This is a genomic window from Parasphingorhabdus sp., assembly GCF_048269915.1.
Lineage (GTDB): Bacteria > Pseudomonadota > Alphaproteobacteria > Sphingomonadales > Sphingomonadaceae > Parasphingorhabdus.
In genome coordinates, this window is record NZ_JBLWTY010000002.1 from 1 (window position 1) to 57671 (window position 57671).

At 57.2% G+C, this 57671-nt stretch carries 50 protein-coding genes (1 of these 50 running past the window's edge); 28 read left to right on the forward strand and 22 right to left on the reverse strand.

The genetic code is table 11. The features are described from left to right. From ACN0WX_RS05020 to ACN0WX_RS05040, 5 genes are all read left to right on the forward strand, one after another. The coding region (locus ACN0WX_RS05020) for a DNA-directed RNA polymerase subunit alpha C-terminal domain-containing protein (protein ID WP_417621206.1) at positions 1–274 on the forward strand (274 nt) is incomplete at its 5' end. Positions 275–353: 79 nt separating this feature from the next. After that, positions 354–776 carry a 50S ribosomal protein L17 gene (gene rplQ, locus ACN0WX_RS05025; protein WP_417621207.1) on the forward strand — a complete coding sequence of 141 codons (423 nt, stop codon included), beginning with the start codon at positions 354–356 and terminating at the stop codon, positions 774–776. Positions 777–861: 85 nt separating this feature from the next. Next, positions 862–3006, forward strand: coding sequence for a prolyl oligopeptidase family serine peptidase (locus tag ACN0WX_RS05030; protein WP_417621208.1), 2145 nt, complete (start codon positions 862–864; stop codon positions 3004–3006). Between the two features lie 222 nt (positions 3007–3228). Further along, positions 3229–3768, forward strand: a complete 540-nt coding sequence (locus tag ACN0WX_RS05035) for a hypothetical protein (RefSeq protein WP_417621209.1) — start codon at positions 3229–3231, stop codon at positions 3766–3768. Positions 3769–3889: 121 nt separating this feature from the next. Continuing rightward, positions 3890–4513, forward strand: coding sequence for a hypothetical protein (locus tag ACN0WX_RS05040; RefSeq protein WP_417621210.1), 624 nt, complete (start codon positions 3890–3892; stop codon positions 4511–4513). On the opposite strand, the gene ACN0WX_RS05045 is transcribed toward ACN0WX_RS05040, so the two are convergent. From ACN0WX_RS05045 to ACN0WX_RS05070, 6 genes are all read right to left on the reverse strand, one after another. Then, positions 4510–5301: an SDR family NAD(P)-dependent oxidoreductase gene (locus ACN0WX_RS05045; RefSeq protein WP_417621211.1), complete on the reverse strand. Its 792-nt coding sequence runs from the start codon at positions 5299–5301 to the stop codon at positions 4510–4512. The genes ACN0WX_RS05040 and ACN0WX_RS05045 overlap by 4 nt on opposite strands. Position 5302: 1 nt before the next feature. Then, a complete protein-coding gene (locus ACN0WX_RS05050) occupies positions 5303–6364 on the reverse strand; it encodes a phosphotransferase family protein (protein ID WP_417621212.1) in 1062 nt (353 codons plus the stop codon). 16 nt (positions 6365–6380) lie between these two features. Continuing rightward, positions 6381–7466 carry a Zn-dependent alcohol dehydrogenase gene (locus ACN0WX_RS05055; protein WP_417621213.1) on the reverse strand — a complete coding sequence of 362 codons (1086 nt, stop codon included), beginning with the start codon at positions 7464–7466 and terminating at the stop codon, positions 6381–6383. Between the two features lie 15 nt (positions 7467–7481). After that, positions 7482–8783 carry an acyl-CoA dehydrogenase family protein gene (locus ACN0WX_RS05060; protein WP_417621214.1) on the reverse strand — a complete coding sequence of 434 codons (1302 nt, stop codon included), beginning with the start codon at positions 8781–8783 and terminating at the stop codon, positions 7482–7484. A 115-nt stretch (positions 8784–8898) separates the two neighbouring features. Further along, entirely contained in the window at positions 8899–10326 is a 1428-nt protein-coding gene (locus ACN0WX_RS05065) for an MFS transporter (protein ID WP_417621856.1), read from the reverse strand. Then, positions 10326–11162 (reverse strand): SDR family NAD(P)-dependent oxidoreductase, encoded by an 837-nt coding sequence (locus tag ACN0WX_RS05070; RefSeq protein ID WP_417621215.1) that lies wholly within the window; start codon positions 11160–11162, stop codon positions 10326–10328. Before ACN0WX_RS05070 ends, ACN0WX_RS05065 begins: the two co-directional genes overlap by 1 nt. Before the next feature lie 232 nt (positions 11163–11394). Here ACN0WX_RS05070 and ACN0WX_RS05075 point away from each other — a divergent pair, with 232 nt between their 5' ends. From ACN0WX_RS05075 to katG, 6 genes are all read left to right on the forward strand, one after another. Beyond that, positions 11395–12588, forward strand: a complete 1194-nt coding sequence (locus tag ACN0WX_RS05075; RefSeq protein ID WP_417621217.1) for an acyl-CoA dehydrogenase family protein — start codon at positions 11395–11397, stop codon at positions 12586–12588. A gap of 85 nt (positions 12589–12673) precedes the next feature. Continuing rightward, positions 12674–13810 carry an acyl-CoA dehydrogenase family protein gene (locus tag ACN0WX_RS05080; protein ID WP_417621218.1) on the forward strand — a complete coding sequence of 379 codons (1137 nt, stop codon included), beginning with the start codon at positions 12674–12676 and terminating at the stop codon, positions 13808–13810. A gap of 12 nt (positions 13811–13822) precedes the next feature. Then, positions 13823–14614 carry an SDR family oxidoreductase gene (locus ACN0WX_RS05085; RefSeq protein WP_417621219.1) on the forward strand — a complete coding sequence of 264 codons (792 nt, stop codon included), beginning with the start codon at positions 13823–13825 and terminating at the stop codon, positions 14612–14614. Between the two features lie 70 nt (positions 14615–14684). Next, on the forward strand, positions 14685–15215 hold the full coding sequence (locus ACN0WX_RS05090; RefSeq protein WP_417621220.1) for a hypothetical protein: 531 nt from the start codon (positions 14685–14687) through the stop codon (positions 15213–15215). Between the two features lie 111 nt (positions 15216–15326). Next, entirely contained in the window at positions 15327–16013 is a 687-nt protein-coding gene (locus tag ACN0WX_RS05095; protein WP_417621221.1) for a DUF4197 domain-containing protein, read from the forward strand. 1566 nt (positions 16014–17579) lie between these two features. Next, positions 17580–19817, forward strand: coding sequence for a catalase/peroxidase HPI (gene katG, locus ACN0WX_RS05100; protein WP_417621222.1), 2238 nt, complete (start codon positions 17580–17582; stop codon positions 19815–19817). An 83-nt stretch (positions 19818–19900) separates the two neighbouring features. On the opposite strand, the gene ACN0WX_RS05105 is transcribed toward katG, so the two are convergent. Beyond that, complete coding sequence (locus ACN0WX_RS05105; RefSeq protein WP_417621223.1) at positions 19901–20728, reverse strand: FAS1-like dehydratase domain-containing protein; 828 nt, start codon at positions 20726–20728, stop codon at positions 19901–19903. After that, positions 20728–21876: an acyl-CoA dehydrogenase family protein gene (locus ACN0WX_RS05110; protein WP_417621224.1), complete on the reverse strand. Its 1149-nt coding sequence runs from the start codon at positions 21874–21876 to the stop codon at positions 20728–20730. The genes ACN0WX_RS05105 and ACN0WX_RS05110 overlap by 1 nt, the downstream gene beginning before the upstream one ends. A 194-nt stretch (positions 21877–22070) precedes the next feature. On the opposite strand from ACN0WX_RS05110, the gene ACN0WX_RS05115 reads away from it, so the two are divergent. Together ACN0WX_RS05115 and fghA are read left to right on the forward strand one after the other, a co-directional pair. Then, positions 22071–23180: an S-(hydroxymethyl)glutathione dehydrogenase/class III alcohol dehydrogenase gene (locus ACN0WX_RS05115; protein ID WP_417621225.1), complete on the forward strand. Its 1110-nt coding sequence runs from the start codon at positions 22071–22073 to the stop codon at positions 23178–23180. Continuing rightward, complete coding sequence (gene fghA / locus ACN0WX_RS05120) at positions 23180–24007, forward strand: S-formylglutathione hydrolase (protein ID WP_417621226.1); 828 nt, start codon at positions 23180–23182, stop codon at positions 24005–24007. Before ACN0WX_RS05115 ends, fghA begins: the two co-directional genes overlap by 1 nt. Positions 24008–24045: 38 nt before the next feature. Here fghA and ACN0WX_RS05125 read toward each other — a convergent pair whose 3' ends face one another. After that, on the reverse strand, positions 24046–24783 hold the full coding sequence (locus tag ACN0WX_RS05125; protein WP_417621227.1) for a FadR/GntR family transcriptional regulator: 738 nt from the start codon (positions 24781–24783) through the stop codon (positions 24046–24048). A 178-nt stretch (positions 24784–24961) separates the two neighbouring features. Here ACN0WX_RS05125 and ACN0WX_RS05130 point away from each other — a divergent pair, with 178 nt between their 5' ends. Genes ACN0WX_RS05130 through ACN0WX_RS05140 form a run of 3 tightly spaced genes read left to right on the forward strand, consistent with a single transcriptional unit; the run spans position 24962 to position 28023 of the window. Next, positions 24962–26443: an aldehyde dehydrogenase family protein gene (locus ACN0WX_RS05130; RefSeq protein ID WP_417621228.1), complete on the forward strand. Its 1482-nt coding sequence runs from the start codon at positions 24962–24964 to the stop codon at positions 26441–26443. Between the two features lies 1 nt (position 26444). Beyond that, positions 26445–27206 (forward strand): SDR family NAD(P)-dependent oxidoreductase, encoded by a 762-nt coding sequence (locus tag ACN0WX_RS05135; protein ID WP_417621229.1) that lies wholly within the window; start codon positions 26445–26447, stop codon positions 27204–27206. Positions 27207–27237: 31 nt separating this feature from the next. Beyond that, on the forward strand, positions 27238–28023 hold the full coding sequence (locus ACN0WX_RS05140) for an SDR family oxidoreductase (protein ID WP_417621230.1): 786 nt from the start codon (positions 27238–27240) through the stop codon (positions 28021–28023). A 46-nt stretch (positions 28024–28069) separates the two neighbouring features. Here ACN0WX_RS05140 and ACN0WX_RS05145 read toward each other — a convergent pair whose 3' ends face one another. After that, positions 28070–28204, reverse strand: a complete 135-nt coding sequence (locus tag ACN0WX_RS05145; protein WP_417621231.1) for a hypothetical protein — start codon at positions 28202–28204, stop codon at positions 28070–28072. Between the two features lie 162 nt (positions 28205–28366). Between ACN0WX_RS05145 and ACN0WX_RS05150 the strand changes: the two genes are divergently transcribed. Continuing rightward, entirely contained in the window at positions 28367–30532 is a 2166-nt protein-coding gene (locus ACN0WX_RS05150; protein WP_417621232.1) for a hypothetical protein, read from the forward strand. 169 nt (positions 30533–30701) lie between these two features. Here the strand turns inward: ACN0WX_RS05150 and ACN0WX_RS05155 are convergent, their stop codons facing one another. Further along, positions 30702–31976, reverse strand: coding sequence for a cytochrome P450 (locus ACN0WX_RS05155; RefSeq protein ID WP_417621233.1), 1275 nt, complete (start codon positions 31974–31976; stop codon positions 30702–30704). A 353-nt stretch (positions 31977–32329) separates the two neighbouring features. Here ACN0WX_RS05155 and ACN0WX_RS05160 point away from each other — a divergent pair, with 353 nt between their 5' ends. Then, positions 32330–32560 carry a biotin/lipoyl-containing protein gene (locus tag ACN0WX_RS05160; RefSeq protein WP_417621234.1) on the forward strand — a complete coding sequence of 77 codons (231 nt, stop codon included), beginning with the start codon at positions 32330–32332 and terminating at the stop codon, positions 32558–32560. 6 nt (positions 32561–32566) lie between these two features. Further along, on the forward strand, positions 32567–33676 hold the full coding sequence (locus ACN0WX_RS05165; protein ID WP_417621235.1) for a Gfo/Idh/MocA family protein: 1110 nt from the start codon (positions 32567–32569) through the stop codon (positions 33674–33676). Positions 33677–33703: 27 nt separating this feature from the next. Here ACN0WX_RS05165 and ACN0WX_RS05170 read toward each other — a convergent pair whose 3' ends face one another. The 4 genes from ACN0WX_RS05170 to ACN0WX_RS05185 all read right to left on the reverse strand — a co-directional run bounded on the left by ACN0WX_RS05170 (position 33704) and on the right by ACN0WX_RS05185 (position 37767). Continuing rightward, positions 33704–34966 carry an MFS transporter gene (locus ACN0WX_RS05170; RefSeq protein ID WP_417621236.1) on the reverse strand — a complete coding sequence of 421 codons (1263 nt, stop codon included), beginning with the start codon at positions 34964–34966 and terminating at the stop codon, positions 33704–33706. Between the two features lie 183 nt (positions 34967–35149). After that, the gene (locus ACN0WX_RS05175) at positions 35150–35542 is read right to left on the reverse strand and encodes a carboxymuconolactone decarboxylase family protein (protein ID WP_417621237.1); all 393 of its coding nucleotides are present in this window, start codon (positions 35540–35542) and stop codon (positions 35150–35152) included. Between the two features lie 106 nt (positions 35543–35648). Next, positions 35649–36917 carry an MFS transporter gene (locus tag ACN0WX_RS05180; protein WP_417621238.1) on the reverse strand — a complete coding sequence of 423 codons (1269 nt, stop codon included), beginning with the start codon at positions 36915–36917 and terminating at the stop codon, positions 35649–35651. Then, entirely contained in the window at positions 36910–37767 is an 858-nt protein-coding gene (locus ACN0WX_RS05185) for an SDR family NAD(P)-dependent oxidoreductase (RefSeq protein ID WP_417621239.1), read from the reverse strand. Before ACN0WX_RS05185 ends, ACN0WX_RS05180 begins: the two co-directional genes overlap by 8 nt. Before the next feature lie 440 nt (positions 37768–38207). Between ACN0WX_RS05185 and ACN0WX_RS05190 the strand changes: the two genes are divergently transcribed. The 3 genes from ACN0WX_RS05190 to ACN0WX_RS05200 all read left to right on the forward strand — a co-directional run bounded on the left by ACN0WX_RS05190 (position 38208) and on the right by ACN0WX_RS05200 (position 42565). After that, the gene (locus ACN0WX_RS05190) at positions 38208–40847 is read left to right on the forward strand and encodes a TonB-dependent receptor domain-containing protein (RefSeq protein ID WP_417621240.1); all 2640 of its coding nucleotides are present in this window, start codon (positions 38208–38210) and stop codon (positions 40845–40847) included. A gap of 84 nt (positions 40848–40931) precedes the next feature. Beyond that, positions 40932–41786, forward strand: a complete 855-nt coding sequence (locus ACN0WX_RS05195) for an SDR family NAD(P)-dependent oxidoreductase (protein WP_417621241.1) — start codon at positions 40932–40934, stop codon at positions 41784–41786. Further along, positions 41783–42565, forward strand: coding sequence for a hypothetical protein (locus tag ACN0WX_RS05200; protein ID WP_417621242.1), 783 nt, complete (start codon positions 41783–41785; stop codon positions 42563–42565). The genes ACN0WX_RS05195 and ACN0WX_RS05200 overlap by 4 nt, the downstream gene beginning before the upstream one ends. Before the next feature lie 13 nt (positions 42566–42578). Here ACN0WX_RS05200 and ACN0WX_RS05205 read toward each other — a convergent pair whose 3' ends face one another. The 4 genes from ACN0WX_RS05205 to ACN0WX_RS05220 are packed head-to-tail and all read right to left on the reverse strand — an operon-like array spanning position 42579 to position 47867. Further along, entirely contained in the window at positions 42579–42962 is a 384-nt protein-coding gene (locus ACN0WX_RS05205; protein WP_417621243.1) for a nuclear transport factor 2 family protein, read from the reverse strand. A gap of 19 nt (positions 42963–42981) precedes the next feature. Beyond that, positions 42982–44697 carry an FAD-binding protein gene (locus tag ACN0WX_RS05210; RefSeq protein WP_417621244.1) on the reverse strand — a complete coding sequence of 572 codons (1716 nt, stop codon included), beginning with the start codon at positions 44695–44697 and terminating at the stop codon, positions 42982–42984. Positions 44698–44715: 18 nt separating this feature from the next. After that, positions 44716–46206 carry a class I adenylate-forming enzyme family protein gene (locus tag ACN0WX_RS05215; RefSeq protein WP_417621245.1) on the reverse strand — a complete coding sequence of 497 codons (1491 nt, stop codon included), beginning with the start codon at positions 46204–46206 and terminating at the stop codon, positions 44716–44718. Further along, positions 46203–47867, reverse strand: a complete 1665-nt coding sequence (locus ACN0WX_RS05220) for an aromatic ring-hydroxylating oxygenase subunit alpha (RefSeq protein WP_417621246.1) — start codon at positions 47865–47867, stop codon at positions 46203–46205. The genes ACN0WX_RS05215 and ACN0WX_RS05220 overlap by 4 nt, the downstream gene beginning before the upstream one ends. Positions 47868–48309: 442 nt before the next feature. Between ACN0WX_RS05220 and ACN0WX_RS05225 the strand changes: the two genes are divergently transcribed. Together ACN0WX_RS05225 and ACN0WX_RS05230 are read left to right on the forward strand one after the other, a co-directional pair. Beyond that, positions 48310–49518 carry a hypothetical protein gene (locus ACN0WX_RS05225; RefSeq protein WP_417621247.1) on the forward strand — a complete coding sequence of 403 codons (1209 nt, stop codon included), beginning with the start codon at positions 48310–48312 and terminating at the stop codon, positions 49516–49518. Between the two features lie 48 nt (positions 49519–49566). Further along, a complete protein-coding gene (locus ACN0WX_RS05230; RefSeq protein ID WP_417621248.1) occupies positions 49567–49905 on the forward strand; it encodes a nuclear transport factor 2 family protein in 339 nt (112 codons plus the stop codon). A 38-nt stretch (positions 49906–49943) separates the two neighbouring features. Here ACN0WX_RS05230 and ACN0WX_RS05235 read toward each other — a convergent pair whose 3' ends face one another. Then, the gene (locus ACN0WX_RS05235; RefSeq protein WP_417621249.1) at positions 49944–50795 is read right to left on the reverse strand and encodes an NAD(P)-dependent oxidoreductase; all 852 of its coding nucleotides are present in this window, start codon (positions 50793–50795) and stop codon (positions 49944–49946) included. Between the two features lie 191 nt (positions 50796–50986). Here ACN0WX_RS05235 and ACN0WX_RS05240 point away from each other — a divergent pair, with 191 nt between their 5' ends. Next, complete coding sequence (locus ACN0WX_RS05240) at positions 50987–52201, forward strand: acyl-CoA dehydrogenase family protein (protein WP_417621250.1); 1215 nt, start codon at positions 50987–50989, stop codon at positions 52199–52201. After that, the gene (locus tag ACN0WX_RS05245; protein WP_417621251.1) at positions 52201–53112 is read left to right on the forward strand and encodes an acyl-CoA dehydrogenase family protein; all 912 of its coding nucleotides are present in this window, start codon (positions 52201–52203) and stop codon (positions 53110–53112) included. The genes ACN0WX_RS05240 and ACN0WX_RS05245 overlap by 1 nt, the downstream gene beginning before the upstream one ends. Positions 53113–53125: 13 nt before the next feature. Here the strand turns inward: ACN0WX_RS05245 and ACN0WX_RS05250 are convergent, their stop codons facing one another. Both ACN0WX_RS05250 and ACN0WX_RS05255 read right to left on the reverse strand, forming a co-directional pair. Then, positions 53126–54358 carry an MFS transporter gene (locus tag ACN0WX_RS05250; protein WP_417621252.1) on the reverse strand — a complete coding sequence of 411 codons (1233 nt, stop codon included), beginning with the start codon at positions 54356–54358 and terminating at the stop codon, positions 53126–53128. Positions 54359–54391: 33 nt separating this feature from the next. Further along, positions 54392–55561, reverse strand: a complete 1170-nt coding sequence (locus ACN0WX_RS05255; protein WP_417621253.1) for a CaiB/BaiF CoA transferase family protein — start codon at positions 55559–55561, stop codon at positions 54392–54394. A 157-nt stretch (positions 55562–55718) separates the two neighbouring features. Here ACN0WX_RS05255 and ACN0WX_RS05260 point away from each other — a divergent pair, with 157 nt between their 5' ends. Continuing rightward, positions 55719–56885, forward strand: a complete 1167-nt coding sequence (locus tag ACN0WX_RS05260; RefSeq protein WP_417621254.1) for an acyl-CoA dehydrogenase family protein — start codon at positions 55719–55721, stop codon at positions 56883–56885. A 36-nt stretch (positions 56886–56921) separates the two neighbouring features. After that, a protein-coding gene (locus tag ACN0WX_RS05265; RefSeq protein WP_417621255.1) for an HpcH/HpaI aldolase/citrate lyase family protein crosses the window boundary here: on the forward strand, positions 56922–57671 show its 5' portion. It continues 120 nt past the right edge of the window; only the first 750 of its 870 coding nucleotides appear in the window; the start codon lies at positions 56922–56924; its stop codon lies off the right edge, out of view.

Genomic DNA, 57671 nt, shown 5'->3' on the forward strand with positions numbered 1-57671 from the left:
CAACCGCTATCTTCTCAAGAAGGTCGACGAACTGGAACTCAGCGTCCGCTCCGCCAACTGCCTCAAGAACGACAATATCATCTATATTGGCGATCTCGTGCAGAAGACCGAAGCCGAAATGCTGCGTACCCCGAACTTCGGCCGCAAGTCCTTGAACGAAATCAAGGAAGTGCTCTCAAGCATGGGGCTGCGTCTCGGCATGGACATCCCCGGATGGCCGCCTGAAAATATTGAAGAAATGGCCAAGAAGCTCGAACAAGAACTGCTCGGCTAACCAGGTTTTGGGCGGTGGCCTTAATCACCGCCTGCTACGGGGTACCTGGAACGGCCCCATAACGAACGGAGTATAGAATATGCGTCATAGAATGAAGGGCCGCCGCATGCAGCGGACCGGTGCTCACCGTCAGGCTCTCCTGAAGAACCTGTCTGCGGCACTGATCAAGCACGAACAGATTCAGACCACTTTGCCGAAGGCAAAGGAACTGCGTCCCTATGTCGAAAAACTGATCACGCTGGGCAAAAGAGGCGGCCTGTCCAATCGTCGTCTTGCGCATGCGCGTTTGATGGACGAAACCCAGGAAAAGAAACTTTTCGAGGTTCTTTCCGAACGTTACAGCGATCGCAATGGCGGTTATACCCGGATCATTCGGGCCGGTTTCCGTAGCTCCGACGCGGCACCGATGGCCGTGATCGAACTGGTTGACCGGGACGAAGATGCCAAGGGTCAGGATAGCGGACCGGACCAGAATGCCGGGGATGAATACGAAGAGGCGTAAGTCCTTCATCCACGATACAGTTTCATTTGATATGAGAGGCCGTGAGCGATAAGCTTGCGGCCTCTTTTCTTTTGCCGGGGTAGATATGCGCTTTCTCACCATTTTAACATTGGCCACTGGATTGGCTGCCACTTCTCCCGCTTTGGCCGACCATCATGAAAACAAGGACAATCCGCTGACCTATCCGGAAACCAGGACCGTTGATGTGGTCGAAGAACAATTTGGCGAATATATTTCCGACCCTTATCGCTGGCTGGAAAATGACGTTCGCGAGGATAGCGAGGTGGCGGAATGGGTGAAGGCGCAAAATGCGGTCACCGATGCCTATCTCGAAAAGCTGGAAGGGCGCGAGGTCCTGGCGCAATCTATGGAACAGCTGTTCGATTATGATGACCTGGGTATTCCGGTCGAGGCTGGTGGCAAATATTTCTACGAGCGCAAAAGCGGTGGCCAGAATCAGGCAGTGCTTTATGTCCGCGACGGTATCGACGGCGAGGAACGGATGCTGATTGATCCGGCTGGCTGGTCAGAAGATGGAGCAACGGCGCTCGCCGAATGGAAGCCTTCCGGTGATGGCAGCCTTCTGGTCTATGCGATTCAGGATGGCGGGTCCGACTGGCGGACGCTGAAGATTCTGGATGTGACAACGGGAGAGGTCCGGCCGGATACGATTGAGTGGGCAAAGTTCACCGATCTTGCATGGATGCCGAATAATGTCGGAATTCTCTATTCCCGCTTTCCGGAACCGGACGAAGGTGCGGCCTTTCAATCGTTGAACGCGAACCATGCGGTCTATCTGCACCTCATTGGCGCGGATCAGGCGAAGGATACGAAAGTCTACGCCACTCCCGATCAGCCGGAACTCAACCATACGGCGGAACTAACCTCGGACAAGGAATGGGTGGTGATCACTTCATCCTCCGGCACCGATGAACGCTATGAAATCACTCTGGTCAAGGTCGATGCGCCAAAGCTGGAAACGCGCAAACTGGTGCGTGGTTTTGACAATGACTGGCAACTGATCGATGGCGTTGGCGATACGCTTTATTTTGTGACCAACAAGGACGCGCCGCGTCTGCGTGTGGTCAAGACCGATATCGGCGCGGACCAGCCCGAGTTTACCGAACTGGTTCCGGAAGATGAAGCGGTTATTCGTGGTGCGATGATTGTCGGAAAGACATTGGTTGTCAGCTATCTGGCCGATGCAAACAGCCAGCTCTCGCTGTTTGATCTCGATGGCAAGGCGCAGGGGACGCTAGATCTGCCCGGTCTCGGGCAGGTGCAAAGTCTGAGCGGTTCGATGAAGAGCGACAGCGGCTTCTTCGCATTTGCCAGCTTCAACCGACCGACCACTATTTTCCGCTATGATGGAAAATCCCCACCGATGATCTGGGCCAAGCCATCTTTGCCCTTTGACCCCGAGGCCGTTGCTGTGACCCAGCGATTCTACAAGAGCAAGGACGGCACCCGCATTCCGATGTTTCTGGTACATATGAAAGGCCAGGACTTGTCGCAGGGTGCACCGACGCTGCTCTACGGTTATGGCGGGTTCAATATCTCGGTATTGCCGCAATATAAGCCGGCGTGGATGGCGTGGATCAAGGCCGGTGGCGTATTTGCCTCCGCCAATCTGCGTGGCGGCGGCGAATATGGCAAGGAATGGCACGATGGCGGTCGCTTGCAGAACAAGCAGAATGTTTTCGATGATTTTATCGCCGCCGGTGAATATTTGATTTCCGAAGGCATTACGCCGGAACACGGCCTCGCGATCGAAGGGCGTTCCAACGGCGGGCTGCTGGTCGGTGCCGTCACCAACCAGCGACCCGACCTTTTTACGGCTGGCCATGCCGCCGTCGGCGTGATGGATATGCTCCGGTTCGACCGGTTTACCGCCGGGCGCTATTGGGTCGATGATTATGGCTATCCGAACAAGGAAGAGGATTTCCAGACGTTGCTCGCCTATTCTCCTTATCATAATCTGACAGACGGGATTGATTATCCTGCGTTGATCGTATCGACGGCGGATACCGATGATCGGGTCGTCCCTGGTCATAGCTTCAAATATACGGCCCGGTTGCAGGCCTTGAATACGGGCGACGAGCCCCATCTAATCCGTATCGAGACCCGGGCCGGCCATGGCAGCGGCAAGCCGACCGACAAGCTGATCGAAGAATATTCGGATATTTATGCCTTTCTGGCACATGCTATCGGGCTTGAACTGGCAAAATAGGCCCGATCTGCGTGACCATATATTTGTCGCACTGCGATTGCGACAGCGTGCGGATATAAGCAGGCGTCGCGTCGATCTTGGTGGATTTTATTCGTTCATATAAATGGCCATAAAGATGAACGACTGCTGTCAGGCCAGTTCAGCCTTCACTCAAAGCAAATCCCCTAGAAGAGCTTTGCAAGCTCGGGAAATGGTTTCGGGCAGTGTGAAAGGAAAGTGGACATGAACAAGTTAAACAAAGCTCTTGTCGGAACCGCTGCTGCTGCTGCAATGGCTGTTTCTGCAACCCCTGCAATGGCAAAGGACGGCCGCCATAACGGCCCGAGTGCCGGTGAGGTCATTGCCGGCGTCGCGATTGTCGGCGCGATTGCCGCGATCGCGAGTTCCAGCAACAAGGACCGAAGCTATCGTAATACCAGCTATCGTGGTGACCGGTATAATGACCGTTACAACCACGGCCGTTACAACGATACGCGCTATAGTAATGGCTATCGCCAGATCGGTCAGCGGCAGGCCGTGAACCAATGTGTCCGCGCCGCCGAATATCAGGCTACGCGCCGTGGACGAGCCAGCGTAACCGATATCCGCGATGTCGACCGGACGCGCTACGGCTATCGTGTCAAGGGTAAGATTCTGGTCGAACAGGGACGCGGTCGCTATCAGCGAAACCGATATTCCGATCAAGGCAAGTTTACTTGCTATGTCGAAGGCAACCGGGTGAGCGACGTTCGGTTCAGCGGCCTAAACTATGCCCGGCGCTAGAGAGTTCGCACCTCTCTGATGACTGAAAAATGGTTCAGCCTGGTGACAGGCTGGGCCGTTTATGTTGAAGGTAAATACGGTTTTCGGGCTATGGAATCCGTATCAAACAGGGGTATCTGACATGACTATGCTGACACGAATTTCCGCTCTTGCAGCTTCCACCGCGTTGATTTTTGCCGGTGTATCGCCAGCGATTGCAGCACCGATCCATCCGGGCATGGCTCCCGCTCCTATGATCGATAAGGCTTCGCTCGGCTGGAATGCAGACAGCGACAAGGCAGCAGGCTGGCGCAGCTATCGTGGATATCGCGGACATCGTCGCCATCGCGACCGGATTGACGGCGGCGATATTCTCGCCGGCATCCTGGTAATCGGTGGCATTGCCGCGATTGCGAGCGCGGCGTCAAATAGCAATCGTGATCGTCGCTATAACGACCGCGATTATCGCAGCAAGAACTCCCGCTACGAAAATCAGCGCTATGATGACCGGCGCGATGATCGGGGTTATGACCGGGGAACCGGCGATATGGAAGCTGCGATCAACGCCTGTTCTGATGCCGCTGAACGGCAAGCGGGGCGTGATGCCCGTGTGTCCGTCGTCCAGTCGGTGGCCCGTGATGGCGACGGCTGGCGGGTCGAAGGTGAACTATCCAACAGTGACCAGCGTACATTTCTCTGCGGCGCGACCCAAGGCCGCGTCGATTTCGTGCAAATCGGGGACGGCGACCTCGCCTTTGCGAACTAGACCGCTGTCCGGCCAAAATCCTGACGTGTGACCGGGTGCGATGCACTCAGTCCGCCATCAACCGCAATCGCTTGTCCGTTGACGTAGGATGAGCGGTCGGAGGCAAGGAAGAGGGCGACTTCTGCCATCTCTATCGGCGCCGCACCACGGCGCAGCGGGTTGAGATAGCCCAAGCGGTCTTCCTTCCCCTTCTCGCGCGCCTTGTCATAAATAAACTGTGTCATGCCGGTTTCGGTGATGCCCGGACAGATGGCGTTGCAGCGGACGTTGGACGTCGCAAATTGCTGCGATGCAACTTTCACCAGATTGATTACACCGGCCTTGGATGCCGAATAGGCGGGGCCACCCGCGCCGGAACGGATGCCGGCGACGCTCGCGGTGCAGATGATCGAGCCACCATGTTTGCTTTCGGCAATCACCTTGCCGGCATATTTGCAGGCCAGAAAAGGTCCGATCAGGTTGACGCGCAAAACTTCCTGCCATTCAGCGACGCTGCTGTCGAAAATCCCTTCAAAGCCACCACCGATACCGGCGTTGGCAAAGAAAACATGCAGATCGCCAAAGCGCTGTTCCGCCGCGTCCACGAGCATTTCAACATCGCCTTCGGATCCGGCATCGGCCTTGATCGCGATGATATTGCCATCGGAACCTTTGGCGGTTTCCTCCACCTCGTCGGTGACATCGCTGGCAATGACCTTTGCCCCATGCTGGGCGAAAAGAAGGGCGGAAGCCCGTCCGATGCCGCTACCGGCTCCGGTGACAATGGCGACTTTATCCTTGAGATCCATATTAGGCTCCTGCGCGCTTGGCCGCTTCCCACCCTGCTCGCGCCAAGGGTGTCACCCGGTCAGACATTTCGGCAGCTGCGGCACTATTGGCTGTACCGTCGGCAACCCGTTTTTGAATGCCCTGCAGGATAGCAGCAATGCGGAACAAATTATAGGCGAGATACCAATCCATCGGCGGCAGCTCTTTCATGCCCGATTTCTCGCAATAGCGAGCAATGGCTTCTTCCCGTGTGGGAATGCCCAGCGCGGCGAGGTCGATGCCTTTCAACCCGCTGCGGCCTTCCGGCTCCATTTCATAGGCCATCAGCCAGTAAGCGAAATCCGCAATCGGATCGCCGAGCGTCGAGAGTTCCCAGTCGAGTACCGCGATGACCTTGGGCTCGTCATGGGCGAAGATCATATTGTCCAGCCGGTAGTCACCATGGACAATGCCAAAGCTTTTCTGCTCGGGGATGGTCTTGGTCAGCCACTCGATCAGCTGGTCCATTTCCGGAATTTCCTGAAGCTCGGACAGTCGATATTGTTGCGTCCAGCGAGAAATCTGACGTTCGCAATAATTGCCGGGCTTGCCGTGCTTCTCCAGACCGAGTTCGGCCGGGTCGTAGCTGTGGAGCAGGGCGAGCGTGTCGATCATCTCGTGATAGATTGCCTTGCGTTCCTGCGGATCGCTGTCGGGCAGGGCGCCATCCCACAAGGTCCGGCCATCGGCCATGCCCATGACGTAGAACATCGTGCCGATGACACTGTCATCCTCGCACAGGCCATAAGGTTTGGCGACCGGAAATCCGGTGGGATAGAGGCCCGCAATTACCCGAAACTCGCGATCAACCGCATGGGCCGATGGCAGCAATTTGCCGAATGGTTTCTTGCGCAGAACGTAAGAAGTGGTCGGCGTGTCTATCTTGTAGGTGGGGTTTGACTGGCCGCCCTTGAATTTGCTCAGGCTGATCGGTCCGGTGAAGCCCTCGACATTGGCCTCCATCCAGCGCGTCAGGCTCGCTTCATCCAGTTTGTCCTTTTCCGGCACGTCCATTGTGCCGACCATATCAACCTGTGGGTTCATGGAAGTCCCTCTTCCTTTATCCGAAGGTGATCACGGACCGCGCCGCATCACCTTTTTCCATTTTCTCAAAGCCGTCGTTGATCCGCTCTAGCGGGATCGTTTCGGCGACAATACTATCCAAATCCAGTAATCCGCGCAGATAAAAGTCGACCAGACGGGGAATATCCACCGGGAAACGGTTGGACCCCATCAGCACGCCCTGCAATTTCTTGCCGGAGAGCAGATCCATCGCGCCCAGCCCGACCTTGTGGTCGAGCGGCATCATCCCGAGTATGGTTGCGGTGCCGCCGCGCTTGAGCGACCCGACCGCGAGATCGCCGGACGCGGGACGCCCAACGGCCTCAATCGCGTGATCGACGCCGCCTGCCGTCATTTCGACAATTTGTTCGGCTGCATCTTCCGCCATTGCGTCAATCACGTCAGTGGCGCCCAATTTGATAGCCAGTTCGCGTTTTTCGGCAATCGGGTCCGCGGCGATAATGCGTCCGGCGCCGGCAATTTTTGCTGCATTGATGGTGGCGAGACCAACCCCGCCACAGCCGACAACCGCTACGGTTTCACCCGGCGTGACCTTGCAGGCATTGAAAATGGTACCTGCACCCGTGGTTACGGCGCAGCCGATAACAGCAGCGCGATCCAGCGGCATGTCGGGATTGATCCGTACGCAGGCATGTTCGTGAATCAGCATCTGCTCGGCAAAAGCAGAGAGATTGAGCATCTGTCCGACGGCCGTGCCATCTGGCCGGGTGATGCGCGGGGGCTCCTCGGGCGCGCGTCGCGTGTCCGCGCCGAGACACAAGGACATCCGGCCAGACACGCAAAACTCGCAGTGGCCGCAATAGGCCGACAGGCAGGAAACCACGGCATCGCCGACCGCGACGGTGCGAACCTCGCTGCCAATCGCCTCGACAATACCCGCCGCTTCATGCCCCGGAATCGCGGGCAGCTCATACGGATAGCTGCCGTTGATGAAATGCAGATCCGAATGGCACAGCCCACAGGCCGCCGTTCGGATCAGCACTTCATGCGGTCCCGGCTTGGCGATTACGACATCTTCTATTTCGAGCGGTTTGCCCGCCTCAACCAGAACAGCGGCTTTCATGGCCATCGCCTCCCTTTAGCGTGTGACGGCAAGATCACCCGAGGAGAAATCCTCTTTCATTTTGCTGCCTTCGGCGGTTTCGGCATATTTGCCATATTCCATCTTGGCGATCGTGCGATTGTGGACTTCATCGGGACCATCGGCGAGACGCAGGGTCCGTTGATGGGCATAGGCACTGGCGAGGCCATAGTCATCACTAACACCGCCGCCGCCATGCGCCTGGATCGCGTCATCAATGATTTTGAGCGCCATCGTCGGAGCCTGAACCTTGATCATGGCAATTTCCGCCTTGGCATATTTGTTGCCGACCTTGTCCATCATGTCCGCCGCTTTCAGGCAGAGCAGGCGGCTCATGTCGATATCGATGCGGGCACGAGCGACGCGCTCATCCCAGACGCTATGTTCGGAAATGCGTTTGCCGAATGCGATGCGTGATTGCAGGCGCTTGACCATTTTCTCCAGCGCTTCTTCGGCGACACCAATGGTCCGCATGCAGTGATGGATACGACCGGGACCGAGGCGACCCTGGGCAATTTCAAAGCCGCGGCCTTCGCCGAGGATGATGTTGGCCGCAGGAACGCGGACGTCCTTCATTTCGACTTCCATATGGCCGTGCGGTGCATCGTCATAGCCGAAGACCGGCAGGTGGCGGATGACGTTAACGCCGGGCGCATCGGTTGGCATGAGAATCTGCGACTGCTGCGTATAGCGGCTGCCCTCGAACGTGGTCTTGCCCATGACGATTGCGATTTTGCAGCGCGGGTCGCCGAGGCCCGAGGACCACCATTTGCGGCCGTTGATAACATATTCGTCGCCATCGCGGACAATGGCGGTTTCGATATTGGTCGCGTCGGAGGATGCAACGGCTGGCTCGGTCATCAAGAAAGCGGAGCGAATTTCGCCGTTCATCAGCGGGCGCAGATATTGCTCTTTCTGTTCCAAAGTGCCGTAGCGGTGGAACACTTCCATATTGCCGGTGTCGGGTGCCGAGCAATTGAACACTTCCGAGGCGAAGCCGACCCGGCCCATCTCTTCAGCGCAAAGCGCATATTCGAGGTTGGTCAGGCCGGGGCCTTCGAATTCAAACGTATCGTCAATATGCGGCAGGTTCGGGTTGGAAGGGGGCATGAACAGGTTCCAGATGCCGGCTTCCTTGGCTTTCTTCTTTTCTTCCTCGACCACTTGCAGAACCTTCCAGCGTTCGCCGGTTGATTCTTCTGCATGGAAATCAGCCATGCGGGGTCGAAGGTGAGTCTCGATATGATCGCGCACCCGGTTGCGCCAATATTCCTGCTTTTCGGTGAGATCAAAATCCATGCCCAAGTCCTTTTCTTAGTTCTTATAATTTAACTATGCGATTAACTTATCAGAGGCAGCGCCGCTTTGCCACAGCGAAAGCGTCCACCCGGAGCAGTTTTTCATTCTATCATCTTCATTTCACTGCCGGCATTGCCGCAGCCAGCTTCGATATCCGCTCGCCATGATCCCGCTCGCTCAGCGGAAACAGAGTGTAGGCCCATGTTCCGGCAAGACCAATCACGGTCACTATTGACACGAATATCAGTGACAGATTGTCGACAATCTCAGGATCAACGCTGCCGGGCACCGCCTGCGCGGGCAACTGGATGAAGGAGATAATCAGGCCAGATAGCAAGATCCCCATGCCACCGACCATTTTTTGCATGAACCACATGCCGGATGAGAACAGGCCTTCCGTACGCTTGCCAACTTCAAATGCATAGGCATCTGCAACATCGGCCATCATCGACATGGTCAGGATCATCGCAGAGATGCTGGCCGCAATTCCCATGACGATAAAGACGAACAGACTGGGAATGAGATAGGCTGAACCGGGTTGCGGAAAAAGATCGATCATACGCAGCCAGTAGGGCGCAGTGCCTGTTATCACTGCAAACAGCGTCAACAAAGCGGCTCCCCTGGGTTTGCCGGTCCGCTTGGAAATGGGAGTGACCAGTAAAAATGCCAGAATGACGCCGATGAAGAGAACGGCAGAATAGAGTGTCATTTCCGCTGAACCAAATTCCCATACATGAGTCAGAAGATACGGCGTCATCGCAAATGTCAGTCCCTGGTTGGTAAACGCGAAAACGCCGGCGAACATCAATAAAAGAAAAGGTGAATACCGGAAGGCGGACAGCATTTCCGAAAAACCTTCCGCAGTTTTCGTTTGCGCGCTCTCTGCCTTGTATCGCTCCACCATCCGCTTATGTGTGCTGAGCGCCGACACCAGAACGGAAATCGCCATGATGCAGGCGCCAGTGATGGCAAAGGCCGAATAGCCATCGACGTTGAGCAGTCCGACGGGATATTTTTCATTCGGTACAAGCAAAGCGCCATAGGCGAGAACCATGATGCCGAGACCACTCGCCCAGCCGAACAAGGTACGATAGCGCAACGTGCTGGTGCGATCATGATAATCCCGGCTGAGTTCCGGAAGCAGCGCGAGCGAGGGAACCTCATAGGCAGACAATGTGATCCGAACCAGCATTGCCATCGCCAGAAGATAGAAAAATTGTAGCGTGGCGCTGGCCTCGGGTGGATGCCACAAGAGCAACCATGCGACCGCGATAGGAATGGCCGCGCCATATAACCATGGATGACGACGACCGATCGGGGTTCTGGTCCGATCCGTCATCTGGCCGATCAGGGGGTCAATGAATGCATCAACGAACAATGCAATTGCAATCGCCAGACTGACGATATCGGCTCGCATGCCGATGACCTGATTGTAATAATAAAGCAGAAAAACAGAAAAACCGTTATCCTTTATCCCATAGGCGGAGGCCCCAAAGCCGTATAGAATCTTGGTCTTGAGCGGTAGCTTGTCCGAAATCACCATCAACGCAAATGCTCCGGCAAGATCATATCGAGCATGCCGGGTATTTCGGGGTTCCAGCTGCCCGGTGTGCCGACGAGCATGCCGCCGTCAACGAGCAAATGGGTGCCGGTGACAAAGCCTGCCGCATCGGACGCCAGATAGGCCGCCGCTTCGGCAATATCACTGGGAACTCCGGGACGGGCAACGGGCTGCGCATTGGCGGCCGCCTGACCGAGAACCGCATTTATCTCTTGGGCTTCCTCTTTGTTGGCACCGACCGATGACGAGAAAATATTGGTCTGGATGAACCCGGGGCATATTGCATTCACCCGGATATTATATCGCGCAAGCTCGGCAGCCGCGACCTTGGACAGGTGCAATACTCCGGCTTTGGCAGTGGAATAGGCAATAGGGCCGTAGCCTGCCTGAAATGCACAGATAGACGCTGTATTGACGATTGCTCCACCACCACGCTGCTTGAGATGAGGGGCGGCGTGGCGAATACCCATCGCAACGGATTTGAGCAATAATGCCATGGCAAAGTCCCAGTCATCGCCGCTGATCTCGTCTATGGCATCACGGGGCCCGCCGGCACCGGCATTGTTAAACAAGATATCAATGCCTCCGGTTTCCTCGGCAGCATAGTCCATCAGCGCCTTGACGTCGCTTTCCTGTGTGACATCGCATTTCCGGAACAGAAAGCCGTCGCCCATTGCTGACATCATCGCGGTGCCTTCCGCATCATCGATGTCGCCCATTATAACGGTGGCACCCTCACGTAGAAAAAGTTCGACGCTGCTGCGCCCGATACCCGATGACCCGCCGGTTATTACCGCGGTTTTGCCCTTAAATCGCATCCTCTTGCGTTCCCTTTTTTTGTCACATTAAAGCGGTGATGCTGTGGAGCGTCAATCGCTTATGCTGGCCGAGCTTGTTTCCGTTACGGAATTCAAATGACCGGTTGGTCGTGGAAAAACTTTCTGTCAGATTCCCCGATTTTTTTTCGGCGTCATGCCAAGGGAATCATTGAATCAATCAACGCAATTATGATAGTCCAACTTTAATTAATCAATTAAAAGGAAATTCGTGATGTCCGATCTTGAAACATTCCGGGCGGAGACCGCCGCATGGCTCGAAGCCAATTGTCCGCCGGAGATGCGCGAACCCATGGTTGACGAAAGCGATGCCTGTTGGGGTGGACGCAATCCGACATTCAAGCCGGGTCAAAAAGAATGGCTGGATATCATGGCTGCCAAAGGCTGGACGGTGCCCGACTGGCCAAAAGAATATGGCGGTGGCGGATTGTCACGCGCCGAAGCGAAAATCCTCGGTCAGGAAATGGCGCGGCTGAAATGCCGCTCGCCCTTGTCGAGTTTCGGCATCTGGATGCTTGGCCCCGCGCTGCTGCATTTTGGTACCGAAGACCAGAAAAAGCATTTCCTGCCGCCGATTGCGCGCGGGGAAGTCCGCTGGTGTCAGGGCTATTCCGAACCCGGTTCCGGTTCCGATCTCGCCTCGCTGCAAACCAGCGCCGTCGATCAGGGCGATCATTTTCTGGTCAACGGCCAGAAGATCTGGACCAGCTATGCCGACAAGGCTGACTGGATTTTCTGCCTGACCCGGACCGACAAGAATGAAAAGCACAAGGGTATTACCTTCATGCTTTTCGACATGGCAAGTGAAGGTGTCACGACCAAGCCGATCGAACTGATCTCCGGTGCTTCGGCTTTCTGCGAAACATTTTTCGATGATGTGAAAGTGCCCAAGACCTACGGCGATGGCGTGTCCTCGGTTGTCTATGAAGTCAACAAGGGCTGGGACGTGGCCAAATATCTGCTCGGCCACGAACGCAGTATGATTTCCGGGCAGGGCGGGTCGGCCGGTGGTTCACTGGGCGCAAAATTCGCAGACCAGATCGGTCGGGACGAAATGGGCCGTCTCGATGATCCGATGCTGCGGGCTCAACTGGCGGACATGGATATCGAGCTTCTTGCTTTTCGTGCAATGGCGGAACGGTTCGGCGATACGTTTAAGGCCGGTCTCTGTCACCCTGCGCAGCCCAATATGATGAAATATGCCGGTACGGAGTTGAACAAAAGCCGCCACGAACTGATCATGTCTGCGGGTGGCAGCGATGTGCTGGAATGGGAAAGCGATGCCAGCAACGGTGGCCTGACCGCGCGCGACTGGCTGCGGACCAAGGCCAACAGCATCGAGGGCGGTACCAGTGAAGTGATGCTCAACGTAATTTCCAAACAGATTTTGCGCCTGCCGGGCGCCTAGCAGGACCGGCGCACGATCCTGCGCCGATCTGAAATGCATGCCATGCTGGTGCTCATCGCGCCAAGAATTTAACAAGGACTAGATAATGCCGTTATATTTGAACGAAGATCAGCAGATGCTGCACGACAGCGCCGCCGAATTTATGAAAGGCGAGGCGCCGGTTTCGCACCTTCGCGAGTTTCGCGACAAACAGTGCAAGGATGGTTTCTCGCACGCGCTTTGGAAACAATTCGCGGAGATGGGCTTTACCGGCATATTGATCGGCGAGGAAGAAGGCGGGCTCGGGCTCGGCCATGTCGAAGCAGGCGTGGTGCTGGAGGAAATCGGCCGCAATCTGACCCCTTCGCCTTTCCTGACAACCGCGGTTGCCGGCGTGGAAGCGCTCAACGCGGGCGGCAAGGCTTTGCGCGACAAATATTTTCCCGGCATTATCGCCGGTGAAACGGTTCTGGCGCTGGCGATTGATGAAGGCGCGAAACACCGTCCCGACCAGATCAGCATGGCGGCGACCCGCGAAGGCAATGGTTTCAAGCTCGACGGCAAGAAGCAATTTGTCGTGCAGGGCGGTTCGGCGGATATGCTGATCGTTGCGGCGCGGACCAGCGGCGCCGCCGGGGACGACAAAGGGCTAACCCTTTTCGCGGTCGATGCCGATGCAGCAGGCGTGTCGCGAGGCAGCGCGCGGCTGGTGGATAGCGCGATGGCAGCGCATGTGCAATTTGACGGCGTGACGGTTGATGCCGACGCAGTCATCGGCGAGGTTGACGAAGGGGATGCCGTCCTGCGTCGCTTGCTCAACGCTGGTCGTTCGGGTGCGGCTGCCGAAACATTGGGCGTGGGTGCCGGTGCGATGGATATCACGGTCGATTATATCAAGGGCAGAAGCCAGTTCGGCACGCTGATCGGTTCGTTCCAGGCGCTGCAACACCGCATGTCCCATCTTTATAGCGAGATGGAAATTGCACGGGCGACCGTATTGAAAGCCCAGCAGATGCTCGATGAAGGATCATCCAAAGCAGAGCTGATGGTGTCGGTGGCCAAGGCCAAGGCCGGGAAAGCCACGGCGCTTTCGGTCAAGGAAGGCGTCCAGATGCACGGCGGCGTTGGCATGACCGACGAATATGATATCGGCCTCTATATGAAGCGTGATCGTGCGCTGCAGGAATTCATGGGTGATGCTAATTATCACACCAATCTCGTTGCTGAAATGCACGGCTATTAAAGGATAATGATGATGGATTTTAACAAACTTTTCTCTCTCGAAGGTCGTGTCGCACTCGTAACCGGCGGCCAGCGTGGTATTGGTGCGATGATCACCGAAGGCTTCCTGGCGCAGGGCGCAAAAGTCTATATTTCCGGGCGCAAGGCGGATCAGGGCGAGGCGGCCGCCGCGGAATTTGGTGATAATTGCACCTATATTCAGGGCGATATTTCAACTTATGAAGGCTGCAAGGCACTGGCTGCAGAAATTGCGTCCCGCGAAGAGAAGCTCGATATTCTCGTGAACAATGCCGGTGTCGCCTGGGGCGAGGAATATCTCTCTTTCCCGGAAGCCGGCTGGGACAAGGTCATGGACACCAATGTCAAAGGCCTGTTCTTTCTGACCCAGGCCCTGCATCCGCAATTGAAGGCTGCCGCCAGCTTCGAGCAGCCGGCCAAGGTCATCAACATCGCGTCGATCGACGGCATGAAGGTCAATCCGTGGGAGACCTACAGCTATCAGGCCTCCAAGGCTGCGGTCATTCACCTGACCCGCAAAATGGCGTCCAAGCTGGTGCAGGAGGATATCATCATGACGGGCATCGCTCCCGGTGCCTTCGCCTCGACCATGAACAAGGCGGCCCGCGATCACGAAGATGCTGTGGAAAAGGGCATTCCTGCGAAACGCATCGGTCGGCCCGAGGATATGGCGTCAGCAGCGGTGTTCCTTGCCAGTTCCGCCGGGGATTATGTCGTCGGTACGACCATTCCTGTCGATGGCGGTATCGTCAATGCGTCTAATCCCGGGGCTTCGATCGACGGCTAATTCCGGTTTGCCGCTTGACGCGATAGGCTCCAGACTGTATTAATCGAGCAATACAGTCTGGAGAACTCGCATGTCCAAAAATAATCTGATTTTACTGGCCGCTTTGCCGCTCGCCCTGTCGGCTTGCAGCAAGGTCGAAAATGGCTCCGGTGAGAGCGGGGGCTTGTCGATCGACTTCAGCGAAGAAGACAAGTCGGACGACGAGAAAATCAAAATCGGCGGTGGCGGAGAAGACAGCAAATTCTCGATCAAGGCTGACGGTTTTTCGATGGAAGTCGATTTGCCATCGATTACGCTCAACAGTGATGACTTCGACATGAACAATGTCGACCTCTATCCCGGCAGTCGGGTGACCAGCTTCGATATCCAGGACAAGGATGACCAGGGTGGTAAAGTACAAATCAGCTTCAAGGCTCCCCTCGATGCCGACAAGCTGGCTGATTGGTATGAAACGCAACTGACCGGCAATGGTTTTGAAGTTGTACGAGATGGAACGAAATTGTCCGGCACAACTGATGAAGGGGACCCGTTTTCGTTGGTGTTGACCGCGCACTCGGCGGAAGAAGCGAAGGGCAAATTGGAATTTTCCGAAAGGAAATAATGCCGGAAAACTACGCTAGTTTGCAGGATTTTACCCTAATCGAACAGGTTGTTCAGGGGTAAGCCAACGGATTATGCTATGATCACCTGAAACAATTCAGGAGAAATGATCATGCGTCACGGAAAATCCTCTGGTCAAATATTTGCCACCATCGCCCTTGCAACGGCCCCGTTGGCGTTGATACCCCTTGCCGCTACACCAGCTGCGGCACAAAGCACGGGTGTGAAGGGTATATTGGGTGACGCTTCCGACAATGCGCTCGACAAGCTGTCCGAGCCGGGAGCTTTTTACGCAGACAAGGCGGTCCGTGTGTTGCTTCCCGGTCCGCTGCAGAAGGCGACCAGCATTTTGCGATTCACCAGCAAGGCCGGCCTGACGAAGGATATCACGAAAACACTGAATGATGCGGCGGGCAGGGCGGCTCTGGAAGCCAAGCCCGTGTTTCGCTCGGCGATCGACAATCTGACCCTGCAGGATGGTGTTGGCATTGCCACCGGCGGGAAAACGGCTGGCTCCGATTATCTCCGGCGCACGTCGGGTGAAGAACTCGCAATCAAAATCCGTCCGCTGGTGGAAAAGGCTCTCGGCGATCTGGGAGCCTATGAGCAAGTCGAAAAGTTGGGATCAATCTCCTCGCTGGCCCGCCTGGGCGGTGCCGATTTTTCCCGAGACGGCCTGACCGACAGTGTCACGGACCAAGCCATGGATGGCATTTTCACCTATATTGGCAGGGAAGAGGCGAATTTCAGGCGCAATCCGCTCGACAAGGGCAAGAAGCTGCTCAAGGGTATTTTCTAGTAATTTCAATGTCGAAAAGCCACGTTGCATGGCAGGAAATCAATTTGCAAGTTGCAAAACATGCAATAAGTTGATCTCCGTTTTCAATTGAAACCCAATCCTTTTACGCCCACTTCCAGTCCATAAGTTACGCAGGAACAGAGATGTTTGATTGGCGTTGGAATAAGGAGAAAATCCATGAGAACGCTTTTCAATATTATCGCCGCCTTTTCCGTTAGCAGCATTTTGTTGCTCTCGACGGTTCAGGTCTGAGGCAAAAAGTTACAATCCCGGCTGCTGCATCCTCCTCCCGAACTAGGCGCCGGGGTTGGTCCAACGGTCCGGTTCTTTCACCTCCCCCTCCCGAGTGAAAGGCCGGACCAGCGGACAAATTCTTCGCAAATTCCGCGAACAACCGCTTTCCAGATCTTATCCACCGCCTTGGCAGGAGTTTTCCACCACTTAGTGCAAGTGCTGTGGATAACTTGCCAATTTCCATTAGGTGCGACTCGATGTTGAGAGTCATATATCGGTCATCGGAAGGGAAACGGACGATCCAGCGACCAGTCAGCAATGACCCGCAGGAACGAACAGGAACTGGAAGATGGTCGAGACGGCCAGTTTGTTTTTCGCAAGAAAAGGAAAATGATCTCTCGGCGGATGATCGGAGAAAGACCGAGAAGGGAAGGCGCAAGCCCGAACGGATCAGACGGACGAAGATCATCAGGTGACTGGACCAGGTACGGGTTGGGAACCGAAGCGAGGAAGCGCAAGCGGAAACGTGGAAAACCACTAACCATTAACGTAGCCGGACCGGAAACCGGACGCCGAACAAGCGGCAGCTGGAATCGCAAGAGGACAGTAGCCCCAACAGAGGCGCAGCGGGAGCTTATCTTCGGGTAAGCTCCCGTTTTTTTTTTGAGCCGTTGCGGAAATCGCACAGGCGAAATGATCAGCGAAATGAATGATATCAGCAGCACGGATCACTCGCCGGCCTGATCAACGCTGCTCGTCTCGGGCCATGAGGAATGGCACGCTGTAAAAGGTACGATTCGAGAGCGGAATCCGAAGGCCCGAGCATGGCATACGGTTTGTGTGCGGTTGAGGGAGCACGGACAATCAAGCTGGCGTCCGCCAAATCTCGGCGGGCCGAGCTGATGAATTTAAGTTAATTTTTCATTGACCAGTGATCATTATCACAGGGCGCTCACAAAGACTCAGTTAACAAGATTTTACAGCATCGATTTGATAGAGCTTGGCATTTCGCTCGATTCCGATGCTGGACCAAGCCCTTTTAGGGTATCCAGGAGAAGTTCGGCGGTTATTGCGACCCGACCGCCGAGCTTCTTTTGTTGTGTCTTGTTGATTTCAGTGATCGCTTTTCCCGGCCCGGGTATGCTGTTTGCAGGATAAGCAGCCCTGCCAACCCTTCTTCTATATTTCGGAATTCCAACGATCGCTCCCGAACGCCTCGGTCGCGAAGTTAATCGATATGTTCGATTACACTCAGGAAATTTACTGGTTTCGTCATCCCGTCAAGTGAGCCTAGAGTTTGCGCATAGTTCGTGGAAGAAGAAGGAGAGAAAGATGTTCAAGTCACAAGTTTCGCTGTTCGCATTACTGGCAGCGTCCATGACGCCGGTTATGCTTGCAAGCCCGGCCCAGGCCCAGAAAACGGTTGTTCAAGACCCGCCGGGAGCAATGTCCAACAAGGACTGGTGGCCGCAAAGCCTTGATCTGGCGGCGCTCCGCCAGCATGAGGCGCAGTCCAATCCCTACGGTGCCGATTTTGACTATGCCGCCGAATTTGCGACACTCGACCTTAATGCGGTCAAGGAGGACATTCGCAAGGTTCTGACCACTTCGCAGGATTGGTGGCCAGCTGATTATGGTCACTATGGGCCATTTTTCATTCGTATGGCCTGGCACAGCGCTGGCACCTATCGCGTCGGCGACGGGCGCGGTGGCTCGGACGGCGGAGAGCAGCGGTTTGAGCCGCTCAACTCCTGGCCCGACAATGTCAGTCTCGACAAGGCGCGCCGTCTGGTCTGGCCCATCAAGCAAAAATATGGCCGCAAGCTGTCCTGGGGTGACCTGATGGTGCTGACCGGTAACGTGTCGCTTGAGGATATGGGTTTCAAGACCATCGGCTTTGCTGGCGGTCGTGTTGACGCCTGGCAGCCCGATTTGGTGTTCTGGGGCCCCGAGGCGAAGATGCTCGCCGACAACCGCCGCGACGGCAAGGGCAATCTCAAGGGCTCGCTTGCTGCGACGCAAATGGGTCTGATCTATGTCAATCCGGAAGGTCCGAACGGCAATCATGATCCGCTGTCGGCGGCGGCTGATATCCGCCGTGCTTTCGGCAATATGGCAATGAACGACGAGGAAACGCTCGCATTGATCGCCGGTGGTCACACGTTCGGCAAGGCGCACGGTGCGCACAAGCCCGATGAATGCATGGGTGCGGAGCCATCCGCAGCCGGTGTTGAAAGCCAGGGCCTGGGCTGGGCGAATAAATGTGGCAAGGGCAATGCCGAAGATACGATTACCAGTGGTCTGGAAGGTGCGTGGTCGGCTAATCCGATCGCCTTTACCAACCAATATCTCGACAATCTGTTTGGTTTCGAGTGGGTCAAGGTCAAGAGCCCGGCCGGTGCAACGCAGTGGATCCCGAGCGATCCAAATGCTGCAAACATGGTTCCTGATGCCCATATTCCGGGCAAAACCCATGCGCCGATCATGTTCACCACCGATATTGCGGTCAAGGAAGATCCCGGCTTCCGCAAGATTGCTGAACATTGGCATAAAAATCCCGATGAATTTGCAGCGGCCTTTGCTCGCGCATGGTTCAAGCTGACCCACCGTGATCTCGGCCCGTCGGCTCGCTACCTTGGTGCCGATACGCCGAGCCAGAGCTTCATCTGGCAGGATCCGCTGCCGGCTGCTGATCATGCGATGATCGGCGATACGGATGTAGCGCAGCTCAAGTCGAAAATCCTGGCTTCCGGCCTGTCCACATCAGAACTGGTTCGGACGGCCTGGGCCTCGGCTTCGACCTTCCGTGGCAGCGATATGCGCGGAGGGGCCAATGGTGCGCGGCTGCGGCTGGAACCGCAACGCGGCTGGGCGGTCAACGACCAGGCGGAGCTGACCAAAGTGCTCGGCAAGCTGGAAACAATCCAGAAGGATTTCAACCAGAAGGCCAAGGGCGGCAAGCAGGTTTCGCTCGCGGACCTGATCGTGCTGGGCGGCAATGCTGCGGTTGAACAGGCGGCGGACAAGGCTGGCCACAAGGTCAGTCTGCCGTTCACACCCGGACGGGTGGATGCCTCGCAGGAACAGACCGACGCGGCATCTTTCGCCTATCTCGAGCCCAAGGCGGACGGCTTTCGCAACTATTATGCCTCCGGTGCCGATCTGGCGCCAGCGGCGGCACTGGTGGACAAAGCCGATGCGCTCAACCTGACGGTTCCGGAAATGACGGTGCTGGTCGGCGGGCTGCGGACGCTGAATGCCAATGCGGGCAAGTCGTCCAACGGCGTGTTCACCGCTAATCCGGGTCAACTGAGCAACGACTTTTTCGTCAATCTGCTCGACATGAAAACCAAATGGTCGAAGTCGGGCGCCGATATGGGATTGTACGAGGGTCGCGATCGCGACACGGGCAAGCTGGTCTGGACCGCAACCCCGGTTGATCTGATTTTCGGATCGAACTCGGAATTGCGTGCTGTTTCGGAAGTTTATGCTTCGGATGATGCCGGCCAGATGTTTGCCGACGACTTCGCCGCAGCCTGGACCAAGGTGATGAACGCCGACCGTTTCTAGGCCGTGTTTGAAAAATGGAAAGCCCGGTGGCCGCGTGTTCCGCAGCCGCCGGGCTTTTTGCATCCGGTTTACTGTAGGTGAGGCTAGATCGTCGCCCGAGCAGCCATGATTTCCTCGCTGTCATTGCCGAGAACGGCGAGTGTGATATTCTCGCCCTCCTGTTTGCCCACCAGATAAATGGCGGCATTGACGAATGCCGGGCAATGTCCCCGGAAGGAAAAGCTTGCGAGCTGGTTAGGGCCGAATTCCCTTGCCGCAAGGTTCAGCAACAATGTCGCCATCAGCGGGCCTTGAACGACAAGTCCGGGATAGCCTTCTTCCTGCATCGCATAGGGGCGATCATAATGGACGCGGTGACTGTTGAATGTCAGCGCTGAATAGCGGAACAGCAAGGTTTCCGAGGGGACGATCCTCTGCTGCCAGTCCCAGCCCCGAAGGTCCGGCACAGCGGTGCTGGTCGGGCTGGCCGGTGCTGCCGTTGTCCCCGGTTCCCGATAGACGATATTTTGCCGTTCCCTGATTGCCACCTGTGCGCCCACGCGCGTTTCATGATCGACAGCGACAAATACCAGATTGCCCGACTTGCCTGACTTTTCTTCAATGCTGACGACGGTCGACACGCGCGATATAGCATCACCCGGCTGCAGCGGATGGTCGAAAGAGACGCTGCTCGACGCCCACATGCGGCGGGGCAGGGGGATGGGCGGCAGGAAGCCGCCTTTTGCCGGATGGCCGTCCTCCGCCAGCTGTGCCGTCGGTGCATCGGGCAGGCAGAGGCACCAGTGCAGCCCCTGCGGAACATCGTCAGTGACCGGCCGGTCGATAGTCGCGCAATAGCGTTGCAGCAGGCCCGGGGTTATGGTGTCGTGGCGCGTCTCGCTCTTGCCGATCCAGTCTGCCCAGCCGGTCATCAATAGCTCCTCGGCAGGCCCAGCACATGTTCGGCGACATAGGAGAGGATCATATTGGTGCTGATCGGGGCGACCTGATAAAGCCGGGTTTCGCGGAATTTGCGCTCGACATCATATTCGGCGGCGAAACCAAATCCGCCATACGTCTGGACGCAGGCTTCTCCCGCGGCCCAGCTCGCCTCGGCGGCGAGCATCTTGGCCATATTGGCTTCCTCGCCGCAATTTTCGCCCGCTTCATATTTGCGCAGGCCTTCATGGACCAGCAGTTCCGCAGCACGCATCTGCGCATAGGCGCGGGCGATCGGGAATTGCACACCCTGATTCTGGCCGATGGGCCGGTCGAACAGGACCCGTTCCTTGGCATAGGCGGTCGCCTTTTCGATAAACCATTTGGCGTCGCCAATACATTCTGCCGCGATCAGCAGCCGCTCGGCATTCATGCCCGACAATATATAGCGAAAGCCATTGCCTTCCTCGCCGATCAGATTGGTGGCGGGCACCCGCATATTGTCAAAAAACAGCTCGGTGGTGCTGTGGTTCATCATTGTCTCGATCGGGCGGATGGTGAGGCCGTTGCCCAGCGCCGCGTTCATGTCGACGAGAAAAACCGACAGGCCATCGGTGCGTTTGCTCGCCTGATCGCGCGGTGTGGTGCGCGCCAGCAACAGCATCAGGTCGCTATGCTCGGCGCGGCTGGTCCATAATTTCTGGCCATTGATGACATAGTCATCGCCGTCCCGCTTGGCGAAAGTCTTCAGCGCCAGTGTGTCGGTACCGCTGGTCGGTTCGGTCACGCCAAAGGCCTGCAGGCGCAATTCACCGGTGGCAATCTTCGGCAGATAGTGGGATTTCTGTTCTTCCGATCCGTGCCGCAAGACCGTGCCCATGATATACATTTGCGCGTGCACCGCGCCGCCGTTGCAGCCCTGCGCCTGGATTTCTTCCAATATTGCGGCAGCCGCTGAAATCGGCAGGCCGGCGCCGCCATATTCTTCCGGGATCAGTGCCGCAAGATATCCCGCGCTGCCGAGAGCGGTGACAAAATCGGTCGGATATTCACGCGCCTTGTCCCGTGTCCGCCAATATTCACCGGGAAATTTCTGGCAAAGCTTGACAACTTCCTCGCGGATAGAGGTGTAATCCTGCATCAATTCGGGTTCTCCCTGTGAACATGTCATTGAAACGATCTGGGTAGGAAGATCAACTGCCAATCAGGAGAGCTTTGACAAGCGACGCGACAGGCATATGGATTGGTTCGATGAAATTATGCGGTCTGCCTTGCGAATGACGATCAGTTTGGCTTACAAGGCCGCAAATTACTCAATAGAGGAACACCCCCATTATGAAGACCCGCGCAGCCGTTGCATTTGAAGCCAAAAAGCCACTTGAGATAGTCGAACTGGATCTGGAAGGCCCGAAGGCCGGGGAAGTGCTGGTCGAGATCATGGCGACGGGCATTTGCCACACTGACGCCTACACGCTGGACGGGCTGGATAGCGAAGGAAAATTTCCCAGCGTTCTCGGTCATGAAGGTGCCGGGATCGTGCGCGAAGTGGGCGCGGGTGTTACCTCGGTGGCGCCCGACGATCATGTCATTCCGCTCTACACGCCGGAATGCCGCCAGTGCAAAAGCTGCCTGTCCGGCAAGACCAACCTGTGTACCGCCATCCGATCGACTCAGGGACAGGGTCTGATGCCCGACGGCACCAGCCGGATGTCCTACAAGGGCGAGACCATCTATCATTATATGGGCTGCTCGACCTTCTCGAACTTCATCGTTGTGCCGGAAATTGCGGTCGCCAAAATCCGCACCGACGCGCCGTTCAACACCAGCTGCTATATCGGTTGCGGTGTCACCACTGGCGTCGGCGCGGTGACCAACACGGCAAAAGTGGAGCCGGGTGCGAATGTCATCGTCTTCGGTCTCGGCGGCATCGGCCTGAACGTTCTGCAGGGCGCGCGCATGGTTGGCGCGGACAAGATCATCGGTGTCGACATCAACGATGACCGTGAAGAATGGGGCAAGAAATTCGGCATGACCCATTTCGTCAATCCGAACAAGATTTCCGGCGATATCGTCGAGCATCTGGTGGCGCTGACCGATGGCGGCGCAGATTATACTTTTGATTGCACCGGCAATACCGATGTCATGCGCCAGGCACTGGAGGCCTGCCACCGCGGCTGGGGCGAAAGCATCATCATCGGTGTCGCCGAGGCCGGCAAGGAAATTTCGACCCGGCCGTTCCAGCTGGTCACCGGACGCGTCTGGAAAGGCACGGCCTTTGGCGGCGCGCGTGGCCGGACCGATGTCCCGAAAATCGTCGACTGGTATGTCAACGGCAAGATCGAAATTGACCCGATGATCACCCACACGCTGTCGCTGGAAGAGATTAACAAGGGCTTCGATCTGATGCACGCCGGCGAAAGCATCCGCAGCGTCGTGGTCTTTTAATGGAAACCGTCTCCACAAATAGAAGTTTTGCCGGGACGCAGGGGGTCTATTCCCATGCGTCCGCCGAGACCGGAACCGATATGACCTTTGCGGTCTATGTTCCTGATCATGAGGAGGGCGCGAAGCTGCCGGTTGTCTGGTTTCTGTCCGGCCTGACCTGTACCCACGCGAATGTCATGGAAAAGGGTGAATATCGCAAGGCGGCGAGCGAGCTGGGCCTGATCATCGTCGCACCCGATACATCGCCGCGCGGCGAGCAGGTGCCCGACGACGAAGCCTATGACATGGGTCAGGGCGCCGGCTTTTACGTCGATGCCACGCAAGCGCCATGGTCGGAGCATTTCCGGATGCGCAGCTATATCGAAAAAGAACTGCCGACCCTGATCGCCCAGGAATTTCCGGTCGATATGGGGCGGCAGGGAATATTCGGCCATAGCATGGGCGGCCACGGCGCCCTCACGATCGCGCTGCGCAATCCGGACCGGTATCAAAGCGTCTCCGCATTCGCGCCAATTGTTTCACCGCTCCACTGCCCGTGGGGCGAAAAGGCGCTCGGCGGCTATCTCGGCAGCGATCAAGCGGCATGGCGGGAATATGATGCCTGCGCCCTGATCGAGGGCGGCGCGCGGGTCGCCGATATCCTGGTCGACCAGGGGACGGCGGACAATTTTCTCGACGAACAACTGAAGCCGCAATTGCTGGTTGAAGCCTGTGCGCTGGCCGATATCCCGCTGCAGCTGAATTTGCGCGAGGGCTATGACCACAGCTATTATTTTATCTCGACGTTCATGGCCGACCATCTGCGCTGGCATGCCGAACGGCTTTGACGGGCAGGGTAAATCCTCTCCGACCCGGGAGCGCGCCCTCATTCGGTCGGTGCAGATATCTGCCGAATGATGGCGCGGCGGTTGTTGCGATCCGCTTCGAAGCGAGCCAGTTCTCCGTCACCTTCGAGTATGGCATGGATAATCCTCTGCCGGCCCGACTTCCATAATTCCAGGCCAATCAGGCCCCGGTAGACAGAATGTTCCGACTGATTGACCGAGATATTGAGCGTCACGCGCGTCAGCAGTTCGAAGAGCGGGCGGTTGACCATTTTGAACAGCAGATTCTGGAACTGCTGCTCGATGGCAGCCATTGATTCCTCATCCGGACACTGTTCGACCGGGTCCAGAAACCGGGTGAGCGCATCGAGCAGCAAGGCATCGCGACAATCCGCCGCCGCCGCCGCCAGTTCGGTGAAGAGCAGCGAAGTCATGTCGAGCGCTTCCTTCCATGTCGAAGGCTCCCCCCGCATATAGGCCGCCAGCGTTCGTTCCAGCACCTCGGCCGTTGGCCGCTTGCCGTAATAGCCGCCATTCGGGCCCCGGCGGGCAGCAAGCAGGCCCTCGTTTTCCAGCACGCGCGCCGCTTGCTGTATTGTTACAATGCCGACGCCAAGCTGGCTGGCCAGACCCGACAGCGATCCGATGCGTTGCTCGGGCGCATGATCGAAAATCATAAGGCGCAGCCGTTCTATCACGCTGTCGACAAGGCTGGGCCGATCTGGTCGCGTCGATGATCCACTGGTGGATATCCGCTTTTTCCGGGTCGCATCGGCCATCCGGCAATCTCCTCTAAAGCACAATTATATGCATATAATAGTCATTTAATCAATGAAAATGGAGGGTACACAAGCTTGACATCAAAATACATAGCTTATTATTTTCGTTTCCGGTCATTTGGCACGAGTCGATAGAGCGCGCGGTCAATTGCCCACCAGAAGAGAGGATTAGACAGCGATGCCCTTTACCGAGCCCATAGTTGAAACGCTGCCCCGCTACCCCGTTATCATTGGTGGCAGCCGAGAAGAGGGCGGCAGCGGTCAAGCCGCTTGCCACATTTATCCCGGCACGGGCTCTGTGACGCGCGAGATTCGCATGGCGGGTCCGGCCGACGTCGATCGAGCTGCGGAAGCGGCCCGGGTGGCCTTTCCGGCCTGGCGGTCGATGCCGGGTGACAAGCGGCGCAACCTGTTCTTCAAGCTCGCCGCACTGCTGGAAGCCAAAGCCGGCGAGTTCGGGCCGTCGCTCATCGCCGAAAACGGGTCCTTGGCGATGGTCGCTCCCTATATCGGCCACGACGCAGCGCAGAAGTTTCGCTATTTTGGCGGCTGGGCCGACAAGATCCACGGTCGGACCATTCCGATGTGGGGCGCGCCGGCCCATGATTATGTTTCCTACGAACCCTATGGCACGATCGGGATTATCATCCCCTGGAATGGTCCGCTATTTGCGGCGACCATGGTCCTCGCACCAGCACTTGCCGCCGGAAATTGCGTCGTGCTGAAATCACCGGACCTGGCGCCCTATAGCGCAATGATGCTGGTGGAACTGATGCTTGAGGCCGGTTTTCCGGAAGGCGTCGTCAATCTCGTAACCGGTGGAGCGGATGTCGGCGAGGCGATGGTCACGCATCCCGGCATCGACAAGATCGAGTTCATCGGTTCGGGTGCCACCGCGAGCAAGATACTGACCAATGCAGCCCCGTCCCTCAAGCCCGTGGGTCTGGAGCTGGGCGGCAAGTCAGCGGTCATCATCTTTGAAGATGCGGACTTGCAACTGGCTGCGCAAAAGGGACTGACGGGCGCTGTAAGCGCCAATGGACAGGGCTGCGTCAACGGAACGCGTCTGCTCGTCCAGCGCAGCATTTATGAGCCCTATTTGCAAATGCTGACCTCAATGGCCGGCCATATCAACGTCGGGGACCCCTATGATCCGGCGACCACCATGGGGCCGGTTATCTCCGAAACCGCCCTGCAGCGTATCGTCGGGATGGTCGAAAGGGGCGTGGACCAGGGCGGGCGACTGGTTTGCGGTGGCGAGCGTCTCGGCGGTGACCACGGCGACGGCTATTATCTCCCCGTTACGGTGCTCGCGGATATCGCCAACGACAGCGAAATTGCACAAAATGAGGTGTTTGGTCCGGTACTGGTGGTCACGCCCTTTGACACGGAAGACGAAGCGATCGCGCTTGCGAATGCCACCGATTACGGGCTCGGCGCCTATGTTCATACGCAAAATCTGCGGCGAGCGCACCATGTGACCGGTCAGCTGGAGGCGGGGATGATCCACGTCAACGGCTCGGGCGAAGCAATGCAGCCCAATTGCCCGTTCGGCGGTTTCAAGCGGAGCGGGCATGGCCGTCTGGGCGGGGTCGAGGGATTGCAGGAATTTCTGCAACCGAAGAATATCTGGATGAACCTTGCGGACGCCGGTAGCTGATATGGCGATCGAAACAGATATGACCGGCAAGGTGGCCCTAGTCACTGGAGCAGCGTCCGGTCTTGGCCGGGCCACGGCGCAAAAGCTGGCGCTGGCCGGGGCGAAACTCTGTCTGGTCGATGTCAATGCCGAGAGCCTGGCTGAAACCGCAGCGTTGATCGCAGAGGCAGCAACGGAACCGCTGGTTCACGCGGTCGATCTGGCAGACCCGGACGCCTGCCGGGATGCCGTCACGGCAACCGTCGACCATTTCGGACGGCTTGACGCTCTCTGCAATATTGCCGGAATCATCTATCTTGCAAATTCGCCGGAAATGCCAATCGCGCTCTGGCACCAGACCATGGCGGTCAATCTGTCCGCTCCCTGGTTTCTGTCGCAGGCGGCGATCCCGCACTTGCTGGAAACCAATGGCGCGATCGTAAACTGCGCCTCGTCCGCCGCCTTCATTGGCGAAGCCTATGCTGCGGCTTATTGTGCGAGCAAAGCGGGACTGGTGAACCTGACCAAGGCGATGGCAATGGAATATGTCAAGCAACCGATCCGTATCAACGCGGTGGCTCCGGGCGGTATGTTGACGAATATCGCGGTGAACTTCCAGCCGCCTGAAGGCTGTGATGTCGACCTGATCAAGCGCTTCTCCGGCCTGCGCGGTCAGGTCGAAGTCGATGATGTCGCCGACATGATCTGCCTGCTCGCTAGCGACGCGGGGCGTGGCTATCACGGCGCATGTATCAATATCGACGCTGGCATTACCGCCGGCTGAGCAACGGCTTCCCAAGCAAGGATCAAATTATATGACTTTCGATCTCAATCAGTTCCGTCTGGATGGAAAAGTGGCAATCGTCACGGGTGCGGGAGGACGCGGCAATTCAATCGGGCGTTCCTATGCCCTGGGCCTCGCCAATGTCGGTGCCAGTGTCGTGGTCGCTGACCTCAACGGCGAAGGGGCGCAGGCGGTAGCCGACGAAATAAATGCTGCGGGCGGCAAGGCCATCGCGGTCCAGGTCGATGTGTCTGACGAAGACTCGACGCTGGCGATGGCGGAACAGGCCAAAGCGGCGTTCGGCGGCATCGACATTCTTGTCAACAATGCCGCTCTCATGGTCGACATCAGTTACGACAATTGCGAAACCGTTGCCATGGACGCCTGGAACAAGGCCTTTGCGGTCAATCTGAATGGTGCGCTGCTGTGCGCGCGTGCATGCCTTCCATCCATGCGGAGCCGTGGTGGCGGCAGGATCGTGAACCAGACCAGCGGAGGCGCTTTCCCGGCTACTGGCCTCTATGGTATTTCCAAACTGGCACTCGTCGGGCTTACGACCACACTCGCGAAGCAATTCGGCAAGGAAAACATCACCTGCAATGCCATTGCGCCGGGCAATGTTACCTCGGATGCCGGAAAACTGCTGGTGCCCGACGATTCTCCGTTCATCAAGTTTCTCGAGACCGCCTGTGCCACCAAGGCAAGAGGCGAGCCGGACGAACTGGTCGGCGCTCTGCTGCTGCTCTGTTCACCGGCTGGCGAATGGATTACCGGCCAAACTCTGCACGTCGATGGTGGCTGGGTCATGCGGCCCTGATCGGGCAAGGTCGGGCCCGGGGTCTGGCGAGGGGGCGGGCCAACGATCAGGCGGGAATCAGACATGCGCCGTGCAGCGCAAGATGCCGCACATCAAGGCTGCTGATTAGCCCCTGATCACTGCTGCGCAGGATGCTGTGCACCATTTCCATCCAGTCCTGGGCGATGCACTCAACCGGCATGGAGTTTCGTCGGGGCGATACCGGTGCTCCTGTGGCCCCGATCCGATGCTTTGGAGTTCGCAACAATTGTCGACTGTGTTAGCTTTTCCCTATGCCGGCTGCTGCCCTGTACCAAAGGATTGCTGGCACATGCTTGTTCGTTAAACCCAATCGCGAGGCACCATGATGATCCGGTCTGTAAAAAAACTTCCCTCGACAGCGTTGATCGGACTTGCAGCAACGGCATGCGTGCTGGCGGGATGCCAGAGTGCAGGACATATTGCGCCGATTGCACCCATTACCGAGCAGGCTGTTACGCCCACGATAAACGCAGCGACGTTCCAGACCACCGACGAGCTGTTTGCAAAACCCTATATTGATGTTCAGGAATGGCGGGATGGACCCGTCCGGCATTTCTATATCCATGGCGGTTTCGAAGGCACGGATACGCGCTTTTCTTACTATTTCCCGCCGGTCGATCAATATGAAGGGCGTTTTTTTCAGCATGTCACGCCCGTGCCGGACAGCGAGACGCTGGCACAGAAACTGCCAGCGGGCAAATATAACAAAATTGGCTTTTCGGTCGCCAGCGGTGCCTATTTTGTTGAAACAAACGGCGGTGGCGTGATTGATCTGACCAAGGGTTCACAGGCGCTTTCGGATCCGATGATCACGGCTTATCGCGCCAATGCGGCGGCCGCCCAGTTGTCGCGTCATCTCGCGCAGCAATTTTATGATGTTGATGAACGACCCTTTGGCTATATTTACGGCGGTTCCGGCGGCGCCTTTCGAACAATAGGCGGGCTGGAAAGCACCACAGGCGTTTGGGACGGTGGCGTCCCCTATGTCAACGGCTCGACGATGGCGATCCCGAACATGTTTACCGTGCGGATGCAGGCACTCAGGGTGTTACGCGACAAGTTTCCGCAAATTGTCGATGCGCTCGAGCCGGGCGGCAGCGGCGATCCCTATGCCGGCCTGACCGAATATGAAGCCTCGGTGTTGCGCGAAGCAGACAAGATGGGTTTCCCGATGAAATCCTGGTTTGGCTATCGTACCATGGGATTGCACGGCTTTGCTGCGCTCTATGGCGGGGTATCCATGGCCGACCCGACTTATTTCACCGATTTCTGGACCAAGCCCGGCTATCTGGGCCACGATCAGCCAGACCTGTTTGATGACGACCGGATACAGCATGAAAGCCAGATCGTTGATCTGATAACAGCGGCAGAGGCAGCACGGCTTGGCCTTGATGCCAATCCTTTCAGCGAAGCCAATCGGGGCGGCGTCGATACCGCGTTCATCCTTCCACCGGGCGTAGACGGTTCGCGCATTGTCGGCCTGCGCCTTGCCAAGGCACCACCCGATAAATATTTTCTTGGCGGTGAGCTTGTCCCGGAGAGCGGCAACAGCAAAGGTCAGCGGCTGTTTTTGAGCCGGATCATTGGCGATGTGGTCATGTTCGGCGTTGTGAACCCGGAGCAGGTCGCGCAATTGCGGGTGGGCGATGCGGTGAAGGTCGACAATTCCAATTTTCTCGCGATGGAAAGCTATCACCGCCATCAGGTGCCGGGACCGGATTTTCCCGTCTGGGATCATTATCGCGACGCGAAAGGCCAACCGCTTTACCCGCAGCGGCCGTTTCTGGTCGGTCCGCTTTTCGTTCAGTCCACTGCGGGGAGCCAACTCACGGGAGAATATGACGGCAAGGCGATTCTCGTCGCCTCGCTCTGGGATCGTGAAGCGATGCCGTGGCAGGCCGACTGGTATCGCAAACGGGCCGAGGCGGCGGCCAGCGACGTCCGGCTCTATTACACCGATCACGCAGCGCATGGCGACGAGCCACCAAGCGGCGATCAGAACCGGCTGGTTTCCTATCAGGGCGAGTTGCAGCAGGCTTTGCGGGTGCTGGCCGCCTGGGTCGAGGACGGGACACTACCCCCCGAAAATACAAGCTACCGGATCGAGGAAGGCCAAGTCATTGTCCCCGAAAATGCTGCCGAACGTCATGGTCTCCAGCCGATTGTTTCACTGACCGTCAACGGAAGCGAGCGGGCCGACGTCAAAATTGGCGAACCGGTAAGATTGGAAGGGCGTATTGCCGCGCCGGCCGGTGGCGGGACGATCAGCTTCGCGGGTTGGGATTTCGAGGGCAACGGGAGCTACACGCCCGTCGACAGTCTCGATGCCGGAAACAAGATTCTATCGGTTTCGACCACTTATATATTTGATCAACCCGGCACCTATTTCGTCGGTCTGCAAGGGACTTCGCAGCCGGTCGAGGCGCAGGGCAGCCCCTATGCCGAATTGACCAATCTCGACCGCGTCCGGGTGGTGGTCAGCGAATAGGCCACGTCCAGATACGATCGGAGCAGGATAGCGCTTGGCACCGGACCAACGGCGGTTCTGTGGCTTCGGAAAGCGCCATCATATTCACTGACAATTAGCAGCTATTACGCTCGATGATTGGTACATCGCCTGAAGTCGCTGGCTATCAGCATCGCCCGGGCTGAGTATTCTACCGCTTGCCTTCAATCCGGACATGAAGCTCTTCCAGTCCGCGGATGATATAGCTGGGTTCATAGGTCAGCTGTCGGTCCTGCGGATCGCCATGGATCGTTTCGTCCAGCACGATGGCAGTCGTTTCACGGAGCAGGGTTTCGAGCAGAAACTTTACCTCGGCACGGGCAAGCGCCGCGCCGATGCAGGTATGGCGACCCCGTCCGAAGGAAACATGCTGATTACCCTTCTTGCGGTCCAGGCGGAACTCTGCCGGTTGCTCCCATTTTGCCGGATCGCGATTGGCCGCCGCCAGAGTGATGACCATTGGTTTCCCGGCCGGAATAATCGTGTCGCCCACTTTTACATCGTCAAGAGCCAGGCGGAACGTAGCCTTGGTCGAACCCTCCAGCCGCAACATTTCCTCGATAAACGGCACCAGGTCCGAAGGATTATCGCGCAGATGGTCCTGCATCGCGGGGTTTTCCGCCAGATAGCGGACTGAATTTGCAACCAGTTTTGCGCTTGTATCCTGACCTGCGGCAAACAGGAACATGGAGGCTTTGACGACCTCCAATATGTCGGGTGTAGTTCCATCGGGAAAACTGGCGTGAGCGAGTTCGCTCATCACGTCCCCCATGTCCTGCGCCTTGCGTTCGGTAATATAGCGCATGAAAAACCCGCCGAGATATATCAGTGTCGCATCTGCCGAGCGTTCGTCATTTTCCGTCATGTTCCCGGCTGGTGGCCCCTTGTCGATGACTTCGCGAAATTTTTCGCGATCATCCGCCGGTACGCCGAGCAGATCGGCAATGACCAGTGTAACATAGGGGGCGGCTATGCCCTTCACCATCTCGGCCTTGCCCTCGCTCACCGCTTCCGCGACCATCTCGTCGGCAAGCCGGGCCATATATTCTTCATTCGACTTGATCCGCGATGGCGTGAACAAACGGCTGAGCAGCGAGCGGACATTGCTATGCTCCTGGCCGTCATAGTTGACGAGCAGATCGAACATCGGATGCTGTTTGCGAAACTCGGCGAGTTCGGTGCGAACGTCGGCACCATCTTGCCCAAATTTGGGAATGTCCTTGGCGCCGAATACGGCAATGCCCGAGGAAAGGCGGTCACTATCGAGCAGGGATTGCACAACGGGATCAAAGCCGGTGACGAAATAGATGTCACGCTCCTCATCATGAAAAACGCCATCTTCGGTATGGATTGCTTCAAAATAGGGATAGGGATCGCGCAGAATGTCGAAATCCGCAAAATAGTCGCGCTTTGTCAACTCGGTCATAGTGATTCCCCGTCTAGGCCCGCATCGGTCGAGCCTAGGCTGATGCGGACCAAGAAGAAAGATATCGCCCCACCGGAGGGCTGATGCATCGCCACGGCGTTCTATTGTCCTATTGTCCTCCTCGCCAGGACAGGCTGGCCTCGGCAAGTCGAACCGGATTGTAGGAACCGATATTGTCGGGCCGGTCGGGCACCGACGGACGGGGCGGGCCTACGAGCGAGTTGACCAAGCAGTTGCCTTTCGGCTGCTTATCGCAGCGACGATAGATGAGAGCGGATATTGATAAGACTTTGCTCTCAACTCCGCTTTGGATAGGCAGGGGGAACAATATTGCATTCTATAAGGATTGAGTCATGGCGACCGAAATTTTGCTCCCCAAATTGGGCTTCTCGATGACCGAAGGTCAGGTGGCTGAATGGCTGATAGCCGATGGCGGGGAAGTGAAGGAAGGCGATTTGCTGTTCCTTCTGGAAGCGGACAAGTCGACCAACGAAGTCGAGGCGCCAGCTTCCGGTACGCTCAAGATTGTGGCTCCGGTGGGTGAAACCATTCCGGTTGGTGAAGTGATCGGATATATCGAGTAGGTATTTATGACCCTTCGTGTAGGGATTGTCTCGGCGGCTTGGGGCGCATTCGCGCATCTGCCGGCATGGCGCGCAATCGACGGTATAGAAGTGACCGCGATCTGCACCTCGCGCGAGGAAACGGCACGAGCCGCCGCTGCACGCCATGGTATCGAACGACCATTCTGGGATGCGCTGGCCATGTGCCGCGATCCCGATATCGATATTGTTGATCTGGGCACCCGCCCGGCGATCCGCCTGCCGATGGTGATTGAGGCGCTACGACACGGCAAGCATATCTACAACAGCTGCCCGCACGCGCCGGACTGGGCAGGGGCCAAGGCCATCGACGCCGCGTGGGACCGCAGTGCCAGCCATACCGCTGTCGATGCTTTTTCCCGTTATCTGCCTGCGCATCAGCAGATGAAGCAAATGATCGACGCGGGGTTCCTCGGGCGGATGCTGGGCGGGAGTTGTCACTTCAACATGTCGCTGTTCAACCGTCCGGACAAGAATTTTCCCTATAATTGGTTCGCCGAGGAAGGCTCGGGGGTCTCCAGCCTGCGCAATTTCGGCAGCCATCTGCTCTATGTGCTGTGCGAGTTTCTCGGCCCGGTGAAGGAATTGGTGGCCGACGACCAGTTGATGTTGCCCGAATGGGAATTCGCCGACGGCGATCGCATGCGGGCTCACAATAATGATTTCGCCAACCTGATCGTGCGGTTTGCCTCGGGTGTCACGTTGTCGTTTCAGACGAGCTGGAACATGCCCGCGCAGGAAGGCTGGACCATCGACCTGTTCGGGACCGACGGGCGGCTGCGTGCCCGTGCGCCGAGCTTTCCGACTTTGGCGGATTGCACGCTGTACGCGGGCGCTGCGGACAGCCGTGATGTTGCGGGGCTGGTGCCGGTGCCACTCGACTTCGCGGAGGATCCGAGGATCGCGATGGAACCGGTCAGCAACCCGGCGCCGGCTTTTCCCATGGCGCTCACCATGCAATCTCTGGTCGATACCATCGAAGGGCGCGGTCCTGCGCGGCCCGATTTCGCGCTCGCGCTCGAGGTGGAGCGCGTGCTCGAAGCAGCGCGCCTGTCAAGCGCGGAGCGCCGCTGGGTCGAGGTTGCAAGCGTCGTCTAAATCAAGTGTCGTCTAAATGCCGTCCGATTACGCTGGCTGGAGTTCGGATTCCTCAAGCGTATCGGGGTAACGACCCAGCGACAGGAACATCACGCTGGAGACGGCGAACATCGGGATGATCGCCCACAGGATCGCATCGTAATTGCCGAATATTTCATAGAGCGTGTTGGCGATGAATGGCGCAATGCCGGATGTGAAACCGAACATACCCCCCAGCAATCCGAACAGGGCTGCGAAATGACGCGGCGAAAAATGGCGCGTGGTGAGATAGGCGCAAGCATCATATTCTGCCCCGGCGGTCAGTCCGAGCATCAGGCAGGCAATGGATGCGGCCAGTGTCGACTGGTCGGTCGCCAGGAAAATCATTGCTGCAGAGAGCGCACCGACGGCACACCCCATGGCAACGAAGCGCCCGTCAATCCGGTCGAGCAACAAGCCGCCGACAATGCGGCCAATGATCGTGCCGATCCCGATAAGGCCAGCTACCTCTGCCGCAGCGATCAGGGTGAAACCTTCCTCCATCAGCACCGGAACAGCGTTGATCCCGAGACCCGTCGCGCCGAGCGAATAAATCACGCCGCCGATCGCCAGCCGGATGAATTTGGGAGACAGCAATTCTCTTGTCATGCCCGCAGGCCGAACCTTTGCCAGTTTCTGGTCAGCAGGCCGTTCGGGGGGGGTGTCCCTGGCAAACAGGAAAAAAACCAGGGGGAAAACGATGATGAAAGAAAGACCGCCCATGCCGATATAGGCACCGCGCCAGCCATAAGCCTCGATCAGCGTGGCGCCGAGATAGGGCACGACCGCTGAAGCGATGCCGGTCCCCGACAGGGTCACCGCCAGGGCCAGCCCGCGGTTCTTTTCGAACCGTTGGGCGACCGCTGCCGTCCATACGCTTGGGTAAATGCAGATCAGTGCCACTGCCAGCAATGCATATAGCGCCAGCCATGAAACAAGGCTCGGTCCGGCGGTCGAAATCAGGGCGAGAGCGGCGCCGTAAAACGGGACGCCGATCAGCGCAACCTTGCGCGGTCCAAAATGGTCGACGGCCCTTCCGCCGAAGACGGCCAGCAGCAGGGCAACCATGGAGGTAACCAGCGGCCCGGCGGATATTTCTGCACGCGACCAGCCAAATTCCTGCTCCAGCGGTTCGATCATCACGCCCAGTGCATAAGCATGCACGGCTACCAGCGTCATGCCCAATAGTGCTGGCGCAAGGTTGCCACCATAGCAGCGCCATTCTTGCCGATCGAATATCTGCTTTTTGCCGTCGCTATTCATTGCTGACATTCTCCCAGTCGTCACAGAAATTTTTCCAGATCAATATCTTGCGATACATCATTTGGCAGCAAAGGAATCGTCAGGCAGATTTATCCGCCCCGGCGATGCCGGGCAATATTCCGAAAAACGGGGCGTGCAGCCCGTGATCAATGGCTGTTCGTTCGATAATCTTTCCATCCGGCCATGGACCTCTCAATCCTTACCGGTCTCGCCAAGCTCCTCGAAAGCTTCTTTCATCGCTGCCTTGGCAACATTGGAGGCGGGGAGTCCGCAATAGGGAACAGCCGTGTACAGAATCTCCTCAATCTCCTGTTTGGTGAGTCCGTTCGCGATACCCATTTTGGTGTGATACTTGATTTCTTCGGTTTGGCGGAGCGCAATCAGCATTCCCAGGACAGCAGCGCTGCGCATTTTACGCTGCAGTCCATCGCGGGACCATATTGTCCCAAAGGCAAAGTCGATCGCCCATTTTGCCTGCTCTACGCCAAAATCGTCGGTCTCCAGATGCTGCCGTGCACCGGTTGCTGCGGCTTCTCCGTAGATTTCTTCGAAAATCTCCAAGCCTTTATCGCGCTGTTTGCTCATAATCTGTCCTTCGTGTGATTTTTGAAAATACTGTCGCGTCGGTCAGCTTGGCCACCGGAAAATTTCCGTGCCGCAAGCATGGATATTGGTGGCTCCGGCCAATCATTCACTCGATTGCCTCCTCGGCTTCTTCGAACACCGGATATTTCCCGAGACTGAAGATCAGCATGCCGCTGATGAGGGAAATTATTGTCCCGCCAATGAGGAACGGCCCGTAACCACCGGTATTGTCGAACGCCATTCCTGCCAATATCGGCCCCAGTCCAGCCGCCAATGCGATGAGACTCGACATGAAACCGAAAATGGCTCCGTAATTTTTCATGCCAGCATAGCGGGCCGTCAGATATCCGCAGAGCTGCAATTTCGTGCCCGCTGCATAGCCGTTGATGATGACCGCCAAAATAACCAGTTCGGTTGCGCTGACGGGTTCCATGAGCATGGGATAGGCGATGGCTGTTGATGCCAGGGTAAGTCCTCCCACCCAGCGGACATGGAAACGGTCGATCAATGTGCCGGTCACAAGCTTGCCGACAATCCCGGCAATGCCCGCCAGGCTGGCCAGCCAGGCCGCATTGGTGCGCGACAGGCCGGTGCCGACAATGATCGGTACCTGGTGGACGGTGATGCCGATGGTAATGGTAAGGGTTAGCAGCGTCGCGAGGGCGACCCGCCAGAGCGAGGGGTCCCGCCATGCCTGGGGGATCGTCAGGCCGGGAAGCTCCGGCGCCGCTGACAGCTCCACATTGGCTGCGATCGCCGCCTTGCGGCGCTCGTCATGGGCATCATACAGGAACAGGATCGTCAGAACCAGGGCAAAGCCTCCCCAGCCCAGTCCCAGCCAGACATAAGCCGCGCGCCAGCCAAATCCGTCGATCAGAAAGTTGGTCAGCGGGGCAACAATCGCCGCCGCGAGGGCAGAGCCGGCCAGGGTCATGCCCAGGGCGAGCCCTCTGTTGGCCTTGAACACGCTGGCAACCGCTGTCGTCCAGGTGGTGGCGTGAACGGTCATCGACGCGAGACCAAAAAGAAACCAGAGACCAAGCCACTGATATGAGGCCCCGCTCATCGTGGCGAAAGCGGCGATCGACAGCGATGTGGCGGACAGGCCGAGAATGGCAAGTTTTCTGGATCCGTAGCGATCAATCAACACGCCGAAAAACGGCGAGAGAAGCAAGGAAATGGCCGCCCCGATTGCGGATCCGGATGACAGCAAAGTCCGGCTCCAGCCAAATTCGTCCTGCAAGGGCCCCATGAACAGGCCAGTGGCCGGGCTCATGAAGGATTGAAAGGAAAAGCCTATCCCGGCGGCAAGGACCAGTGTCCAATATTGCTGCCATTCATTTCGGCCGACAGGGTTCGTTCGGGACCTACTCATTGATTGAATCGATCACGTCCTGGGTGATGCCAGGCTTGCCCGGGTCGCCAGCGAGAAACTCCTCGTGTTTCTTTTTGATAAAGCCATCCGGGTCTTTCGCCACTTCTTCCAGCGTCGCCCACAGCTCATCATGAGTCGGGATGACGATCCGGCCTTGTTCCATGCCATCGGAAAGGACTGTGGCGGTTTCCTGTTGCGTTTTGACAAACAGATGGCTGCCCGGCGCGCGCATCACATAGTCTTCGGAAAAATGCTTCATGCCCTGGGTCGAGCTTGTCATGACGGGCCCGGGGCACAGGCAACTGACCTTGATTCCGAACTGCATGAGATAGAGCGCCAGATTCTCCGACATGGAAAGCACGGCGGCTTTCGATGCTGCATAATGGACCCGGCTTGCAGCGAACGGATATAGGCCGGCGAAACTGGCCGTATTCACGATATGGCCACCGCCGCGCTCGATCATGCGCGGAACGATGACATTATTCGCGCGCACCATGCCGAACAGGTTGACGTCAAACATCTGTTGCCACGCGCCCAGCGGGATGTCTTCCGGATTGCCGCCGGATAATATCCCGGCATTGTTCATGTGGATATCAAGCGGACCAAATGCGCTTTCCGCCCCGTCAATTGTCGCAAGGACCGAATCCTCATCAAGGACGTCGCAGTGCAAGGCGATGCTCTCGGCACCCATGGTGCGCAATGTTTCAGCGGTCTCTTCTGCAGCGTCCTTTCCAATGTCGGCAACCGCAACGCGCGCGCCGCGCCTGGCCCATTCCTGTGCGATCCGCCTTCCGATATTCTGACCCGCTCCGATAATGAGAGCATGCTTGCCTCGAAATGTTTTGTTCACCGTCCTTCTCCGCTCTGATCCGCAATAATTTCGCGTATCTGTAGGTTCGATGATACGGCAGAGCAACGGGAGGCGCTGTGCCGATTCTTGCGGAATCCCGAGAATCCGAAATCATGATCGGTTCTGTCTATAGCCGTGTAGCGGCGCAATCCCGCGGAAAATCGGCCTACATCATTGGAGCGGAAGTTTCGTTCCCCGTTATCCGCAAGCGGGCATCACCCACGCGATATGTGGAACACCTTCAGCGCTGGTAATTGATCCCGCAGTTTCTTTCTCACATAGAACCCTCTCTATTCTAGGTCGTATATTTATCGGTTGCGGAAGGCTGCAAAGGTCGAAGCCGCCAGATGACCAAAGAAGAATAATGGGTTCAAGATACAAACTGGATCTAGCCACCGCCGTTTCAGGGAATGGCGTGAAAAAGAAGAGGGAGGATAAAAATGAAATTCAAATCGAAAAAAACTGCTCTGTGTCTGGCGTCCGCGGTAACGGCGCTCGTCGCTTGCCCGGGTATTGTCTATGCTCAGGATCAAGATGATGATGCCGCAACATATGATTCCAATACTATCGTTGTTACCGGCACTTTGATCCGTGGCGTTGAAGCCACGGGTTCACAGACGATTGCTTTGGATGAAACCGCGATTATTGAAAGCGGTGCTTCGACAACCAATGAATTGCTTGGCGAAATCCCTCAGATCGGTACTTTTAACAACAGATTTGATGGCGATCCGCGGTCCGCAGACAGGCAGGAAGTTTCTCGTCCGAATCTTCGCAATTTGCCGGGGGTGAATGCGGCAACCGGGGCGACGACGCTGCTTCTGGTCGACGGTCATCGCATGACCCCAATGGGTGTCAGCCAGGCGTCGTTCGATCCCGATTTCATCCCGCCTGGCGCGATCGAGCGGCTGGAAGTTATCACCGATGGTGGCTCTTCTCTTTACGGTGCCGACGCTGTTGGCGGCGTGATCAACTTTATCACGAGAAAGAGCTTTGATGGTGTTCAGGTTGATGGCGGTTACGACTTTGGAGATGATTATAGCGCCTGGAACGCCGGAATTACAGCCGGTACCAGCTGGGAGCGTGGAGGAGCATTTTTCTCTTACTCGACATATCAACGCGACGAGATTTTGAACAAAGACAGAAGCTATGGCGCACGCGGAAACTGGAATGCCGATGGTACCGTTCTGACCCCTTCGGGCACAGAGTGCCTTGTGCCCGTGGGCGAGATTGTCACCTGGGCCAATTTTGGCGCCGGCTGGACGAGCAATCCTGCAGCAGCAGCTCTGGGCGTAAAGCGGACGCCAGTGGGCAGCCCCTGTGACATTGACGGAGAAAGTGCGTTATTGCCAAAACTGTCCCGCCACAGCGTCCTGTTCGGATTGACGCAGGAATTGTCGGACAATCTCACATTTGAAGTCAAAGCCAATTATGGCGAATCATCGGTTCGTTTCTCCAATTATCCGCTGGGCGATACCATCGCGGGCGCCAGTCCCAACGCTCTGATGATTCCCGGGGCGTTTGGCGACACATATGACGTAGCCTCTGTCGGCTTCTCCTATGGTGTGCATCCTGCCTATGTTGATCGCAAGCAGACTCAAGATTTGCAGGTTTACGGCATTACGCCAGAATTCACCTTCGACGCCGGTGGTGGGTGGCAAATAAAGACTACCGCTTATTTTGGAGAGTCACAATCAAGCAGAGTACTCCCGGGTTCTGATCGGGCCAAATTGACCGACTATGTCAATGCCGGTGCACTTGATCCAGCCAATGTGGCTGCTGCCAGCACCGCCGTCGTTACCGACATACTCAATTTCGAGACTGCTGGCGAATCCGTGCAGGATCTGTTCCTGGTCCGGACAATTGTCGACGGCGGATTGTTCGAACTGCCGGGCGGCACGGTAAAGGCGGCTGTCGGTGTCGAATATAACCGGGACCGCGCCAAATTGCGGGAAGGCTCTTTCACAATAGGTGGAATTGCAAACCAGCCGTTCAGGCATGCATCGCGCAATGTAAAATCAGTGTTTGGCGAACTGTCGATACCGGTGTTCTCCATGCTGGATCTGTCAATATCGGGTCGATATGATGACTACAGCGATTTCGGCGATACGTTCAATCCAAATATCGGGTTTAATTTCACACCCTTTGAGAGGCTGAGAATCTATGGTCACTGGGGTGAGTCCTTCAATGCGCCAACCGCTCTGGATAGCGTTCGGACGGCAAATGCCCGGTTTATCGCCAATGCTGCGGCCGGCGTACCCGACCCCAACGGTGAGTTGACGGGACCGAATGACGACGTTTTGCTGGTCGAGGGTTCGGGCGGAGCCTTGAAGCCTCAGACTGCTGAATCGTGGTCACTCGGGTTTGATTTTGAACCGGTCGACAATCTGAAATTCGGTGCAAACTATTATGACATTGATTTTTCCAATCTTCTGGAAGCAGTCAATCCGCAACTTGCGTCGGTCGTATTACTGAATCCCGAAAAGTTTATCTTCAACCCAACCCAGGCCGAGTTTGACGCATTCCTGGCGGTTGCGGAAAACGGCGCGCAATTTGCTGGTATTAACGCCGCAGACGTCGGCGTCATTATCGACCGTCGCGTCGCTAATCTTAGTCAGGCGCGTCTGAAGGGGCTCGATTTCTTTGCCAACTATCAGATTGAAACAGGGTTCGGCGAGGTCAGCTTTGGGGTGTCCGGCAACAAGCAGTTGTCTTTTGATATTACCAACAGCGGCAATACGGTCGATCAACTGGAATTCGACGTGCCGGACTTTAATGTTGCGGGTAATATCGGTCTGAGCACTGGAGGTTTCACTGGCAGGGTGACGGTGAAGCACACGGGCGGATTCGATACGAACACCGCTGTGAACCAGACAACAGTTGACAGCTTTACAGTGACCGACCTTTACCTCGGATATGAATTTCCGGAAGGATCGGGTATTGCTGACGGTCTGACGCTGCGGGTGAATGTGGACAATCTGTTCGACACCGATCCGCCGGTGTTCCGTCAACAGCGTAATCTGAATTACAGTGGATTTACATTGGGACGCGTCTTCAAGCTGAGCGCAAGCAAAAAATTCTGAGTTTGAAAATTTGTTAAACGTGCAGAGAAGCCCGGTCAGAGTTCTCCTGCTCTGGCCGGGCTTCTCTATTTCGAGGAACTGGAATTGATAGAAAAAATAGCACTTGTAACCGGAGCAACCAGGGGTTTGGGACGTGGTATCGCACGGGCTCTGGGATCAAAAGGCATGACTGTCTATCTCTCCGGCCGGGACGAAACAGCGCTTGCCGCCGCCGCCCAAGAAGTGACGGATGCAGGTGGGAAGGGTATCGGCGTCCCTTGCGATCACCGTGATGATGGGCAGGTGAAGGCGCTATTCGACCGCATATCAAATGAAGCTGGCCGGCTCGATCTTCTGGTCAACAACGCCGCCGCCGTGCATGCTCAGGAACTGGCCGCGCCGGGTCCGTTCTGGGAAAAGGGGCTGAAACTGGTCGACATGATCGATGTCGGCCTGCGATCCAATTATGTTGCCAGTTTTTATGCGGCTCCCTTGATGATCAGGACCGGTGCGTCGTTGATGGTCAATATTTCTTTCTACGGTGCAGCGAGCTATTTTCATGGTCCTGCTTATGGTGCGGCCAAGGCCGGTACCGACAAGATGGTACACGATATGGCGATCGATTTTGCCGATACCGATGTCAGCGTGATTTCGCTGTGGCCCGGCTATATCCTGTCGGACATGATCAAGGCGCTGCCGGAAGAGCATAAGAGCCCGGAATTGAAAGCGATGCTCCCGGAATTCGAAACACCGGAATTTTCCGGACTGGTCATCGCTGCATTGCTCGCGGACCCCGAGCGCAAATCCTATTCTGGAAAGGCCCTGATCGGAGCGCGCCTCGGCAAACAATACGGCCTATGCGATCTTGACGGCAAACAGCCGCGTGACTGGTCGGAACGCCACGGCGCACCGCTTGAATTTTTCACCGCACCCACGATCCCGCTGGAGCATAAATCATGATTGAAGCCATGCTGGTCGTCCTGACCAATGCCGTCGAAGGCCGGGATGCCGATTTCAACGACTGGTACAGCAATATCCATGCGCGGGACACGATGCGGATGCGCGGCGGACTTGCGCAGCAAAGATTTCGATATTCAGAAGATCAGGTGCAGGATTTTGCCGAGCCTTTTCCTGCCCAATATCTGGCGCTTTACGATGTGTATGATGCCGCGTGGTTCTCGCAGGAACATCGGGACCGGGCGCGTACCCCCTATATGATCGTCGAGGATTCTCTCGACCTGTCGCGTCTGGACGATTTCTTCTATTTCCCGCTGCATTATCGCGACAAGAAACCGCGCGCATTTGCCGATTGCGGTGTGGTGTTCGAACAGATGCAGACCAAGCCCGGTGAGGCGGCAGCCTTTCGCGAATGGTATGGTGATCATTATATGGCGAACCGGTTCCGGCAGGATGGAATCGTCTCCGGTGCCTTGCTGGGATTTGAAGATTACGGACAGATGATGCCATTCCCCCCGGGGCATGACCATGTCGCTATCTGGCGGCTGGAAGACGAAAGCGCGCGGGACAACTGGCGCGGGTCCAGTCCCTTGGCTGACTGCCCATATATCGAAACCGGAAAGACGATGACCAGCTGCTGGGATGTGGCATCAAAACGGATCATCAAGGATGAAGTCACCTATCCCGATGCGCAATCCCTGGCCAAGGAAGAGGCGGCCCGCGCGCGGATCAAGGCGCAGAACTCGGTGCTGGTTGCCGCAGAGCAGCGGATAAAGAGCTGAATTGGAACTCCGTTCAGGCCTGAGAGATCAGCGGAACGAGCTTCTCGATGACGACCAGAGCGTTGAAATGTTCGGCGATCGAGCTGATACGGCCATCGCGGATCCTGAAAACGAACACATAGGTATTTTCATAGTCCGAACCGTCCACCAGCCTGGCCGTCGCCCGTGCTTCGGCTATGACGCGATCCGCTTCAGCGGTAATCGAGTCCACCGTGAACCGGATCGACCCGCCGGTCAATTTTGCCAGTAACGGAATGGCACCCTGATATAGCTCTTTTGACAAGGGACCTTGGGTTGTTGTCCAAGCCGTAAAATCATCGGCCAGAAGATCGTCGGGCAGTGTTCCAGCCTCAATCGCAGCAAAATAGGCGCGGGCGATGTCACGGTTTTTGTTCATGATCTCCTTGTCCGATTTGCTATGCATCGACGAGTGCCGCGGTCCCGCCATTGCCCCGGATCGTTTCGGCCGCCCGCAGGCCAGAAAAGACACAGTCGCCGAGCGACAATCCGCTGACATAATAATGCGAACAGATCCCGACGGCCGTCCGTCCCGCTGCATAAAGACCGGGCACGGTGCCGCCATCATTGGAGAGTACCTGGCCGCTTTCCTCGTCAACCAGCAATCCTCCCATGGTGAGCGCTGGGATGGGGGATAATTTCAGCGAATCCCCGATGTCGGTTGCAAAATAGGGGCCGGTCTCGATCGGACGACGATATTTTTCGGATTTCCCGAACGGATCGGGCTCTCCTTTTGCAATATGCTGGTTATAGGTAGTAATTGTCTCTGCCATCACGTTGCCGGGAACGCCGATCTTGTCCGCCAGTTCCTCGAGCGTGGGCGCGCTGACCGTATAATCTTTCTGGGTCGCGCGGAACTGGATTTTCTGGAACAGCATCTTGTCCATGCCGTCAATTTCTTCCTGGACCATCTGCTGGAGCGGTTGATCCATGATCATCCAGCCCTTGCCGCCGGCCTTGGAGAAAACAGCTTCGCCGGTACGTGCACCATAATATTCCTCGCCGACCAGGCGCTTGCCATCCGGACCGACCGTACAGCTTTTCACCCAGTTTTCCGGCTGATAGAGAAACTTCCAGGCCGAAATTCTGTCCAGCGATCCGGTTTTGCCGCCGACCGACATGCCGAGCTTGATCCCTGATCCATCGTCGGCGATCGTGCCCAGCGGATGGGATTTTAGATAGTCTGGCGCGGTTTTCGCCATCATTGCGCGATTATAGGTAAAGCCGCCTGCAGAAAGGACCACGCCCTTGCGCACGCGGATGCGAAGCGTCCGTGTTTTCTCCGCTTCCAGCTTGATGATCGTGCCCTGCAACTTGCTGGTCAACCCGAGCACGGACGCGACGATATTGTTGACCAGCGCCATCGCCTTGGCATGGCGCCAGGCCGCGAAGCCGGATGGCATGCGCTCGACTTCAATCCCGATCACCGCGCCTTTGTTGTCGACGATCAGCCGGGTTGCGCGGGTCTGGCGAAAGAAGCGAACATTGGCCTTTGCTTGCATCGAGCGAAGCAGCGGGGGCAGGAGATACTGGCCTGACAATTTGGTTGGTTCGCCGCCGCCTTCCGGCTTGGCCCGGTGACCGCGTGGAGCCGGGGTCGCGCGCTCGCGTCCCGGAACGGTCAGCTCGTTGCCGGAATAATAAAGCGAGGCATCATTGGGGTAGGAGGTTTTCTCCTCGGTTGCGGGGCCGCCAAATCGCGCGCCATAGGTTTCCAGCCAGTTCTGAAAACTCGCGCTGGCAGTAGCGAAACGGTGCACCGTTTCGGGGCTGACAATATTCCCGGTTTCAAAGCCGAGATAATTTGCCATATTTTCCGGGTCATCGGCAATTCCTGCTTCTTTCTGCGCCTTGGTGCCGCCGCCCATATAGACAACGCCGCCGGACAGCTTGCTCGCACCACCGCCTTCGCCGCGGTCGATCGCAATGACGTCGAGCGCGGCGTCTTCCGATGCGCGCAAGGCGGCACAGACGCCGGCCAGGCCAACGCCGACTACCAGCATATCGCAATGTTCATCCCAGGATATGGCATCGGGATCGGTGACCAGATCGGCCGGTTCGACCCGGTTGGATGTCGGCGTCAGGTCGTCGAGAAATTGATGGTCGGGCTTCACGCGAAATTCTCCTGTGGATCAGTCGGCGGCGACATCGGCAAACAACTCACATAGCGCAGGCCGGTGTACCTTGAACGACAGCGTCTTGGGCAATTCGTCAACAAAGCGCCAATGGACCGGAATATGGGTTGCCATCACATGTTCGCGCAGATGGGCTTCGATAGCTTCCGGAGTGGGCGCACCATGTCCGGGCTTCAACTGGATTGCTGCGCCTGGCACTTCACCCAGTCTCTGGTCTTTCACACCAACCACGCCGGCGGCAGAAATGTCCGGGTGAAGCAACAGCGCCCGTTCGATTGTCTCGGGCAAAATCTTGAAGCCGCCGCGCATGATGGCACCATCGGCGCGGCCCCGCAAATAGAGAAATCCGTCGGCATCCAGCATCGCGAGATCGGAGGTGCGAATCCAGTCCGGACCGATGCGCGGAGAGATGACTTCCAGAATTCCTTCGCTGCCGACAGGCAGTTCCGTACCGGTTTCCGCATCGGTCACCCGCAATCGGGTGCCACCGATCGGCTTGCCGACACTGCCGATCTTGGTGTTCCCGAATGCCTCAATATCCTTGAGGCTCGTCGCAGTTACCGGGCCGCCAAACTCGGTTGCGCCGTAGGAGATTAAAATCGGAATGCCGTAATGATCCTCGAACCTGCGTTGTACCGACGGGTCGAGCGGCGCCGCTCCGGTGCCGATGGCCAGCAGACCGACCAGTTCTTCCTTTGGTACGTCTGCGTCGAGAACCATCTGGACACCGGCTGGTGGCAGGCCGGAGACTTTTGGCTTGTAGGTGGCGATATATTCGCGCCATTTGTCGAGATTGAAGCGATCGTGCAGCACGGCCCGGTGGCCGCGCAGGAAGGTCGGGATAGTGGAATAAATACCCGAAATATTGCCGATCGGCATATATAGCAACATCGGTGGCTGGCTTGCAGCATCGCTGGTCTGCTGATTTCCGGTCGTGCCTCCCGTCAGCAATTTTTCGATCATTGTATATTCGACCGGAAATTGTTTGGGCGGGCCGGTTGTACCGCTGGTCAGGATTTCGACGCGCGGATCATCGGCCGGGTTGATTGCTGCTTTTTTGCTAACCGTTTCCAATCCCGTAACAGGTTCCGCAACAAGTTGGTCGAGCGCGATACCGGCATAGCCGAATTCCTGCATGGCGGCGACCACGTCAGGCGCGAATTCCTGCTCTGCCGCAATCACAACGGGGGACGCCAGACGCTCCACGTCCCGGATGATGCCGGCCGGCGATTGAAAGGCGTAAACCATTCTGATGGTGCGGCCCTGCGACAGCAGGGTGAACAGCGCCGCGATCGCCCAGGGACGATTGCGGGGAATGAACGTGACCGGTGCATCGGGAGCAGCCCCGGTGGCATCCAGCAGTTCGGCCAGCTTCTCGCCGACCTTGCGCAGATCCTGCCAACTATACCATTGCCCTTCGAATTCCACGACCTCGGTCCCGCCGGGACGGGCCAGAAGTTCAGAACAAAGCCGGGGTAGTTCGCTCACTCGCCTTCTTCCAGACCAAGGCGCTGCTCATAACGGTCATGGAAGGCACGGATGATCGATTCCTGATAGGCACCGTAAATGACATAGGGCGGCTTTTTGGTCTTGAGCCCCTTGTGGACCTCCGTGATATTGGCCGTATCCTGATCAAAAATCCGCGCGAGCGTTCCCAGATCCTCGCATGATACCCAGGGCTCATCGGGATCAATCATCTGCAGTTTTGCGGCAGGCGGCTTGGGCTTGTCCTTGGGCCAGGGCGCGAGCAGCATTGTGTCCAATATGCATTCGTCCGGATTGTCGCCATGGGGCCGGAATCGATAGACGATCCGGGCCCAGCCACCCCACGGACTGAAATTCGGGAACAGATTGTTGAACGTCTGCTCGATCAGCTCGATATCGGAATAGTCGTCCACCTCGTCGCCGATCAGGCTGCGCAGATATTCAGCGTTATAGTCGGCCATCATGCGGAATATGTCGAGCGTGCGTTCCTTCGGCAGGATCATGCCGCGCTGCGGGCTCGATCCGCTCGCATTGATATGCCCCAATCGACCCCAGTTGCCGAAAACATCATAGCGCGTTTCGGCGAGATCTCCGCCCTGCAACAGCAGCTGCGGATGGGTTGCGATCGAATGATAAGCTTCAAGAAAGGCTTCCTGCATCAGTTTCCAGTTGGCCTTTATGACCTTGCCGACATGGAGCATCTTGTAGCGATTTTCGAGCTTGTTCTTCTTGTAATGCTCGAGCATTTCCGGCCCGGCATAATCTTCGAATGATTCCGAATCAGGGTCCGGATTGATGAAGATGAAGCCGCCCCAGTGGGCAACCTTCGCTTCCGTCAAATCCCCGTCGGTTTCCCGAACGTCCGGGAAATCCCATTCGCAGGTCAATTCTTTCATCTTGCCATCGATACCCCAGCTCCAGCCGTGGAAGGGGCAGCGGAACATTGCCGCTTTCTTGCCGTCCCGTTCGCAGATTCGGCGGCCGCGGTGAGGACAGGCATTGGCATAGGCCTTGAATTCATCTTCGCCGGTCCGCGTCACGATATATTCGAGATCCGCGATCTTGTAGAGAATATGATCGCCAATCTCGGGAATGTCATCGGCGCGGCAGGCCATCTGCCAGCATTTTTTCCAGATATGTTCGACCTCGAGATCATGAAAGCGTTGTTCATGAAAGCGGCCGACCGCGACCTTCTTCGGGCCACCGGGATAGGGGGATGATTTTTTGTACACCTCGGGGACCAGGTCGATCTTGCGGTCATTTTCGACAAAATATTCCTGCGGCACATGGGCTGCAGAGCGCTTTCCTTCGGCCGTGTCCTGACCGGGGTCCGGTACATAGGGCGCGATTATCTTGGGCTTTTGATTTGTATCCGCGCTGCCGCCATCGCGGCCGGAATTCGTTTTGAACTTCGCAGCCGCCTGCTCGGCATGTTCCGGCGTCGGGGGCATGACGGACCAGAAAATGTCCTTCTCCGGTCGCATGACCGGCCCGCCGATAAAGCGCAGGAAATGAATGTCCGCCTGGGTCAGATCACCTTCAATCCACGTCCCGTCCCATTGGAACAGACCGGACTTGCCGCGCTCTTTGTCTTCGACACGGACCTTGCCGCCTTCGACCTCCTGGTAGACGGCTCCGCTTATCGGGTGTGGCTCGCAACGCATTGGGTCATCCTCCATTTGTTTAATCGGCGCGCACAGAAATTCGGCCATCCCGTAACCACCGTATATTTATCGCAATTTGAGCGCCCAAAGCGATGCTACGCAACCCATTTTATGGCCTGTCGGCAGATAGAACGCGACGGCGATGGTATGAGGTCCTTTGGCCGATATTTCGAGAGTGGGCCATATGTTCCTGATCGCTGTCGCGATAGACATTGCCCCTCACTGTCCTAAGCAACATCGAGGCGCTATCAAGGCCGCAGATTCGATGTAGGAATGTCAGATATTGCCAAGCCGGAAAACCTGGAAAATTTTTGCTGGCTTTATGGCAGCGGCGATTTTGCCATCGTCCGGAGCCATGGCGACAGATAACCGGAACATTGGCGAAGCTGGAGTGGGCGCGGATGCGGCCGGCAACCAACTTGGGGATGAGGAACATAGCGAAATGACTGCACAAAATCCGAAAGCCGAAGCCAATATTCCGCCGGTGGCAGGTTGGGATGAATTTGTCGATGCCCTCCGGGATTTGCCGGGCAAAATGCTGGCAAAGCTACCGGAAAGTCAGCGCAATGATCCGCAGATCAGGCAGGAAGTCGCGCGTCTGGCGCTTTCCGCCCTCGGATCGGTCACAATCGACAGTCTTGGGGGAGACCCGGACTTTCCTGCGTTTCTCCCGACAATCGGACAGGTGCTCGGCGTCGGTCAGCCCAATGCGGACACTATCTACCGTGCCGCCCGTATTTCTGCGGACGGCGTGTACCGGCTTGCCGGGACGCGTGGATCGCTTAATCAGGCGGTGATTGGACAGGTCGTGCCCCGTAACGCGGAAACAGGCAATGGGCGGACGCATCTCGATATCAATGGCTTGAAGGTTGATGAGGATGATCGGTTCGACGTTATCATCAGCGCCGAACGGCCCGAGGGCTATGATGGTGAATGGTGGGAGCTTCGTCCTGCCGCCAATCGCTTGATGGTCCGACTGGTCAGCTACGACTGGGCGAATGAAGTGTCACCGAAACTGGCGCTCGAACGGATCGACCGGCCCATGCGCAAGCCGCGCCCCGCCGCCGAAACACTGGCGCAAAATCTGCGCACCATGCCGCAGGCGTTCGGTTTTCTGGGGCCGATGTTTGTCGATCATGTCGAGCAGTTGCGCGAAGAGGGCTTTGTCCATCGTTTCAAGGAATTCGACGTTTCCTCTATCGGGGGACTTGCCGGCCAGTTCTATTATGAAACTGCGTATGAACTGGACGATAGCGAGGCGCTTGTTATTGAAACAGCGGTTCCCGAAACCTGCCCCTATCGCTCGTTGATTCTCACCAATTATATCTACGAGACGACGGACTGGTATAATAATCATTCCAGCCTCAACGGGCATCAATCTCCGCTGGATAGCGATGGCAAATGGCGTGTGGTGGTCAGCGCCCGGGACCCCGGCATCAGAAACTGGCTCGATACGGCAGACTATCCCGTGGGCGTGATCCAGGGGCGCTGGACAAATTGCAGCGATCATCCGATTCCGAATATCAAAAAGGTAGCATTTGATGATCTGGCGCAACATTTGCCGCGGGATGTGGAGAAAGTATCGCCCGAAGAACGGCAAATAATATTGCGGGCTCGCAGGCAGGCAATGATGCAGCGCCCGCATTGGTGATTTCATCCTGAAACAACATCAAAAACATTTAGAAAAGCGATAAAAGTAATGAATACGGAAAATCTCGCACGCGCCTATTACCGCAAGGTCAATGCCAAGGATATCGAGGGGTTGCTGGCGCTATTCGCCGACGATGCGCGTTTCGTCCTGCCCGATGGTCGCATAGTGGCGGGCATGGATGCGATACGCACCATGTATGAAGGTGTCTTCGCTCAAGGCGGGCCGCAACCGCAACCGGTGGCCTTTGTTCCCGGCGAAAATGGCGTCGCGGCCGAGATCGAAGTCCATCTGGCAGATGGCACGGTAAGACAAATGGCCAGTTTCTTCCATGTCGACGACGAAGGGAAGTTTACCAGCATTGGCGTTTACCAGCGTACCGGCGGATAAGACAGGGAGGCAAGGGCGGCGACGAAATTCGCGCCGTTCTACTTCGTCTGCAACTCGCTGACGGCACGATCCATTCGCGCCATCAAAACCGCGCAGGCGTCCTGTAACGCGGTCATTGCGACATTGTCGGCCGGAGCCAGCTTGGCCGAGAGCTTGACATCTTTTTCCAGTAGATTGCGCAGGTCGAGAACGCCCTCTGCGGTAGAGTTTTCGCGCACCCCCATCATCCCCGGCACGACCTGCAGAGCAAAGCTCTGGGCCGATCCACGCTGCAGTGCTTCGCGCAACTGCTCGCGGTCAAAGTCCAGTTCAACCCCGAGGTCGAGGATCGAGGCGGCGAGACCGTAATTGGCGATACAGGCCAGGTTATTGAGCAATTTCCCGACCAGTCCCCGGCCCACCGGCCCAAGATGGGATACGGTGCCAATGGCTTCGAGCCAGGGTGTTGCACGAGCAATGGTTGCCTCATCTCCCCCGACAAACAGCGAGAGTTTGCCCTCGAGCGCATAGTGGCTGCCGCCCGATACGCCGACATCAATCACGCTCACGCCATATTCGCCGGCTTCTCTCTGGAGATCCTGAGCCAGTTCCGGGGATACAGTGGAGGTGATGATGAAAATCCCGCCTTCGCCCTGTACCTTGAAAATTTCGCCATCGGCAGTCAGGTCACGCAACTGCTCGTCGGTGCGGACGCAGATGCCGACAATATCCTTGCCGCGCGCTGCCTCGATCGGATCGAGCGTACGCTGCGTACCCGGCTCGTCAAAGGCTTCCAGTGTGGCAGGAAAAATATCGCACCCGGTGACCGCGAAGCCTTCGCGTGCGAGCCGTCTGGCGATCGGGGCACCCATTAACCCCAGTCCGATAAAACCCACGCTCGCTTTGCTCATTATTCTCTCCACTGGTTCTGCTCGGCATCCCACGCAGGGAATGACCAATTTTCGCAACAGTAACGAAACCGATGCACGCTTCAACGCTATTCGCTGCAAAGCCGCTGGTATCCCGCGATATATCGGCGAGGCGGTAGTTTTATATTGCTCGTGCCAGATGCCGGCGCCATCACTCCGGCGTTGTCTGAGCCATGGCTCTTTATCTCCCCGCAGTTGCGGTTATGGTTCTGCAATTATTTGACCATGGCAATGGGGATTTCATGGACTTTACATGGACAGAACAGGAGCAGGCATTTCGCAAGCGGCTTCAGGAATTTCTTGCAGCAACCTTGCCGGATGACTGGGAACGCTTTTCGCAACATGGTCCGGCGTCTCCGGACCTGACGAAATATGCCGAGGGCTTCTGCGGGAAGCTGGCGGCTGAAAATCTGCTGACCCCGCATTGGGCCCGCGAAATTGGCGGCGAGGGTCTTGATCCGTGGCATCAGTCGATCCTCGCTGAAGAAATGTGGATCGCAGGTGAACCGCGCGGTGGCCAGTATATGAATGTCAACTGGATCGGCCCCACGCTGATAAAATATGGCTCGCAGGCGCAGCAGGATCAATATCTGCCGGCGATTACCGAGGGCTATGCGCTCTGGTGTCAGGGCTTTTCCGAACCCGGTTCGGGATCGGATCTGGCCTCTCTGCGGACCAGGGCAGAGCTCGACGGCGACGAATATGTCGTCAACGGCCAGAAAATCTGGACCAGCTATGCGGGCCTGGCGCAAACCTGCTTCCTGCTTTGCCGAACCAGCGATGATCGGAAACGGGGTATCACGATATTGCTGATACCGATGGATACGGACGGGATTACCGTGCGACAGATTCCGTCGATCATCGGCGAAGGCGATATTCACGAAGTATTTTTTGACAATGTCCGCGTTTCGACCAGCGCGCGCCTCGGCGAAGAGGGGCAGGCCTGGGAAATCATCGGTTTCTCCCTGACCAACGAACGGCTGGGAATACCGCGCTACAGCCTTGCACGATCGGCGCTCGACCGCGCTGTGTCGATCCTGAAAGAGCGCGGCGATTTCGACAGTGAAGCGACCAAGATCGAAGCAGCCCATGCGGCAGCGCTGTGCGAAGCGTCACGCATGGCAAGCTATGCGATTGTCAGCCGCCGGGCCAAGGGCGAGAAGATCGGGGCGGAAGCCTCATCAGCCCGGTTCGCGACCATTATGGCCGAACGCCGGGTTGCCGAATTTGTCGTCGAGTATCTGCCCGAAGCCCTCGCCGATGCCCATCCCTATCTGAAGATGCACCACCAGCGCGGTATCGTTGCTGGCATTGCTGCAGGTGCCGCTGAAATCCAGCTCAATATCATCGCCTCGGATGTTCTGGGCCTGCCAAGGGAGCCACGCTGATGGATCTGGATCTTACCGACGACCAGCGCGCGATACTGGATGCGCTCGACTCGCTCTGCAAACCTTTTGAGAATGCACCAATTCACGATGCGCCGCTTGCTGCCGCCAGTCAGGAACTGGATCGCGCCGTCGTGGAGGGGGGATTTCTGGATGTTGCCCTGGACCCCGATCTGGGCTGTGTGACAGCAGCAATTGTCATCGAGCGGCTTTCGCGATTGCCGTTTGCCGTGGAATCAGCCGCCAGTGCGCTCGTCCGTCCGCTGCTCGGAGAGGAAATCGGCTATCCGCTGTGCCTTGTTGAAAACGCGCGCCCGACCCGTCCGGTCCGGTTTCTGCGGGCCGGCGCCACGGTAGTGCAAGTCGGTGACGGGGTTTCACTGTTTACCGCAACAGCGGATCAGGTCCGACCGGAGCCCGAAGCTTTGTTTGCCTATCCGGTAGCGACGCTGGTCCATGGCCCGGAAGAATACCGGTCAACCGGAGTGTCATCCGCCGAATTGCTCGCCCGCTGGCGGGTTGGGCTGGCTGCGGAAACCGCCGGTCTGCTAGCGGCGGCGCTGGCTGCCACTTGCGCGCATCTCACCGATCGCCAGCAATTTGGTCGTCCTCTGGCGACGTTCCAGGCGCTGCGGCACCGTCTGTCCGAAGCGCAGGTGCGTACCAATGGTGTCTACTGGCTGGCGATGAAGGCAGCAGCCAGTCTGGACCCGGCCGATGCCGCTCTCGCGGCCCTGCATGCGCAGGAATCGGCGCGCCACTGCGTTTACGATTTTCACCAGTTTCTCGGCGCAATGGGGATGACGCTGGAGCATCCGCTGCACTTGTGGACCTACCGGCTCAAGCTATTGATCGGCGAACTGGGTGGCCGGAATGCCCAGGCGCTAGCCGCTGCCGAGGCGAGCTGGGGCTAAGCGCTGTAACCGGTTATTTCGCGCCGAAGGCAGGTTTGGGCAGGCTGACCAAGGCCAGGCTGCTCGCCACCATGAAGCTGACCGTGAGCCACAGGAAATTGTCATAGCTGCCGAATTCGTCAAAAACACGCGCTGCGCCGAGTGGCCCGGTTGCGGTACCGATCGACAGTGCCGCGAGCAGGCCGCCATATAAGGCACCAAAACTCTTCAGTCCGAAATGCTTGGTGGTGAGATAGACGATCACGTCAATTTCTGCGCCCAATGTCAGGCCGATGAGCGCGGCGGCCAGCATCGCCGCCATTGTGCTGGATCCGAAACCAACGAGCAGCATGCAGCCGGCAACCGGCAGCAGGAAGACGGCCGCGCCCACCCAGGATGCCCTGAACCGGTCGAGCAGAAGTCCGGTTCCCAGACGACCCGCAATCGAGAACAGGCCGATCAGGGCAGCGATCTCGGATGCACGGATTGCGTCGATACCACCCGCTTGCAGGATCGGCAGAAAATGGACCACAAGGGCGATGATCGTGAAGGTGAAAAGCAGGCTGGCGATGAGCAGGCGCAGGTAGATTGTTGACCGCAATCCCTCCAGAAAGCCGGTGCCTTCGAGCGCCTTTTCGACGGGAACCGGCGCATCTTGCGGATGTTTGATGTCGCGCGAATGGCGGAAAAACAGCAGAATGACGGGAAATGCGACAGCGCCCCAGATCAGCGCCTGAATAGCGAAAGCATTTTGCCACCCATAGGCCGCGATCAGGCGGGTACCCAGATAGGGGAATAGCGCGGCGGCCACCGAAGCGCCGCACAGCGTCAGGGCAAGCGCCAGTCCGCGAGATGCTTCAAACCGGGAGGCGACGGCACTTGTCCAGATCGTCGCCTGCACCGGCAGCGTCGCGCAGGCCATGACGATCCACAGCAGATACCAGTTGGCCTGACTGCCGGTGGCTGTGCCGAGCAAAGCAAAAGCCGTCACCGTCAACAATACGCCAATGACACCCAGCAGCCGGGGGCCAACGCGGTCGACCAAAATCCCGATCGGGATGCTCAGTACGGCCTGGATCAGGGTAGCAATCGTCAGGCCGGAGGTTGTCTGGGTGACCGACCAGCCGAATGTATCGCTAATCGGTTTGATATAGGCACCCAGGCCATAGATATGGATGACGCTGGTGGCATATCCCAGGGCCGCAGCCAGCGGGACAGTGAAGCCGGCGCGCCATTCCTGCCGGGCGGAAATTGGCTGTTGCTGCATGATGAATTCCCCTTCGCGCCGGTCGCCGTTATCTTATCTGCGGCCGGTGCCGGCCAGACCGATTTCGTTCAATATTTCCTCGCCATGCTCGTCGAGAGCAGGAGTGGGCCCTGCAACTTTACCCGGTGTTTTGGAGAACCATGTCGGGACTCCGGGGTAGCGGATGTCGCCATAGTCACTGGCCACGGTTTCAAAAAAGCCGGTCGCGTTCAGATGGGGATTGTCGAACAGTTCGTCGGTGGTGCGCAATGGCGCGGCGGGCACATTGAGCTCCCGCAGCAGGTCCAGCCATTCTTGCGTGGTGCGTGTGGCAAATGTCTCGCCGAGTAACCCGTAGATCCGGTCAATCTGCTTGGCGCGCAATTCCAGCGTCGCGAACTCGGGTTGGTTCCATGCCGGCTTGACTGCGCCGACAAAGGCGTTCCAGTGCCGGTCATTGTAAACCAGCGCGGCAATATAGCCGTCCTTCGTTTTATAGGGTTTCCGGTTGGGAGAAACGACCCGGTGGTAATTGGCCGGACCCAGTTCGGGGGTGAACAGCTTGCCGCTGGCATGTTCCACCAGCATGAAGCTGGCCATGGTTTCGAACATGGCAATCTCGACTTCCTGTCCTTCGCCGGTGCGTTCGCGGTGGAACAGGGCCATCATTGTTGCATAGAGGGCCGTGAGTCCCGCTACCTTGTCCGCCATGATTGTGGCGACAAAATCGGGACTGCCGGTCATCAATCCCTGAACATGGGTGAGACCGCATTCCGCCTGAATCGTATCATCATAGGCGGGCAGGTCTGCATCCGGGCCCCGCCGGCCATAGCCGTAACAATTGCTATAGACGATATCCGGTTTGATCGCGCTTACCGCCGCATAGTCGAAGCCGATCCGGCTAATCGCCTTGCCGCGCATCGAATGGATGAAAACATCCGCGCCTTCGATCAGCTTGCGCAGGGCTGCCTTGTCCTGTTCGTCATGCAAGTCGAGCATGATGCTCCGTTTGCCGCGATTGACGTTGACGAAGACGCCGCCCAGTCCCGGCGCCGGACCGGCATTGATGTAACGGGTCTGATCGCCACCCGGCGGTTCTATCTTGATGATGTCCGCACCCATGTCGGCCATGATCTGCGTACAATAGGGGCCAAAGACCATGCTCGTCAGATCGATCACGCGGATTCCGCTCAACGGCCCATTATGGTCTTTTTTGTCAGTCATCATCTCTCTCGTTTCCTAAAGGAGCTAGATGATCGAAGGGGCAATTCCAATGGTGCAATACTTCGCCGGGCCGATATCGGGACAGCGCCCGATTGTGACCGACCAGACCGGCTGCTAGTCGGGATCAGGTAATTATTCCCAGAGAAGGTCACCCCACGTGGATTTTGAACTAAACGATTCGCAGACCGAAATTCGTGATTCGGTATTGAAACATTGCTCGCAATTTCCCGATGACTATTGGCTCGAGCATGATGAAAGCGGCGAGTTTCCGTTCGAGTTTCACAAATCAATGGCCGAGGCCGGCTGGTTTGGCATTGCCATGCCCGAATCCGTGGGCGGTGCAGGGCTGGGCATAACCGAAGCGGCTGTCATGATGCAGGCAGTATCGGAATCGGGCGGCGGGATGTCGGCGGCGTCAAGCATTCACGGTCCCGTGTTCAGCCTGGAACCTATTGCCCGTTTTGGCACCGAGGAGCAGCAGCAGCGGATGATCCCGCCGGTGCTGAACGGCGAACAGAAAATGTGCTTCGGTGTCACCGAACCGAATGTCGGCCTTGATACGACGAATCTCAAGACCCGCGCCGTTCGGGAAGCGGGTGGCTATCGGGTCAACGGCGAGAAAATCTGGATTACGAACGCGCATGTCGCGGACAAGATCATGCTGCTTGCCCGTACGACGCCGATCGAGGAGGTCGAACGAAAAACGCAGGGGCTGTCGCTATTCTATACTGATCTCGACAAGACGAAGATTGAAACCCGGCTGATCCCCAAGATGGGCCGCCACGCGGTTGGGTCGAACATGCTGTTCATCAACGACCTGTTCATTCCCGAGGAAGACCGGATTGGCGGCGAAGGCGACGGGTTCAAAATCATCTTGCATGGGCTCAATCCCGAACGGATATTGCTCGGCGCGGAGGCAGTTGGTCTGGGCAGGGTGGCGATCCAGCGGGCCGCCAAATATGCGCGGGAACGCATCGTGTTTGACCGGCCGATTGGTATGAACCAGGGTATTCAGCATCCGCTGGCGAAATGCTGGGCACAGGTAGAGGCGGCCAATTTGATGGTGATGCAGGGAGCGGCCAAATATGACGCAGGCACAGAATGCGGGATAGAGGCCAATGCAGGGAAATATCTTGCAGCCGAAGCCGGTTTTGAAGCCTGCCATACGGCCATGTTGACGCTGGGCGGAATGGGCTATGCCAAGGAATATCATCTCGAGCGCTATTTGCGCGAAGTGCTGATCCCGCGTACTGCACCGATCAGCCCGCATATGATCCTGAATTTTATCGCCGAGCGGGTTCTCGAATTGCCAAAATCCTACTGATCCCGGGGAAAAAAATTTATGCCGAACGATGTTCCAATGAAAATGCGCTCATGGCTATTTGCACCGGGCGACAGCGAAAAGAAAATGGCCAAGGCAGTGCGTTGCCCCGCCGATATCGTCATATTCGACCTGGAAGACGCGGTGGTGAACGAAAACAAGCCGCTGGCGCGGCAAATGGTCCGGGATTTTCTCCGCGCAAACCCGGACGACCGGAATCGCATATTCGTGCGCGTCAATCCGCTGGACGGACCATATACGCTGGATGATCTGGCGGCGGTGATGCCGGGCCGTCCCGGCGGCATCATGTTGCCCAAAGTCTATGGCCGGCAGGATGTCGAGGCGCTCGACAAATATCTCGAGGCGCTGGAAGTCGCCAACAATATCGAACAGGGCACGACACCGGTGATCATCTTGGTAACCGAGACGGCCGAAAGCATGTTCCATTGCGGCGATTTCAAAGGGGTGCCGCGAGTCATCGCCATGACCTGGGGCGCGGAGGATCTGGCTGATTCCATCGGTGCGAGTTCCAACACCAATGAAGACGGCAGTTACAGCTTCACCTACGAACTGGCCCGCAGCATGTGCCTGCTCGGCGCATCCAAGGCCGGTGTTACACCAATCGAGACCATCCAGGGCGACTTTCGCGACCTGGACCGGTTGCGTCTCCGGGCAGAACGCGTCCGGCGCGACGGCTATCGCGGGATGCTGGCGATCCATCCCGCGCAGGTCGATGTCATCAACGATGCATTCACGCCGAGCGAGGAAGAAATAACCGAGGCCCGCGAA

Coding starts and splice junctions, on each gene's coding strand:
- rplQ (WP_417621207.1), top strand. CDS start 354: ATGCGTCATAGAATGAAGGGCCGCCGCATGCAGCGGACCGGTGCTCAC.
- ACN0WX_RS05030 (WP_417621208.1), top strand. CDS start 862: ATGCGCTTTCTCACCATTTTAACATTGGCCACTGGATTGGCTGCCACT.
- ACN0WX_RS05035 (WP_417621209.1), top strand. CDS start 3,229: ATGAACAAGTTAAACAAAGCTCTTGTCGGAACCGCTGCTGCTGCTGCA.
- ACN0WX_RS05040 (WP_417621210.1), top strand. CDS start 3,890: ATGACTATGCTGACACGAATTTCCGCTCTTGCAGCTTCCACCGCGTTG.
- ACN0WX_RS05045 (WP_417621211.1), bottom strand. CDS start 5,301: ATGGATCTCAAGGATAAAGTCGCCATTGTCACCGGAGCCGGTAGCGGC.
- ACN0WX_RS05050 (WP_417621212.1), bottom strand. CDS start 6,364: ATGAACCCACAGGTTGATATGGTCGGCACAATGGACGTGCCGGAAAAG.
- ACN0WX_RS05055 (WP_417621213.1), bottom strand. CDS start 7,466: ATGAAAGCCGCTGTTCTGGTTGAGGCGGGCAAACCGCTCGAAATAGAA.
- ACN0WX_RS05060 (WP_417621214.1), bottom strand. CDS start 8,783: ATGGATTTTGATCTCACCGAAAAGCAGGAATATTGGCGCAACCGGGTG.
- ACN0WX_RS05065 (WP_417621856.1), bottom strand. CDS start 10,326: ATGGTGATTTCGGACAAGCTACCGCTCAAGACCAAGATTCTATACGGC.
- ACN0WX_RS05070 (WP_417621215.1), bottom strand. CDS start 11,162: ATGCGATTTAAGGGCAAAACCGCGGTAATAACCGGCGGGTCATCGGGT.
- ACN0WX_RS05075 (WP_417621217.1), top strand. CDS start 11,395: ATGTCCGATCTTGAAACATTCCGGGCGGAGACCGCCGCATGGCTCGAA.
- ACN0WX_RS05080 (WP_417621218.1), top strand. CDS start 12,674: ATGCCGTTATATTTGAACGAAGATCAGCAGATGCTGCACGACAGCGCC.
- ACN0WX_RS05085 (WP_417621219.1), top strand. CDS start 13,823: ATGGATTTTAACAAACTTTTCTCTCTCGAAGGTCGTGTCGCACTCGTA.
- ACN0WX_RS05090 (WP_417621220.1), top strand. CDS start 14,685: ATGTCCAAAAATAATCTGATTTTACTGGCCGCTTTGCCGCTCGCCCTG.
- ACN0WX_RS05095 (WP_417621221.1), top strand. CDS start 15,327: ATGCGTCACGGAAAATCCTCTGGTCAAATATTTGCCACCATCGCCCTT.
- katG (WP_417621222.1), top strand. CDS start 17,580: ATGTTCAAGTCACAAGTTTCGCTGTTCGCATTACTGGCAGCGTCCATG.
- ACN0WX_RS05105 (WP_417621223.1), bottom strand. CDS start 20,728: ATGACCGGCTGGGCAGACTGGATCGGCAAGAGCGAGACGCGCCACGAC.
- ACN0WX_RS05110 (WP_417621224.1), bottom strand. CDS start 21,876: ATGCAGGATTACACCTCTATCCGCGAGGAAGTTGTCAAGCTTTGCCAG.
- ACN0WX_RS05115 (WP_417621225.1), top strand. CDS start 22,071: ATGAAGACCCGCGCAGCCGTTGCATTTGAAGCCAAAAAGCCACTTGAG.
- fghA (WP_417621226.1), top strand. CDS start 23,180: ATGGAAACCGTCTCCACAAATAGAAGTTTTGCCGGGACGCAGGGGGTC.
- ACN0WX_RS05125 (WP_417621227.1), bottom strand. CDS start 24,783: ATGGCCGATGCGACCCGGAAAAAGCGGATATCCACCAGTGGATCATCG.
- ACN0WX_RS05130 (WP_417621228.1), top strand. CDS start 24,962: ATGCCCTTTACCGAGCCCATAGTTGAAACGCTGCCCCGCTACCCCGTT.
- ACN0WX_RS05135 (WP_417621229.1), top strand. CDS start 26,445: ATGGCGATCGAAACAGATATGACCGGCAAGGTGGCCCTAGTCACTGGA.
- ACN0WX_RS05140 (WP_417621230.1), top strand. CDS start 27,238: ATGACTTTCGATCTCAATCAGTTCCGTCTGGATGGAAAAGTGGCAATC.
- ACN0WX_RS05145 (WP_417621231.1), bottom strand. CDS start 28,204: ATGCCGGTTGAGTGCATCGCCCAGGACTGGATGGAAATGGTGCACAGC.
- ACN0WX_RS05150 (WP_417621232.1), top strand. CDS start 28,367: ATGATGATCCGGTCTGTAAAAAAACTTCCCTCGACAGCGTTGATCGGA.
- ACN0WX_RS05155 (WP_417621233.1), bottom strand. CDS start 31,976: ATGACCGAGTTGACAAAGCGCGACTATTTTGCGGATTTCGACATTCTG.
- ACN0WX_RS05160 (WP_417621234.1), top strand. CDS start 32,330: ATGGCGACCGAAATTTTGCTCCCCAAATTGGGCTTCTCGATGACCGAA.
- ACN0WX_RS05165 (WP_417621235.1), top strand. CDS start 32,567: ATGACCCTTCGTGTAGGGATTGTCTCGGCGGCTTGGGGCGCATTCGCG.
- ACN0WX_RS05170 (WP_417621236.1), bottom strand. CDS start 34,966: ATGTCAGCAATGAATAGCGACGGCAAAAAGCAGATATTCGATCGGCAA.
- ACN0WX_RS05175 (WP_417621237.1), bottom strand. CDS start 35,542: ATGAGCAAACAGCGCGATAAAGGCTTGGAGATTTTCGAAGAAATCTAC.
- ACN0WX_RS05180 (WP_417621238.1), bottom strand. CDS start 36,917: ATGAGTAGGTCCCGAACGAACCCTGTCGGCCGAAATGAATGGCAGCAA.
- ACN0WX_RS05190 (WP_417621240.1), top strand. CDS start 38,208: ATGAAATTCAAATCGAAAAAAACTGCTCTGTGTCTGGCGTCCGCGGTA.
- ACN0WX_RS05200 (WP_417621242.1), top strand. CDS start 41,783: ATGATTGAAGCCATGCTGGTCGTCCTGACCAATGCCGTCGAAGGCCGG.
- ACN0WX_RS05205 (WP_417621243.1), bottom strand. CDS start 42,962: ATGAACAAAAACCGTGACATCGCCCGCGCCTATTTTGCTGCGATTGAG.
- ACN0WX_RS05220 (WP_417621246.1), bottom strand. CDS start 47,867: ATGCGTTGCGAGCCACACCCGATAAGCGGAGCCGTCTACCAGGAGGTC.
- ACN0WX_RS05225 (WP_417621247.1), top strand. CDS start 48,310: ATGACTGCACAAAATCCGAAAGCCGAAGCCAATATTCCGCCGGTGGCA.
- ACN0WX_RS05230 (WP_417621248.1), top strand. CDS start 49,567: ATGAATACGGAAAATCTCGCACGCGCCTATTACCGCAAGGTCAATGCC.
- ACN0WX_RS05235 (WP_417621249.1), bottom strand. CDS start 50,795: ATGAGCAAAGCGAGCGTGGGTTTTATCGGACTGGGGTTAATGGGTGCC.
- ACN0WX_RS05240 (WP_417621250.1), top strand. CDS start 50,987: ATGGCTCTTTATCTCCCCGCAGTTGCGGTTATGGTTCTGCAATTATTT.
- ACN0WX_RS05245 (WP_417621251.1), top strand. CDS start 52,201: ATGGATCTGGATCTTACCGACGACCAGCGCGCGATACTGGATGCGCTC.
- ACN0WX_RS05250 (WP_417621252.1), bottom strand. CDS start 54,358: ATGCAGCAACAGCCAATTTCCGCCCGGCAGGAATGGCGCGCCGGCTTC.
- ACN0WX_RS05255 (WP_417621253.1), bottom strand. CDS start 55,561: ATGACTGACAAAAAAGACCATAATGGGCCGTTGAGCGGAATCCGCGTG.